Here is a 43,139-nt window from a genome sequence, read left to right on the forward strand (position 1 = left end):
TTCCTGGACCAATCTGGTCGGCGTGGTCCGGGCCGAGTTCCTGCGGGCGCGCAATTTCGACTATGTCCGCGCCGCCCGGGCCTTGGGCATGAACGATGCCCGCATCATGGTCCGCCACGTCCTGCCCAACGCCGCCGTCGCCACGCTGACCTTCATGCCGTTCATCCTGAACGGCTCGATCGTGTCGCTGACGGCGCTGGATTTCCTGGGTCTCGGCCTGCCGCCGGGCTCGCCGTCGCTGGGCGAGCTGTTGAGCCAGGGCAAATCCAACCTGCACGCGCCCTGGCTGGGCATCACCGGCTTCCTGCTGGTGGCGGTGATCCTGTCCTTGCTGGTGTTCATCGGCGAGGCGGTGCGCGATGCCTTCGACCCCAGGAAGACCACATGACCCTGCCCCCGCTGCTGGAAGTCACCGATCTCTGCGTCCGTTTCGGCCAGGGCGACGGCGCGGTCGATGCGGTCAAGGGCATCGGCTTCACCCTGGAACGGGGCGAGACCCTGGCGCTGGTGGGCGAGTCCGGTTCGGGCAAGTCGGTGACCGCGTTGTCGATCCTGCAATTGCTGCCCTATCCGCGGGCAAGCCATCCCGGCGGCTCGATCCGCCTGAACGGGCAGGAACTGGTGGGCGCGCCCGAGCCGGTGATGCGCGCCGTGCGTGGCGACCGCGTCGCCATGGTGTTCCAGGAACCGATGACCAGCCTGAACCCACTGCATTCCATCGCGGCGCAGGTGGGCGAGGTCCTTGAAATCCATAAGGGCCTGCAGGGCGATGCCTTGCGCGCCCGGGTGGTCGAGCTTTTGACCCTGGTCGGCCTGCCCAACCCGGAACGCCGGCTTGCGGCGCTTCCGCACGAACTGTCGGGCGGCCAGCGCCAGCGGGTGATGATCGCCATGGCCCTGGCCTGCGAGCCCGACATCCTGATCGCCGACGAGCCGACCACCGCGCTGGACGTCACCATCCAGGCGCAGATCCTGGCGCTGTTGAAGGATCTGCAGGCGCGCTTAGGCATGGCGCTGTTGTTCATCACCCACGATCTGGGCATCGTCCGGCGCATGGCCGACCGGGTTTGCGTCATGAACCAGGGCGAGATCGTCGAGACCGGTCCGGTCGAGCAGGTGTTCACCGCGCCGGCCCATCCCTATACCGTCCGCCTGCTGGCCGCCGAGCCCAAGGGCCGACCGCCGGCCCGCGACGATGCGGCCGAACCGGTCCTGGAACTTACCGATCTCAGGGTCCATTTCCCGTTGAAGGCCGGCATCTGGGGCCGCACCATCGACCACGTCAAGGCGGTCGACGGGGTGTCGCTGACGCTGCGCCGCGGGCGCACCTTGGGGGTGGTGGGCGAATCCGGGTCGGGCAAGACCACCCTGGGGCTGGCGCTGTTGCGGCTGCAAGACAGCCAGGGCGCGATCCGCTTCGACGGCACCGACCTGCAGGGACTGCCGGCCGGCCGGCTGCGGCCGCTGCGCCGGCACATGCAGATGGTGTTCCAGGACCCCTATGGGTCGTTAAGCCCGCGCCTGTCGGTGGCCCAGATCATCGGCGAGGGTCTTGAGGTCCACCACATCGGCGCCGATGCGGCCGAGCGGCGCGCCCTGATCGACCAGGCCCTGACCGAGGTCGGCCTGGACCCGGCCACCGCCGACCGTTATCCCCATGAATTCTCGGGCGGTCAGCGTCAGCGCATCGCCATCGCCCGCGCCCTGGTGCTGAAGCCGAAATTGATGGTGCTGGACGAGCCGACCAGCGCGCTGGACGTCTCGGTGCAGGCGCAGATCGTCGATCTGTTGCGCGACCTGCAAATCCGGCATGGCATCGCCTATCTGTTCATCAGCCACGATTTGCGCGTAGTGCGTGCCCTGGCCGACGAGGTGATGGTGATGAAGGATGGATTGGTGGTCGAGGCCGGCCCGGCCGAAACGCTGTTTCAGGCGCCCCGGACCGATTACACCCGCGCCCTGATGGCGGCGGCCTTCGACCTGAGTGTGGTGTGATGGCCGACCAGGGGGCGGACGGCGAAATCCCCTGGTGATCAGCCCGCCGACAGCGGCCTGAAGGCGACGAAGGTCATGTCGTCGCGGCGGCGTTCGTCGCCGCGCCATTGGCCCAGGCGCTGGAACAGCAGATCCATCTGCTCGGTCAGCGGCCGGTCGGCATTCTCGGCCAGCATCTGCTGCAGGCGGCGGCGTCCGAACAGACGGCGGTTCTCGCCGCCGACCTGGTCGATCACCCCGTCGGTGAACAGATAGAACGCGGTGCCCGGCTCGCAGGCCAATTGGTGCGAGGTAAAGCGGTAATCCTCGGGGCTGTCCTGATAGCCTAGGCTCATGCGGTCGCCGCGCAGCAGCTCGATCTCGCCGCCCTTGCCCACCAGCAAGGGCAGGTTGGCGCCGGCCCAGGTGACGGTGCCGGAACCGCGATCGATCACGCAGATGCCGGCATCCAGGCCGTCATTGGACACCGCCGTCTCGCGGTCCTGGCGCAACGCCGATTTCACCAGCCGGTTCAACTGGGTCAAAATCTCGGCCGGGTCGTCGTGGCCGTGATGGTGCAGCACGCGCGAGAAGCTGGACGCCACCACCGCCGTCATGAAGGCGCCGGGCACGCCGTGGCCGGTACAGTCCATCACCGCGATGACGCCGCGATTGCCGAAGGTGCCGGCCCAGTAATAATCGCCGCCGACCATGTCCAGCGGTTGCCAGCCGATGGCCAATTCATCCACCAGCCCGGCCAGCGCGCCCTGGTCGGGCAGCAGCGCGGTCTGAATGCGGCTGGCATAACGGATGCCGTCATTGATATCGCGCGAGGCACGTTCCAGCTCGGCGTTGGCGATGTTCAGCTGGGCCAGGGCGCGTTCCACCCCTTCCTTCTCGCGGGCCAGCTCGGCGGTGCGCTCGGCGACGCGGCGCTCCAGCGTGCGGGCCAGGCTGGCCAGCTCGCCCTCGGCCTTGTCGCGGGCGTCCAGGTTGGATTGCGCCCCCGTCAACATGGCGTTGACATTGCCGACCAGCAGCCCCAGCTCGTCGCGGTCGTGGTGGCGCGGCAGGCTGACCAGGGCGGCGCCGGGCTTCGACGGGTCGACCCGGCCGATCGCCGCCGAGATCCTCAAAAGCGGTTTGGTGATCAGGATGTAGAAGACCGCCACCATCAGCACGCACAGCAGGGTGGCCCGCACCGCACCGGACCAGATGGTGGCGGTGACCTGGCTGAGCCAGCTATTCATCAAGGTGTTGGAATCCAGGGTCAGTTCCAACGTGCCGACGGTGGTCAGGCTGCCGTCGGGGGCGCGTGATTCCAGGGTCTGGCGGTGGCGGGTGACGTCGCCGAACAGCCGTTCGGCGGTGTCCGGCATCGGCGACACCGTCTTGGCCCGCACCATATGGCCCAGATTGCCGCCGAAATTGTCGAGAAGCCGCACCTCGGTCACCGCCTCGGCGCGGAACAGCCCGCCCACCACCTCGCCGGCCAGGTCGGCCGACAATTGATAGGCGGCCTCGATGGCCAGGCCGCGCACCAACTGCAGGTCGTCCTGGGTGGATTGCAGCGTGCGGGCGTGCAGGCGCTGATATTCGGCGTAAAGTTCCCAGCCGCTGATGCCCAGCCCGACGCCCAGGGCGATCACCAGGGTCGCGAAGGCCTGCTTGAACGACAATCCGTCAAGCACCCCCACCTGCCCGGGCGGCCGGGCAGTGAGCGGATCAGACGGAGAGGGGGCGGGCTGCAAGCGGGAGATTTCCATCGACGGAGGGGCCTGGTCGAGACCCCTCCATAGATAGCGCGTTTTGGCCCCGGCGCAAACAGCCGCCGGTTATTTGCTCAACACCTTCGGCACGTGATTGGTCCGCAGTCGGAAGGCGTCGGGCATGCCCGAACCCAACAGCGGGCGCAGATACATGCGAAAGGCGTCGGTGACGCCGTTGCCCTCGGCGTTGATGAATTCGTCCTCCATCACCCGGGTCTTGCCGGCCACCGCTTCCAGCGGCTGCAGCTTGTACTCGACCGAATAGAAGCCGGTGCGCTCGATCGCCACCGAGCCGTCCTGCTGGCCCCACATGGCGTATTGCACGGCCTTCTCGCCGACCTCGCGGGCCTCGCGCTGGTCGACGTCGGAAACGCAGCCGACGAAGGACCGTTGCAGATAGCCGAAGGTGTCGGCGCGCACCCGTTTGATGCCCAGCTTGGTCTTGATCTCCTCGGCCAGCAGGTCGCCCAGGGCGCCGGTGCCCGACAGCTGGACGTTGCCGTGGGCGTCGTGTTCGACCTCCTTGGCCAGTTGGGTGATGATCGGCTGGCCCTTGTCGTCGTGGATGCCTTCCGACACAGCGATGACGCAGCGGCCGTACTTATCCTGGGTGGCCTTGACGTCGGCCAGGAACTTGTCGAGCACGAAGGTCCGTTCCGGCACATAGATCAGGTGCGGGCCGTCATCGGGGAACTTCTTGCCCAGCGCCGAGGCGGCGGTCAGGAAGCCGGCATGGCGACCCATCACCACGGCCAGATAGACGCCGGTCAGAGCGGCATTGTCCAGATTGGCGCCCATGAAGCCCTGCGCCACGAAGCGCGCCGCCGACGGGAAGCCCGGGGTGTGGTCGTTGCCGACCAGATCGTTGTCGATGGTCTTGGGGATGTGGATGCAGCGCAACGGATAGCCGGCGCGGCGGGCTTCTTCCGAGACGATCCTGACGGTGTCGGACGAATCGTTGCCGCCGATATAGAAGAAATAGGCGATGCCGTGCGCCTGCAGGACCTTGAAGATTTCCTGGCAATATTTGAGGTCGGGCTTGTCGCGGGTCGAGCCCAGCGCCGAGGACGGCGTACCGGCGACCATTTCCAGGTTGTGGGTGGTTTCCTGGGTGAGATCCAGGAAGTCCTCGTTGATGATGCCGCGCACGCCGTGATAGGCGCCGTAGACCAGATCGACGTTGCGGAATTTTCTGGCCTCGAGCACGACGCCGGCCATGCTTTGGTTGATGACCGCAGTCGGCCCGCCACCTTGGGCCACCAGCACCTTACCGTGCAACATGGGACCTCCCTTTCTGCCTTGTCTTTGTCTTTTCAGTGTGTTCGCCGATGACGATAGGCCCTATCGCGGCGCAGCAACCAGGGGGAAAATGATCTCTGATTCTTCTGAGTGGGGAGGCTTTAGGAAACGAGCCGCCCCTTCGGGCGACGGCCGGGCGGGTGCGCCGTCCCCACCCGCTCGATCACCCTCTTGCCGACGACAGGCCAAGACGACATAATGCCGGTCCCTTCGGGGATGCGGGTGTAGCTCAATGGTAGAGCAGAAGCTTCCCAAGCTTACGACGAGGGTTCGATTCCCTTCACCCGCTCCAAGCGCTTCTCTCAACGTTTTCAACACGTTAGAGAGACAGTCCGCCGGGTGATAAGCTCCCAAACACCCCTGAATCAGCCGCTTTGTCACAGTTTTGGCACAGCGAGGCTCGATTCAACCTTGGCAAGCATCAGAAAACGCTCGGGAAATTGGCAGGTTCAGGTACGCCGCGCCGATCAAAAAACCATTTCGCGCACATTCGCGAAGAAGGTTGATGCGGTCGCGTGGGCGCGTGGCAAGGAGGCTGAACTCGATGTTGCCGAGCAGCCCGAACACGTGGTCGAACTGGCGACCACCACGCTCGCTGACCTGATCGAACGGTATCGCGATACGGTGACCCCGAACAAGAAGAGTGCATATCAAGAGCGGTATCGGCTAAATCGCCTGCTGCGGCACTCCGTCTGCAAACTGACCTTGGATCGGCTGACCACAGGTGCCTTCTCGCCCAGGAGCGGCTAGGTCAGGACGGCGACTGGCAGCAGGCGGTCGAGGACGCCATGGCGGAATTCACCAGCCTGGAAGCCGGTGAGTTCGATAGCGTCCGTTGGTTCGCGACTGGTGTCCTGACCGGGATGTTGGCGCTGCGCCTGTACACGGGGCAGCGGGCATCATGACCAGCTACTTCCACACCACGTCCAAGAGATTGGCGAAGCGGGTGTGGGAGGCATTGGGCGGGACAATTCGGCATATCCGGCAGACCGGGGAGGTACGGTACGACCATGGGGTACTCCCTCCGCTCGTCCAGTTCCCGGATATCCTTTTGAGGTTCGGGAGGGGCTTTCGATTGGCGAATGGCCATCACCAGCTCAATGAGGACAGCCGCATCATTCAGCATGGAAAACAGCTCTTTGATCGCATTGACAAGCGTGGTCGCCGTGATGACGCGCTGGTCACCCTGGGGATCGCGAAAGAGACGATCGATCGCATTTCCGATCGGTGTCCACGCGCCGAGCGCCATGCCGATCAAAACTGCATAGTGAATATCATCGTGGCCACATTCGGCGCTGGTCATCTCAAGGGCCTCAAGCCTCCGAATGGTCAGCTCGAGTTCTTCCCGTAAGGCGCCGGCGTTCTGCCAGCTTTCCTCGGATGACAGAGAATTACGGTGACAGTGCACTAAATACCCAGACTCAGTGCATCATAACACCTTGATTTCAAACAAGAGAAGGTTCGCCGCTAGCCTCCTCCCACCCGCCACTTTCCTTTCGAAACAGTCCCCAACGGGGGCTTTTTCATGGGCCTGCGGGATTTTTCCAACCAGTCCGGGTCGCGCGCGGGTGCGCGCACGAGGCCTTGGCCTGTCCCGCGGCCGGCGAATGCTGCGCTGCCCCGCTTCGGGTCGCGCCACCCGACAAAAAAGCCGCGCCCCGAGGGGTGCGGCTTTTTGCTGTCGGCCTGAAACGCCGACGGTCAGTTGATGGTGGCGGGGGCGGTCTCGTCGGTCGTCGCCTCGATCACCGCAGCCTGGGCCACCGGGGCGGCGGGCGCGGGCAGGGCGGCGCCGTTGCTCTTCTTCGGAGCCTCGGCGGCGGCCTCGGCCGGGGCGCCGGCATTCTTGCGGGCGAAATGGCCTTCGACCTCGGCGCCGGCCTCGATCTCCAGGCTGCAATGGGTGATGTCGCCGATCACCTTGGCGGAATGGGCGATCGAGATGGTGGTGGCGGTGATCTTGCCGCGCAGTTCGCCGTGCACATGCACGGTCTCGGCGGTCACCTCGCCGGAAATGCGGGCCCCTTCGCCGACCACCAGATTCTGACAGGCGATATCGCCTTCGACCTGGCCGTCGATCTGCATCTCGCCCTGGGTGAAGATGTCGCCGACGATACGGACGTCGGGACCGATCACCGACAGCGGGACTGCCGATTTGGCGTGGCCGCCGCCCATGGGGTTGACCTTAGCGAGCTTTCGGAACATCACGACCTGCCGAGATGAATTTGACCGGGTCCTTGGGAGCATTGTTGACGCGCACTTCATAGTGCAGATGCGCGCCGGTGGAACGCCCGGAATTGCCCACCAAGCCAATGACCGTCGAGCGCGTCACCTTCTGGCCGTCCTTGACCTTGATGCGCGACAGATGGGCGTAGCGGCTGGAAATGCCGTTGCCATGGTCGATCTCGACGGTGTTGCCGTAGCGGTCCCATGGTTCGGCCAGGGTGATGATGCCGTCGCCGGCGGCATAGACCGGCGTGCCGATCGGTGCGCCCAGATCGACGCCTTCATGGATGCCGCTGCGATTGTTCAGCGGATCGTTGCGGGTGCCGTAGCCGCTGTTGAATTCATAGCCGCCGCGGATTGGCTCGGCCAGCGGCAGGCGCTGCAAGGTGGCCTTGACGCCCTTCCATTGGGCCATCCGCTCGACCAGCGCGCCCATGCTGACATCTTCCACCGCGCCGGCCGGGGCCGGGATGAACGGGCCGCCCAGACCGGGCGAACGCTTGGCCTGCGACAGCACGCGGGCCGGGTCCAGTCCCAGCTTGGAAATCTGCTTCTCGGTCTCGGCGATGCGCGAGCCGGCGGCATCCGAGGTCTTTTCGATGGCCTTGACCGAGGTGTTGCGCAGCCGCTCGAGCGAGGCTTCCAGCTCGCGCACCTGGTCGCGCACGGCGCCGGCCTCGTTGGCGCCGGGCTGGCCCTTTTCGTCATAGGCCGGTTCCGGCACCACGCGGCCGCGCGCCAAAGCCGGCGCGCCCTTGCCGGGGCGGTCCTTGGCCAGGGCGTCGTTGGATTCCGCCAGGGTCTTCAGGTTGGTGTGGACGGTATCGACCTCGCGGGCGATGTCGCCGACCAGCCGCTCGGCCGAGTTCAGGCGGTGCTGGGCGGCGCGGTACGACGCCATCATCTCTTCCAGCGTGCGTTCCTTGGCGGCCAGTTCGTCGGGCTGGCGGGTCAGCAAAGTGGTGGCGGTGCCGGCCCAGAAGGCCAGGGCGGCGACGCTGGCCACCAGCATCAGCTGGCGCTTGCGAGTCACGGTGAAATGTTCGGCGCTGCCATCCGGGCGGCGCACAAAGACCTGCCACTCGGGCAGAATCTGCGCTGCCAGGCGTTTTGCGATCTTGGAGTTTTTACCCCTCGCGATGAGGCCCAGTTTCCTGTCCACCACCTTGGTATCTTCCCCCTGCCGTGTCGCGGATGTTGGATTCTCTGGTACGGCGATGGCGAGTGTACTCAGGCGATGTGCGTTAATCTATAGGTAATGACTCCAAACGATCGGTTAATTCGAAAAGCTTGATGTCACCTGCCTTCCCGCCACCATGCGGCCAGGATTGCACCAAGTGATAGGAACAAAAGCAAGATGGGTGTGAAAAAGGGAACATCGCGAGCGCCGGTGACGACGAATTCGTCGCGGGCGACCACGCCGATCCAGCCATTTCCGGCGGTCGCGCCGCCGCCCGCGACGCGGCGGATGTCGGGAATGCCGTCCTTGGCGAGCTGGGTGGTCGAGCCCCGGCTGGCCGCCGCGATCGGGGCCAGGATGGCGGCGGTGGCGGTCAGTTCGCCCATTTCCAGCGGGCTGGCCCCGCCATGCGCCGCCACGGTGTGGAAGGCGCCGGCGCTGATCCGCCACAAGCCTGGCTGATCGGCCGGCAGGCTGGCGTGGAACGCGCCGTCGGTCCCTGGGACCAGGGGATGGTCGGCACTGCTGCCGTCGGGGCGGGTGACGGTGATCGGGCCGGCCTGGTCGGCCAGGGTGCGCCGGGTCACCTCCAGCCGGCCGGCGCGGATCTCGGCGGCCAGCGCCTCCTCCTCCAGTTCGGGCTCCTGCATCAGCCAATGGGCCAGCCGGCGCAGCAATTCGTCGTGCGGGCCGCCGCCCTCGTGGCCGCGGGCCCACAGCCAGGCGGTGTCCGACAGCAGCAGGCCGACGCGGCCTTCGCCCACCCGGTTCAGCACCAACAGCGGCCGGCCGTCGGTGCCGGTCAGCACGGTCTGGCCCGCGCTGGGCCCCACCGCGATTTGGCGCACCCACGGCCCCCAGCCGGCTTCCGCCGCCGCCAGCGGGCCGCTGACCGGGTGGCGCCGCCCGATCTCGGCCAGGCGCGGGCGGAAGCTTTTCTCGATGACCTGGCCGGTGGGGGCAGCCGGCAGCACCGCGCCCAGCGAGGATTCCGAAAGCGCGCCGGGCTCGGCGAATTCCGGCCCCACCGACACCAGAAGTGCTCCGCCCTTGCGGACGTAATCGGCCAGCGCCTGGTAATAGCCGCCGGTCAGGATGCCGCGGCCGCGATAGCGATCGAACACCACCAGATCGAAGTCGGGCAGCTTTTCCTCGAACAATTCGCGGACCGGGAAGGTGATCAGCGACAATTCGCGGATCGGCGTCAGATCGTCCTTTTCCGGCGGGCGCAGGATGGTGAAATGGACCAGATCGACCGAGGGGTCGGCCTTCAGCAGGTTGCGCCAGGCCCGCTCGCCGGCATGGGGCTCGCCCGAGACCAGCAGCACCTTCAGCCGGTCGCGCACCCCCGACACCGAGACCAGTTGGCGGTTGTTGGCGTCGGACAGCTCGCCGGCGGCCGCCTCGGCGGCCAGCTCGACCAGATTGGTCCCGCCATGGCGGATGGGGATATCCAAATGCAGGTCGCGATTGACCGGCTGGGCCGAATCGATCAGCGGGGTGCCGTCGATGGCGACAGTCAGCCGCACCGGGGCCGTCTGGCCGGGATCGTCGATGCGCAGCGTGATCGGTGCACTTTTGCCGACCAGGGCGAAGCCGGGCTGGCGGACGATGGTCAGGCGGCGGTCGCGTTCGGTGGCGGTGCCGGTCAGCAGGACGTGCAGGGGCGCGTCCAGGCGGGGCGGGGGGCTGGCATCGTGGATGCGGCCGTCGGTGATGGCGACGATGCCGGCCAGCCGGCGCCGTCCGATCTCGGCCAGGGCGCGGTCGGCGGCTTCGAACAGGCGGGTGCCCTGGTCGGTGCCGGCCACCCGCTCGACCCGGACCTCAAGGTTGGGCAGGCGGGCCAGGCGCTCGCGCACCCCAGCCAGCGCCGCTTCGGCGCGCTCGGCCCGGCCGTCGATGCGGTTGGACGGGCTGTCATCCATCAGCACCAGGGCGATGTCGGGCAGGGATTGGCGCTCGGCCACCGTCAGGCGCGGGCCGGCCAGGGCGGCGGTCAGCACGGCGAACAAGGCCAGCCGCCACCAGGCACCCCGGGCGCGCCGCAGCACCGCGAAGGCGGCGACGGCCAGGAAGGCCAAGGCCAGCACCGCCAGGTGCGACCAGTCCAGCAGCGGCGCGAAATGCAGGCTGGCGTTCATCGGCCCAGCCTTTCCAGGATCGCCGGCAGGTGGACCTGATCGGCCTTGTAATTGCCGGTCAGGGCGTACATCACCAGATTGACGCCGAAGCGCAGCGCCATCTCGCGTTGGCGCTCGCCGCCGGGGACGCAGGCGTAAAGCGGGCGGTCGCGCTCGTCGGTGGCCCAGGCGCCGGCCCAATCGTTGGCCCCGGCCACCACCGGCGACACGCCGTCCTGGCCGCCGGCGCGGGGATCGCCGACCCAGGCAGTCCCGTTCCACCGCCCGGGCAACTCGCGCAGCAGATAGAACGAGCGGGTCAGCACATGTTCCGGCCCGACCGGCACCAGGCCGGGCAAGGCCAGATCGGCGGTGAGCGCACGGGCGCCGTCGGCCTCGCCGCCGGCATTGGTTCCGTCGCCGGCACTGTCCAGCACGATCATGCCGCCGGCCCGCAGATAGGCGGTCAGGCGGGCGATGGCCGCCGGCGAGGGCGGCTTTTGCGCCACCCCCACCGGCCAATAGATCAGCGGGTAGAGATGGACCGGGTCGGATTCGAGATCAAGGCCGACCGGTGCGGCCAGCCGGGCGGTCGAGCGTTGGCCGACCAGCTTCGACAAGGCCTTCAGACCGGCGGCACTTTTGCGGTCGGTCTCGCCGTCATGGGTGCGCACCCAGGCCAGCCGGGTCGACAACGCCGCCTCGGGCGGGGCGGGATCGGCGGCTTGGGCTGGCAGGGCGGCGGCGGTCAAGGCGAAGGCCGCCAGCACCGCGCGGGTCAGCAGGCCGCGCAGACCCAGCGACACGATCAGGTCCAGCAGGACCAGCAGGCCGGCGGCCAGCAGCAGCGGCCCGCGCAGGTCGCGCTCGCCGGGCTTTTGGCTCGACAGCGCGGCGGATTTCACCCCGGGCACCGCCGTCAGCGGGCGCAAGGGTCCGATCAGCGGCGCCAGATTGACCGCCTGGCGCCAGGGGCCGGAGCCGTAGAAGCCGGGCGGGTGGCGCGGTCCGGCCGGCGCGCCCTCGGGCCGGGCCACCGCCAGCGGGCCGGGCGGGGTCAATCGGCCGAAACCGTCCAGCGTCTCGATGGGCATGGCCGGCCCGGCCGGCCGATCGGCGACCAGGCCGGTGGACAAGTGGGTCAGCCGGCGGGTCATCTCGACGAACAGGCCGGACAGCGGCAGGTTGCTCCATTCGGCGTTGGCGGTGGTGTGGATCAGCGCCAGCCAGCCCTTGCCCTGGCGCCGTCCGGTCACCAGCGGCGTGCCGTCGGCCAGGCTGGCCCAGGTCCGTTCGGCCAGGTCCGGCACCGGCTCGGCCAGCACCTGCGAGGCGACGCGGATGTCGGGATCGGCGGCCAGTCCGGCGAAGGGGCCGTGATCGGGGAATGCGGCCAGGCCTTGCGGATTGGTCCAGCTCATGGCGCCGCCCAGGCTGCGGCCGCCATTGCGCAAGGCCACCGGGGCCAGCGGGTCGGCGGTGGCCCGGACAGCGATGGTACTGCCAGCGATAGCGCGCGCGGTCTCGGGGCCGGCGAAGCGGACCAGCACGCCGCCGGCCTCGACCCATTCGGTCAGCCGGCGAGTCATGCTGGCCGAGGGCGGCGGCAGATCGGCCAGCACCAGCATCGCCACGCCGCGATCCATCAGGGTGCCGACCTCGCCGCGATGCAGGTCGGCGAACGGCGCCAGGGCGCGTTCCAGGTAATAAAGCGGCGCCAGCAGCGGCACCGCCGCCTCGTCCAGCGCCACCAGTCCGACCGGGCGACGGCGCCAGCGTTCATCCAGCAAGGCGGTGGTGCCGGCCCCCATCATCCCATCGACATCCAGCCGGGCCACCTGGTTCCTTAGGTCGGCCGGCAGGCGGATCTCGACGGTCGCCTCGGTGCGGCCGGCCGGCAATTCGGTCTCGGCGCGGGCCAGCACCCGCCCGGCCGGATCGGCGGCCCGGACGGCGATGCGCTCGGGCTCGGGCAGGGCCTGGGCGCGGACCAGCCGGGCGGTCAGGCGGTCGGCGGCGCCCGATTCCTCGGGCGGGGACAGCAGCAGGGGCGCGCGGCCGAACACCAGCTCGACGCCGCCGCCCAGGGTTTGCAGCGCCCGCATCAGCTCTTGGCCGGCGCCGTCTTCCAGCCCGTCGGTCAGCCAGACGACTTCGGTGACAGTGTCGCGCGACCATGCCGCCACCGCCTTTCGCACCTCGGCCCGCGCCGTCGGCCACGGCTTCGGTTCCAGCGCGGCCAGGCGCGCCAGCGCCTCGGTGGCGGTCAGCCAATCGTCGGACAGGAACGGCGGCGCGGTGGCGACCAGGCGAACCGGCCGGCCCAGGCGGTCGGCCTGGCGCAGGATCGTCTCGGCGAAGGATTGGCGGTCGCGCCAGTCGGCGGCCGCCGCCCAGCCATCGTCGATCACCAGCACCAGCGGCGAGTTGGCGTGGTGTGCGCGCGGATGGGCCACCGGCCCGGCGGCGGCGGCTACCAGCAAGATCACCGCCAGCAGGCGCAGTGCCAGCATCCACCACGGCGTGCGCGCCGTGCTGTCCTCGGCCGAACCCAGCACGGCCAGCAGGGCCAGCGGCGGGAAGGATTGGAGCCGCGGTGCGGGCGGCAACAGGCGCAGCAGCAGCCACAGGATCGGAGCCAGGGCCAGCGCCCCCAAGGCCCACGGCGCGGTGAAGCCGATGGCGCCCAGCTCTAGCATGGCAGGCCGTTTCGCGGCGACGCCAGCCGGCGGTAAAGGGCCAGCAGGGCGGTCTGTGGCGGCTGGTCGCTATGGTGGCAGGAAAAGCTCCAGCCGGCGGCGCGGGCGATGGCCACCAATCCGTCGCGGTGGGCGGTCATCCGCTGCTGGTAGCCATCGCGCAGGTCCTGCGCCCGCCGGGCCAGGAACTCGGCGCCGCTTTCCGGGTCGGTGAAGCGGATGCGGCCGTCGAACGGCAGGGTTTCCTCGGCCGGGTCCAGCACCTGCAACAGGTGGCCGCCGGCCCGGCCGCCGGCCCAGGCGCGGACCCGGGCGGCGATCATGTCCAACGGCTCGAGGAAATCCGACACCAGCACCATCTCGACGCCCTTGGGCGGCGGGGCGGCGGGCGGCGCGGGCGTTGCCGCCAGCGCGGCGGCCAAGCGCGACAGGGCCTGCGGCCCGTGGCCGGTCGGCAGCCAGCCGGCGGCGGCCACCCGTTCGCCGCCGCGCAGCAGGCAGGCGGCCAAGGCCAGGGTCAGCACCAGGGCGCGTTCGGCCTTGGTCGGCAGGTTCGGATCCGAGCGCCATTCCATCGAGGCGGTGCCGTCGCACCACAGCCACACCGTCTGGGCGGCAGCCCACTCGGTCTGGCGCACGAACAGGTCCTGGCCGCGCGCCGATTGCCGCCAGTCGATGGCCGAGGCCGGGTCGCCGGTCTGGGCATGGCGGAACTGCCAGAAGGATTCGCCCGGTCCGGCCCGGCGTCGCCCATGTGCGCCGCCGGTCACGGCGGCGGCCACCCGTTCGGCCGCCACCAGCAAGGGCGGCAGCCGGGCGGCCAATTGCCGGGCGGCGCCCTCGGTGGTCACCCGATGGTCTCGATCAGGCGGGCGATGATGTGACCGACGCTGATGCCGTCGGCGCGGGCGGCGAAGCCCACCGCCATGCGATGGCGCAGCACCGGCGGGGCCAGGGCGACGACGTCGTCGACCGACGGCGACGGCCGGCCGTCCAACAGGGCGCGGGCGCGGGCGGCCAGCATCAGCGCTTGGGCGGCACGCGGGCCGGGACCCCAGGCGACGTGGCGGCGCACTTCATCCAGGGCCGAGGTCTCGGGCCGGCCGGCGCGGACCAGGGCCAGGATCGCCTCGACCACGCTTTCGCCGACCGGCAGGCGGCGCACCAGATCCTGCGCCTCCACCAGTTCGGCGGCGGTCAGGACCGCCTGCGGCGGCGCCTCGGCCGGGCCGGTGGTGGCGATCAGCATGTGGCGCTCGGCCGCAAGGTCGGGATAGCCGACATCGATCTGCAGCAGGAAACGATCCAGTTGCGCCTCGGGCAGCGGATAGGTGCCTTCCTGCTCCAGCGGGTTCTGGGTGGCGACGACGTGGAACGGCTTGGGCAAATCGTGGTAATGGCCGGCCACCGAGACGCGGCCTTCCTGCATCGCCTGCAGCAGCGCCGATTGGGCGCGCGGGCTGGCGCGGTTGATCTCGTCGGCCATCAGAAGCTGGCAGAACACCGGCCCCTTCAGGAAGCGGAAGGCCCGCGCCCCGCCGGCCGCCTGCTCCAGCACTTCCGAGCCCAGGATGTCGGCCGGCATCAGATCGGGGGTGAACTGCACCCGCTTGTCGGTCAATCCCAGGGTGATCCCCAACGTCTGCACCAGCCGGGTCTTGGCCAGGCCGGGCACGCCGATCAACAGGGCGTGACCCCCCGCCAGCAGCGTGATAAGTGTCTCGTCGATGACTCGATCCTGGCCGAAGATGACGCGGCCGATCGCCGCGCGGGCCTCGGCCATGCGGGCGGCGGTGGTTTCGAGCGCTTTGACGGTTTCGTCCGGGGCGGAGATGATGGTCAAGAAGGCAAACCTCGTGGGGCGACCGGTGGACCCGGGTGATTGCGGCGATCTGGGGATTCATATCGACCGAACCGGGCGTTGGTTTTACCACGGCTCTTCGATCGATCGCAAAGAGATGGTCTGCCTGTTCGCCCAGATGATGAGCCGTGACGCCGATGGCCGCTATTGGCTGATCAGCCCGGGCGAGAAGGGCACCATCACCGTCGAGGACGTTCCCTTCCTGGCGGTCGAGCTGTTCACCGGCGGCTCGGGCCGCGAACAGGTGGTCAGCTTTCGCACCAATGTCGATGATCTGGTGACGGTCGATCAGGACCATCCGATCTACTTCGCCGATTGCCCCCAGACCGGGGAAGTGGTTCCCTATGTGACGGTGCGCGATGGTCTGGACGCGCGTCTGACCCGGCCGGTCTATTACGAACTGGTGGCGCTGGGCTTCGAGGAACGGTTCGACGACGAAGAATTGTACGGATTATGGAGCAGCGGGACGTTCTTTCCCCTGGGGCGGCTGACCGACCCCGACTGACCCTGGCAGACATCCGCCAGCGGCTGGGGCGCGGCCGTAATCCGGCTGCGCGGGGCGACGTTCATCTCGAACGCCAGATCGACGGCCCCGATGCTCCGGGCCGGGCCGCGCTGATGGATGGAAGCGAACCCACCCCCGCCGCCGTGCTGGTGCCGCTGGTCGAGCATCCCGAAGGCTTCACCGTCTTGTTGACCCAGCGCACCGAGCATCTGGCCCACCATCCCGGCCAGATCAGCTTTCCCGGCGGCCGGCTGGAACCGGCCGACCAGGGCGATTCCGTCACCTGCGCGCTGCGTGAAACCGAGGAAGAGATCGGCCTGCCGGCGTCACGCGTCACCATCCTGGGTCGGCTGGACGATTACGTCACCGGCACCGGCTTCATCATCACGCCCGTCGTCGGCGTGATCACGCCGCCGGTGGTGACCAATGCCGACCCGTTCGAGGTCGCCGAGGTGTTCGAGGTGCCGCTGCACTTCCTGCTCGATCCCGAAAACCACAAGCTGCACCGCCGCATCGTCGAGGGCCGCCACCGCCCGTTCTGGTCGATGACCTGGGAACAGCGGATGATCTGGGGCGCCACCGCCGGCATGCTGGTCAATTTGTCCGACGTCCTGGGGCAGCCGTGATCGCCACCCGTTCATCCTCGGAGCCGGTGGGGCAATTGTCGCCGCAGGACTGGCTGGACGCCCCCGAGACCCAGGCGGTGCTGGACGCCCTGACCGCCGACGGGTCCGAGGTCCGCTTCGTCGGCGGCTGCGTGCGCGACGCCGTGCTCAAGCGCCCGATCAAGGATATCGACATCGCCACCCACGACCCGCCGCAGGTGGTGATGGCGCTGCTGGACGATGCCGGCATCCATTGCATCCCCACCGGCATCGACCATGGCACGGTGACGGCGGTGATCGGCAAGGCCCATTACGAGATCACCACGCTACGCGAGGATGTCGAGACCTTCGGCCGCCACGCCCGGGTCGCCTTCACCGACGACTGGACCGCCGACGCCGCCCGGCGCGACTTCACCATGAACGCCATGTTCGCCGACCGTCAGGGCCGGGTCTACGACCCGTTCGACGGGCTGTCCGACCTGGGCGCCGGCCGGGTGGTGTTCGTCGGCAACCCGCAAAGGCGGCTGGAAGAGGACGTGCTGCGGCTGCTGCGCTTCTTCCGCTTCCACGCCCATTACGGCCGGCCGCCGATGAACGAGTCGGCGCTGGCCGCCTGCCGCCGCATGGCGCACCGTTTGGTCGAACTGTCGGGCGAGCGGGTGGCCGGCGAGTTCGTGCGGCTGATGCAGGCACCCGATCCGGCGGCGGTGATGCTGGTGATGCACGGCCTGGGCATCCTGGCCCATGTTCTGCCCGAGGCCGCGGCCTTCGGCCGGCTGCGGGTGCTGTGCTGGCTTGAGACCCGGGCGATGGTTCGCCCCGGATTGGGAATCGATTGGTTGCGCCGGTTGGGGGCGGTGCTCGATACCGACGTCGCCGGTGCGCGGACGGTGGGCGAGCGGCTGAAGATGTCGGCGGTGCAGACCGCCCGGCTGGTGTCGATCGCCGCACCCAAGGTCCGGCTTGATCCGGGGATGGATGGGCCGGCGATCCGGCGCGCCCTTCGAATGGTCGGCGCCGACACCTTCCGCGATCTGCTGCTGGTCGCCTGGGCCGAGGCCCGCGCCATCGACGGAAGGGCCAACTCGACCGAAAGCGCCCGGTGGATCACCCTTTTGGATGAATGCGACGCGTGGCAGCCGGTGGAATTGCCGGTCAGGGGCGCCGACTGCCTGGAATTGGGCGTCCCCAAGGGGCCGCGCATCGGCCAGGTGCTGGCCCTGGTCGATCAGTGGTGGGAAGAGCGCGATTACCGGCCCGGCCGCGACGCGTGCCTGGCCCGCCTGCGCGAGCTGGTGGGACAGGGGTGAGCGCGGTGCTGGCCTATGCGCTGGCCTGGGGGGCGTTCGGCCTGATCCATTCCCTGCTGGCGCGTGCGGCCGTGAAGGATTGGTTGCGGCCGCTGTTCGGGCGGGGCTATCGCCTGGCCTACAACCTGTTCGCCGGTCTGTGTTTCGCAGCTGTCGCCTGGGTCGGCGCCGTCACCCTGGGCGACTGGCCGGTGTTCGATCTGCCCGCGCTGGCGCGGGTGGGCCTGGCTGTGCTGCATCTGGCCGGCTGGGCGGTGATGATCTGGGCGGCACGCCATACCGACCTGGGCCGCCTGGGCGGCCTGGCGCAACTGCGGGGTCGGGATGAGGACGAGCCCTTGACCGAGGCCGGGCCCTATCGCTTCAGTCGCCACCCGCTCTATCTGGGCGGTCACCTGATCCTGTGGGGGCTGGCGCTGTCGCCGCTGGGTCTGGCCACCGCCATTTTCGGCAGCACCTATCTGCTGGTTGGGGCCTTGTTCGAAGAACGCGATCTCAGAGCCCGCTTTGGCCAGCCCTATGCCGATTATTGCCGGCGGGTGCCGTTCTTGTTGCCCCGGATCGCCCCTTTCGACCGCTGATCAGCCGCCGTTGAGGCGGCGGCCAAGGGGCCGGAGGCCCCGCCCGGCGAGGGGCTTACGACGGTCAAATTCATTGACCGTCGGTATCAACTGACCTCCACCACATCGACGGCGACGTGGACCTGGTGTTCGCCGCCGCCCAGCACGACGCCGCGCACCGGGCTGACATCATCGTAATCGCGGCCCCAGGCGACGGTGACGTGGTCCTGGCCGGCGACCATGTTGTTGGTGGGGTCGACGTCCAGCCAGCCCCAGCCGGGCTGATAGACCGACAGCCAGGCGTGCGAGGCGTCGGTGCCGATCATCTTTTCCTTGCCGGCAGGCGCGATGGTGCGGATATAGCCGCTGACATAGCGGGCCGCCAGCCCCATGGCCCGCAGGCAGCCGATGCCGACATGGGCGAAATCCTGGCACACGCCGCGCCGTTCGGCGAACACCGCCGCCAGCGGCGTGCCGACGGTGGTGGCGTGGGAATCGAAGGCGAAATCGGCGTGGATGCGGGCCACCAGCTCCATCACCGCCTCGGCCAGGTTGCGACCGGGGCGGAAGCTTGGCGCGGCATACTCCGCCGCCTCCGCCAGGATCGGCACCTGCGGCGAGGCGAAGACGTAATCCATCACCGAACCGTCCAGGTTCGAACATTGCCACGAATCGAAGCGCACGCTGTCCCAGGCCGGCACAGCAAAGCGCGACAGGGGCGGCTGGTCGCTGGTTTCGACCACGAACGAGGATTCGATCACCAAGGTCGAATGCGAGCTCTGGATGGTGAAGAAGGTCACCGGATTGCCGAAATAATCGGCGCCGTCGGCATGCAGCACCGCCGGCTCGGGACGGATCGACACCGCCGCCTCGCTGATCTTCTGGCCGGCGACGACGCGCGGGCGCAGATGGGCGGCATGGTGCGACAATTGCACCGGCTCGGCATATTTGTAGGTGGTGGTGTGGCGGACCTTGTACTTCACGGCAGCACCTCCAGCCGGGTGACCGGCAGCCGCCATTGGGCATGGGTGAAGTAGGTCCGAGTCACCTGTTCCGACAATTCCCACAGGCGCGAGCGCAGGAAATCCAGCAGCCGTTCGGCGTCGTGATAGCCGGCGTCGCGCTCGAAGCGGGACAGGACGGCGACGTCGGTGGTGCGCACCGTGCCCAGAAGGATGGTCATCAGCTTCTGCGCCGGCGTGTAGAAGCCGGTATCGTCGCCGATGGCGGCCAGGCGGTCGGTGTGGGCGGCCATGGTGACCACCTGGAAGGCCAGCGAACGCGGGTTGCTTTCGTCGCACAAAAGCAGGTCCAGCACGCCCGCCAGCCGGGGCGAGGCCAGATAGCGCGAGCGATAGGTCATCACGCTGTCCCACAATTCCAGCAGCAGCTCCAGCGGGACGGCATCCTCGCTTTCGGCGTCGGTCAGGGCGCCGGACAGGGTATCGACCATGGCGATGGCGCGCTCGAGGCGGCGGCCGGCATCCAGGAACAGCCATTGCGGCCCGCGGGTCATGTTCTCCATGGCCAGGCCGTTGATGGCCTGGATCACCATCAGCACCGAATTCAGCCGGCCGATGACGTCTTCGTCCAGGCTTTCGTGGCTTAAGGCCCCGACCTCTTCCCTCAGGCGCTGGACGGCGCGCCAGGTGTCGGCCGACAGGCGGTCGCGCAGGTTGGTGACCACCCGGATCATGCGATCGACGGCGTTGGCCAGGCCGGGCTTGGCCCCGTCGAGATGATAGCCCAGCAGCACGCCGGGCAGGGTCTCGGCGGCGGTGCGCAACGAATTGGTCGGCAGGTGCAGGCCCAGCAGGCCCATCATCACCAAGGTCTCGCGCGCCTGCTTGGCATCGTCCTGGGCCAGCGCCTCTTCCATGTGCGACAGCGTCGCGCGCAACAGCCGGGTGGTGGATTCGCAGCGTTCGAGATAGCGGCCCAGCCAGAACATGTTGTCGGCCACCCGCGACGGCAGGTCGCGGTTGTCGCGGGTCAGCCGCACCTCGGGGGCGCGGACCCGGCCACCCGCCGCCGTGCCGTCGCGCGGGCCGGTGCTGCTGATCCACACGTCCTTGCTGCCGCCTCCGCCGGTCTGCAGCCGGGTGGTCATCAGGTCGCGTTCGGCCGACAAGCGGGCCAGGCCACCGGGCAGCACCTGCCAGCCCTTGTCGGTGTTGGTGGCGAACACCCGGATCACGCAATGCTGCGATTCCAGGAACCCGCCGGTCCAGACCGGCACCGTCGAGGTGCCGCCGATCTCCTGGGCCACCCAGTCCCACGGCCGGCTGGTGATGGCCGCCTTCAGGCGGGCCGCTTCCGGGGCGGTCAGGCCAGCGCCGACCAGCGACTTGTCGCGGGCGACGAAGGCCGGCCGCACGATCAGGCGTTCCAGATTGTCGATGACGTGGCGGCAGGCGTCGGGCTCGCCGCACCACCAGGTCGGCACCGAGCCCAGGATCAGCGGCTGGCCCAGCAAGGTCTGCGACAGGGCCGGCATGAAGCCCATCAGCGAGGCGCCGTCCAACAGGCCGGTGCCGATGGCGTTGGCCACCGCGACGTTGCCGACGCGGGCCGATTGCAGAAGGCCGGCCACGCCCAGTGTCGAATCGCCCCGAAGTTCCAGCGGGTCGCACCACGAGCCGCCGGTCCGGCGCAGGATCACATCGACCCGCTGCAGGCCGGTCAGGGCCTTGAGGTAGACATGGTTGTCGCGCACGGTCAAATCCTCGCCCTGGACCAGGGTGACGCCCAGTTGGCGGGCCAGGAAGGCGTGCTCGAAATAGGTGGAATTGTAGGGGCCGGGCGTCAGCAGCACGATGCGCGGATCGTCGGTGTGGCGCGGCGACAAGGATGGCAGCGAGCGGTAAAGCGCGTCGAAATAGGGCCCCAGCCGTTCGACCTGATGCGAGCGGTGCAGTTCGGGCAGCACGCGGCTGACGATGGCGCGGTTTTCCAGGGCATAGCCGGCGCCCGACGGATTCTCGGTGCGGTCGCCGACCACCCGCCAGCGTCCGTCATGGCCGCGCGCCAGATCGGCGGCATAGGTGTGCAGGCGTTTGCCCCCGGCCGGAATCCAGCCGTGGCAGGGGCGCAGGAAATCGGGATTGGCGTGCAACAATGCCGACGGCACCAGCCCACGCGCCACCAGGCTGCGCGGGCCGTACAGGTCGTCCAGGATGGTTTCCAGCAGGCCGGCCCGCTGAACCACCCCCTGGGTGATGGTGTCCCATTCCTCGCGCGACAGGATGACCGGCAACGGGTCCAACTGCCACGGCCGGTCCAGCCCGGCCGGGTCGCCATAGACGTTGTAGGTGACGCCGTTGTCGCGCAGGAGACGCTGACCCAGATCCCACCGCCTGCGCATCTCGGCCGGGTCGAACCGCATCAGGGAATCGATGAAGGGCTGCCAATGCGGGCGCACTGACCCGTTCGCCGCGATCACCTCGTCATAGGTGCCGGCTTGCGGACGATACAGGCTTTGGAAATCAACGACCGGGGCGCCCCAGCTGTTCCTGATACGGCGTGGAATGTTCGTTTCCCCCGTGGGTGTTTTTTCTATTGTAGCCGCAAATCCAGCGTATGGGGATAATCGGGATGTACCGCCCGGCTGACCACCCGAACCGGGCCGTGGGTATGGCCGAACGCGAAGAAGCGCGCGCGCCGCCGTGCCTCGGCCTCGTAGGAATTGACCGGGAAGGTGTCATAGCTGCGCCCGCCCGGATGGGCGACATGGTGGGTGCAGCCGGCCACCGCCAGGCCGGTCCAGGTATCGATCAGGTCGAACACCAGCGGCGAATGCACGCCGATGGTCGGATGCAGGCAACTGGACGGCTGCCAGGCGCGATAGCGCACGCCGGCGACGAACTCGCCCTGGGTGCCGGTGGCGGCCAGCGGCACCGGATGGCCGTTGCAGGCCAGTTTATAACGATCGCCCGCCAGGTTGGAGAGCTTGACCTGGACCCGCTCGACCGAGCTGTCGACATAGCGCACGGTGCCGCCGCCGCCGGCTTCCTCGCCCATGACGTGCCAGGGTTCCAGCGCGGTCCTGAGTTCCAGGCCGATGCCGGCATGGGTGATGGCGCCGATCAGCGGGAAGCGGAATTCCACATGGGCGGCGAACCAGGCCGGGTCGAACCGGTATCCGCCGGCGGCCAGCCATTCCAGCACCTCGGCGAAATCCTTCTCCAGCCAATGGGGCAGCATGAAGCGGTCGCGCAAGCTTGATCCGAAGCGGACCAGCGGCTGGGTATAGGGCTGGTCCCAGAAGCGGGCGACCAGGGCGCGCAGCAGCAATTGGCTGACCAGGCTCATGCGGGCGTGGGGCGGCATCTCGAAGGCCCGGAACTCGACCAGGCCCAGCCGGCCGGTCGGGCCGTCGGGCGAATACAGCTTGTCGATGCACAATTCGGTGCGGTGGGTGTTGCCCGACGAATCGATCAAAACGTTGCGCAGGATGCGGTCGACCAGCCAGGGCGCGACGGGGGTGCCCGGCGGCGGCAATTGGGCCAGGGCGATTTCCAGCTCGTACAGCGTGTCGTCGCGGGCCTCGTCGACGCGGGGATGCTGGCTGGTCGGGCCGATGAACAGGCCCGAGAACAGATAGGACAGGCTGGGATGGTTCTGCCAGAAGCGGATCAGGCTGCCCAACAAATCGGGCCGGCGCAGGAATGGGCTGTCGGCGGCCTTGGCCCCGCCCAGCACCATGTGGTTGCCGCCGCCGGTGCCGACATGGCGGCCGTCGATCATGAACTTCTCGCTGCCCAGCCGGCACTGATGGGCTTCCTCGTACAGGACTTCCGTGCTGGTCACCAACTCGCGCCAATGGGCGACGGGATGGACGTTGACCTCGATGACGCCGGGGTCGGGGGTGATCTTGATGATCCTCAGGCGCGGGTCGTTGGGCGGCGGATAGCCTTCCACGTGGATCGGCGCCTTGGTCTCGGCGGCGGCACCCTCGACGGCCTCGATCAGGTCCAGATATTGCTCGGCGGTTTCGACCGGCGGCAGGAAGACGTTGATGCGCCCGTCGCGCGGCTGGATGCACAACGCGGTGCGGACATTGCCCGACACCAGGCCCTTTTCGGTCTCGTGCGGGCGCAGATCGACCGGGATCTGCTGGGTGACGGTGCCCTTGGGCGACGGGTCGGCAGCCACCCGCGACATCTGGGCGCGCGGCGCGCGCCTGGGCGGCGGCGGCAGCGGGCCGCGCTCCTCGAACGGGTCTCGCTCGTTGTGATAGGGGTACGAGCCGGGCGGAATCCACGGCAGCGAGGCCAAAGGCAGCCGCAGGCCCAGGGGCGAATCGCCCGGCACCACGAACAGCTTGCCGTCGCGGGTCGGCCATGGTCCGGTGACCCAGCGGAACCCGTCCTTCGCCTGCCACGGCTGCAGCGGCAGCACGAAGCCGGTGGGCGTGCCCAGGCCGCGCCGGAACACGGCGGCCAGGCGGGCGCGCGATTCCGGGTCGTCCAGCTTGTTGTCGATGGGATCGACATTGATCGGCAGGTTCTGTTCGGCCAGCAGGTAATGGGCCGGGTCCTCGAAGGCCGGATGGGCGAAGTCGGGATCGACGCCCAGCCGCTCGGCCAGGGCGTCGGCGAAGGCGCCGGCCAGTTCGACGGTGGGCTGGTGGTCGTCGCTTTCCAGCGCGATCAGGGCGGGGTTGGTCCACAAGGGTTCGCCATCCTCGCGCCAGATCAGCGAGAAGGCCCAGCGCGGCAGGCTTTCACCGGGGTACCACTTGCCCTGGCCATAAGCGATCAGCGCGCCCGGTGCGAAGCGGTCGCGCAGGCGGCGGATCAGTTGGTCGGCATGGGCGCGCTTGGTCGGGCCGACGGCGGCGGTGTTCCATTCCTCGCCTTCCATGTCGATGGTCGAGACGAAGGTCGGCTCGCCGCCCTGGGTCAGGCGGACATCGCCGGCCAGCAGGGCGCGGTCGACCAGGTCGCCCAGGGCCAGCACCGCCTGCCATTGCTCGTCGGTATAGGGCTTGGTGACGCGCGGCGTTTCCGCGATGCGGGTGACGCTCATCTTGTGGTCGAAGCTGACCTCGCACAGCTCGACCGCGCCGGTGACCGGGGCGGCGCTGGTCGGATCGGGCGACGCGGCCAGCGGAATATGCCCCTCGCCGGTCAACAGGCCCGATGTCGGGTCCAGGCCGATCCAGCCGGCGCCGGGCAGATAGACCTCGGTCCAGGCGTGCAGGTCGGTGAAGTCGGCCTCGGCACCCGCCGGGCCGTCCAGCGGCTTGACGTCGGGGACCAGCTGGACCAGGTAGCCCGACACGAAGCGCGCTGCCAGACCCAGGCGGCGCAGGATCTGCACCAGCAGCCAGGCCGAATCGCGGCACGAGCCGCTTTTCAGGGTCAGCGTCTGCTCGGGCGTCTGCACGCCCGGCTCCATGCGGATGGTGTAGGAAATGTCCGATTGCAGGCGCTGGTTCAGCGCCACCAGGAAATTGGTGGTCTGGGTCGGCGCGCTGGTGTCGATCGAGGCGACATAGGCGGCCAGCAGCGGCCCGGCTTCCTCGCACAACAGGAACGGCTTCAGCTCGTGGTCCAGTTCGGGGGCGTAGCGGAAGGGGAAGTGTTCCGCGTCGGGCTCCAGGAAGAAGTCGAACGGGTTGGTCACGCTCATGTCGGCGACCAGATCGACGTCGACGGTGAAATGGCTGACCGGATCGGGGAACACCAGCCGGGCCAGCCAGTTGCCCTGCGGGTCCTGCTGCCAGTTGATGAAATGGCCCTTCGGCTCGATATCCAGCGAATAGGACAGGACCGGCGTGCGAGCGTGCGGGGCCGGGCGCAGGCGGACCACCTGCGGCGACAAGGTGACCGGGCGGTCGTAGCGGTACGAGGTGGTGTGGCGCAGCTTGACGTTGATGGCCATGGTCGGTCAGGAATCCTTTCGCGAACGGATTCGGAAACCCTAGCACAGCCGACGGCGATGCCACCTGCCAAAAGCTTAATTTTTCGGCATGGCAGGTATCCTGGCTATGATTTGATCAGGGGCTGAGGCGGTGCTAGGCTTGCGGTCAGGGTGACGATGATCGGAGGGTGGTGGATGGAGCAATCCCAGGGTACGCCGCAGGGCGGCGGGCTGATGGCCCGTTACCGGCGGGGCGAGTTCTTCTGCGAGCTGACCTCGCCGCGCGCTGCTGGCCAAGAGGCGCTGCAGGCGCTGTTCTCCCGCCTCGACGGGCTGGACGAAGAGACTCTTCGCCGCCGCATCGCCGCCGCCGAGGAAGAGCTTTACGACCTGGGCATCACCTTCACCGTCTATTCCGACAAGGACGCCATCGACCGCATCTTGCCGTTCGACGTGCTGCCCCGGGTGATCACCGCCCCGGAATGGAGCGTGCTGGAAGCCGGCATCATCCAGCGCGTCACCGCCATCAATCTGTTTCTCGACGATCTGTACCACGACCAGCGCATCGTCGCCGACAAGGTGGTGCCGGCCGATCTGGTGTTGGGCAACGCCAATTATCACGCCTTCATGAAGGGCCTGAAGGTGCCGTGCGGCGCCTATTCCCACGTCTGCGGCATCGACCTGATCCGCGACCAGGAAGGGCTGTTCCGCGTGCTGGAAGACAATGCCCGCACGCCGTCCGGCGTGTCCTATGTGGTCGAGAACCGCAACCTGATGCTGCAATGCTTCCCCGACCTGATGGAAGGGTTCGGGGTGCGCTCGGTCGACAATTACGGACTGATGCTGCGCCAGGCCCTGGAAGAGATCGCGCCCGACACCGGGTCCGAGCCCAAGGTGGTGCTGCTGAGCCCCGGCATCTTCAATTCGGCCTATTTCGAGCATGTGTTCCTGGCCCGCGAGATGGGCGTGCCGCTGGTCGAGGGCCGCGATCTGGTGGTCGAGGACGATCGCGTCTTCATGCTGACCACCGCCGGTCGTTCGCCGGTGGACTGCATCTATCGCCGCATCGACGATGCCTTCCTCGACCCCAAGGTGTTCCGTCCCGATTCGATGCTGGGCGTGCCCGGCCTGATGGAGGCCTATCGCAAGGGCGCCGTCTCGATCGCCAACGCGCCGGGCACCGGCGTCGCCGACGACAAGGCGGTCTATGCCTACATGCCGCGTATCGTGAAGTATTACCTGGGCGAGGACGCCATCCTGCCCAATGTCGAGACCTTCATCTGCCGCGAGGCCGAGGGGCTGAAATACACCCTCGACAATCTGGACCAGCTGGTGGTCAAGCCGGTGGGCGAATCCGGCGGCTACGGCATGATCCTGGGGCCCAAGGCGACCCGGGCCGAGCTGGACGAATTCCGCGCCAAGCTGAAGGCCGACCCGGCCAATTACATCAGCCAGCCGATGATCGGCCTGTCGGTCTGTCCAACGCTGACCGCCAAGGGCGTCGAGCCCCGCCACGTCGATCTGCGCCCCTTCGCGGTGACCGGGGCCAAGACCCGGGTGCTGGCCGGCGGCCTGACGCGGGTGGCGATGAAGGAAGGATCGCTGGTGGTCAACTCGTCGCAGGGCGGCGGGTCCAAGGATACCTGGGTGCTGGAGTAGGACCATGAGCGAGCTTCTGTCGCGCAATGCCGATTGCATCATCTGGTTGGCCCGCTACATGGAGCGGGCCGAGAATTTGGCCCGCATCCTGGGGGTGGCCGAGACCTTCTCGCGCGATCAGGCCGGCCGCAACTGGCTGGCGGTGGTGCAGATCAATGCCGACGAGGAACGGTTCTTCGCCCGTCACCGCGTCGCCGACGCCCACACCGTGCCGCATTTCTATATCCTGGACGCCGACAACCCCAATTCGGTGATCTCGTCGGTCCGGGCCGCGCGCGAGAATGCGCGCTCGCTTCGGCCGCTGCTGTCGACCGAGATGTGGCGGCAGCTGAACCGCATGAGCCGGTGGATGGGCGGCCTGTCGGCCAACGCCGTCAGCCAGGCCAATCTGAGCGCGCTGTGCACCGAGATCAAGGAAGCCTGCCAGCTGCACCTGGGCATCACCGAGGGCACCTTCTACCGCGACCAGGCCCATTATTTCTATTGGCTGGGCAAGAACATCGAGCGCGCCGACCAGACCACCCGGCTGCTGGACATCAAGTACCATACCCTGCTGCCGCGGGTCGAAGATGTCGGCTCGCCCCTGGATACCAGCCATTGGGGCGCGCTGTTGCGCGCGGCCGCCGGCTACCAGGCGGCGCGGCGCGTGCTGGGCGGCACCATCACGCCGAAATCGGTGGCGGCGTTCCTGCTGTTCTCGGATTCCTTCCCGCGTTCGGTGATCTTGTGCGTGCGCCAGATGGATTGGCTGCTGGCCCAATTGCGCAGCCGCTACCATCTGCGCGGCGGTTCACGGGCGATGGAATTGCTGGACGAATTGCGCGCCGCGCTGTCGGACCAGACCATCGACCATGTCGTCGATCACGGCCTGCACGAATTCATCGACTGGGTCCAGAGCCAGCTGATCCTGATCTTCTCGGAAATCCGCGAGACCTTCTGCCAGTCGCGGTAGGGTGCGGTCCGGTGGCGGTCATGGTGCCGCCGTCTCAATCACGAGCAAACATGGTGCCTACATCACGGGCGCCGTGCACGACATGAACGATCCGAATGCAGTCCGGCCGGATTTCATAAAAGATCAAATAGCGGACGAATGGAAACACATACACCGACGGCAACAGGTCTTCACGGACACGGCCGAGGCGCGGAGTATCGGCCAGCATGGAAAACTTGGCGTGCAGAGTGGTATACCACTGCCATGCGGCCTCTTCATTTTCTGGGATGACCGTCGACAGGATTTCGTCAATGTCAGCATTGGCGCTGTCGGCAAGGATTTAGCGCGCCATACCTACTTCATTCGGTGGGGAAAGTGCTTTGCAGCCAATTCGGCGAAGGCTGTTTCACCATCGATGACCCTGCCGGCAGCAATCTCGTCGCGCCCTTTCTGAATTGCCGCCCGCAGCTTCGCAAGCTTCTCTTCATCGCTTTCCTCGATTTCCTCGACGGTCACGCGATAGCTGGCCCCATGGACCGGGCGCAGGGACAACGCGGTGGACAGCGTGGGCGACAAAGCCTCCGCCTGGACCGTCGCGGTATACTGCTGTGCCATGGTAACGGCCTCCTTGGTGGTCATGTCGGCATTCTACACCACCGCGCCCGCCGCAATCCATACCTCCGCCGGTTCGCCAAAGCAAAAGGGCTTAGCCGTTGCCAGCTAAGCCCTTGCTTTGTTTTGGTGGAGCCAGACGGAATCGAACCGACGACCTCTTGAATGCCATTCAAGCGCTCTCCCAACTGAGCTATGGCCCCTGAAACTTTTTACCGGTCGGCTTGGGTTGCCGTCGGTGGAGGCGGAACATATGGATTTGTCCGACCAGGGTCAAGCCAAAAAATTGGCCTAAACCTCGTCTTCGATTTCCTCGTCCATATGCTCCATGACCTCGGCCATGTCGTCATCGTCCTCGCCCAGGTCCGAGGCGTCCTCGATCAGGCCGGTCTCGTCCTCGTCGGCGGCGTCCTCGTCGGTGGCGATGGCGTCGTCGTCCTCGACCACGGCCAGGTCGTCAACGACCAGCGCGGCCTTGGCGGCAGCGGCGGCGGCGGCGGCCTTGGCTTCGGCCGGGGCACCACCACGGCGCACCTTGAACGGCAGCTCCGGCTCGACCGTCGCACCGCACTTCGGGCAGATGATCGGAGAGCGGGTCAAGTCATAGAAACGGCAACCGCAGCTGCTGCAGGTCCGCTTCTGGCCCCATTCAGGCTTGGCCACGTCAGATCTCCTTGAAAACGCATCGGGGGCGGATCGCAACCTTGGCGGCGACGACCCAGAGGGGGCATTTGCCATGTTCGCCCCCCTGTGTCAAAACGAAAAAATCGTTTGCCCTCACGCTGGCTTTGCAGGCGGCCGTCCGACCTGCTAGACCTGCCCCGCTTTCACCCTTCGAAGGTTCGATGCCCGCCATGTCCAGACCGTTGATTTCCCGCCGTGCCGAGCCCTTGACCGGCCGGGCGAAGGTTCCCGGCGACAAGTCGATTTCGCACCGCGCCCTGATGTTCGGCGCCCTGGCGGTGGGCGAGAGCCGGATCGAGGGTTTGCTGGAAGGCGACGACGTTTTGCGTACCGCCCAGGCGATGCGGGCGCTGGGTGCCGAGGTGGAAAAGCTGGAAGACGGCTCGTGGCGGCTGTGGGGTCGCGGCGTCGGCGGGCTGATGGAGCCGGCCGACCTGCTGGACCTGGGCAATTCCGGCACCGGGGCGCGGCTGATGATGGGGCTGGTGGCGACCCATCCGTTCACCACCTTCTTCACCGGCGATGCCAGCTTGCGCTCGCGGCCGATGAAGCGGGTGTCCGAGCCGCTGTCGCGCATGGGGGCCAAGTTCGTCACCCGCGAGGGCGGGCGGCTGCCGGCGGCGGTGGTCGGCACCACCAACCCGGTTCCCATCACCTACGAGCTTCCGGTCGCCTCGGCCCAGGTCAAGTCGGCGATCCTGCTGGCCGGCCTCAATACCCCCGGCGAGACCACGGTGATCGAGCGCGAGGCCACCCGCGACCACACCGAGCTGATGCTGCGCCATTTCGGCGCCAACGTGACCACCACCATCCGCGAGGACGGCGCCCGGGTGGTCACCGTCACCGGCTTTCCCGAACTGACCGGGCGCACGGTGATCGTGCCGGCCGATCCCAGCTCGGCGGCCTTTCCGCTGGTGGCGGCCCTGGTGGTGCCCGGCTCGACGGTGACCCTGGTCGGCATCGGCATGAACCCGCTGCGCACCGGCCTGTTCCAGACCCTGCGGGAGATGGGCGCCGACATCCGCACCGACAATCCCCGCATCGAGGGCGGCGAAGAGGTCGCCGACCTGGTGGTCACATCCTCGGCCCTTAGGGGCGTGGACGTTCCGGCCGAGCGGGCGCCGTCGATGATCGACGAATATCCGATCCTGGCGGTGGCGGCCTCGTTCGCGGCCGGCACCACCCGGATGTTCGGCCTGTCCGAACTGCGGGTGAAGGAAAGCGACCGCTTCACCGCCACCATGAACGGCCTGAGGGCCTGCGGCGTCGAGGTCGAGGCCGAGGGCGACACCCTGATCGTCCATGGCAAGGGCGCCCCGCCGCCGGGTGGTGCCACCATCGCCGTCAATTTGGACCACCGCATCGCCATGAGCTTCCTGGTGATGGGCATGGCCGCCGCCCAGCCGGTGGCGGTCGACGACGCCGAGGCGGTCGACACCAGCTTCCCCGGTTTCGTCGAGCTGATGAACGGCTTGGGCAGCGCGATCGAGGGGAACTGATCCCCTGGTTTCGTCATGCCCGGACTTGATCCGGGCATCCATACCCCGGAGGCGGCTTCGCCGTGATGGATTGCCGGGTCAAGCCCGGCAATGACGGCAGGACAGGCCATACAAAGAGGCAGAACCATGAGCACCACCACCATCATCGCCATCGACGGGCCGGCCGCCGCCGGCAAGGGCACCCTGGCCAAGCGCCTGGCCGCCGAACTGGGGTTCGATTACCTGGATACCGGCCTGATCTATCGGGCGGTGGGGATGAAGGTCCTCGATGCCGGCTTCGACCCGGCCGATCCGGCCCGCGCCGGCGAGGCCGCCCGCGATCTCGAACCCGCCGACCTGCAAGGCCCCGATCTGCGCACCGACGAGGCGGCCCAGGCGGCGTCGAAGGTCGCCTCCATTCCGGCGGTGCGCGATGCCCTGCTGGACTTCCAGCGCCGCTTCGCCGCCACTCCGCCGGGTGGCAAGGGCGCGGTGCTGGACGGGCGCGACATCGGTACGGTGGTCTGCCCCGACGCCCCCATCAAGCTGTACGTCACCGCCAGCGCCGAAACCCGCGCCGAGCGGCGGCTGAAGGAGCTGCAGGCCAAGGGTATCGCCACCACCTTCGATCTGGTGCTGGCCGAGATGAAGGAACGCGACGAACGCGATTCCAGCCGGGCCGTCGCGCCCCTGAAGCCGGCCGATGACGCCCATCTGCTTGACAGTTCGGCCCTTGATGCCGACCAGGCCTTCGACGTGGCGATTGCGTTTGTTCGCGCAAAGCTTTAAAAGGCGTGCCCAGCATTTTGTCTTCAAGGCCCCGGCCGGTTACGGTCCGGGGCTGGTTTGCTTTTTTGGCGGGGCCAAGCCCCCGAAGACCGCCGGAACCAACCGGCAGGCCGGATAATGATGATTGAAAGGACAGTAAACCAATGACTATGGAAGATTTTGCGGCTCTGCTCGACGAGAGCATGGGCGTCTCGAACCCGTTCGAGGGTTCGGTGATCAAGGGTATCGTGGTGCGTGTGGAAAGCGATTTCGCCGTCGTTGACGTCGGCTTGAAGTCGGAAGGCCGCGTGCTGCTGAAGGAATTCGCCACCGCCGGCCGCGCGCCGGAGGTGAAAGCCGGCGACGCCATCGACGTGTTCGTCGAGCGCTACGAGGACAAGAACGGCGAAGTCGTCCTGTCCCGCGAGAAGGCCAAGCGCGAAGAAGCCTGGACCCTGCTGGAAAAGTCGTTCGAAGCCAACCAGCGCGTCAACGGCGTGATCTTCGGCCGCGTCAAGGGCGGCTTCACCGTCGATCTGTCGGGCGCCGTGGCGTTCCTGCCGGGCAGCCAGGTCGATATCCGCCCCGTGCGCGACATCACCCCGCTGCTGGGTTCCCCGCAGCCCTTCCAGATCCTGAAGATGGACCGCTCGCGCGGCAACATCGTGGTGTCGCGTCGCGCCGTGCTGGAAGAGACCCGCGCCGAACAGCGTTCCGAGCTGATCGAGAACCTGAAGGAAGGTCAGATCCTGGAAGGCGTGGTCAAGAACATCACCGATTACGGTGCGTTCGTGGATTTGGGCGGCGTCGACGGCCTGCTGCACGTCACCGACATCGCCTGGAAGCGCATCAACCATCCGTCGGAAGCGCTGCATATCGGCCAGACCGTCCGCGTGCAGGTCATCCGCTTCAACTCGGAAACCCAGCGCATCTCGCTCGGCATCAAGCAGCTTGACGCCGATCCGTGGGAGGGCGTGGAAGCCAAGTACCCGGTGCAGGCCAAGTTCGTCGGCCGCGTCACCAACATCACCGACTACGGCGCGTTCGTCGAGCTGGAGCCGGGTGTCGAGGGTCTGGTCCACGTCTCGGAAATGAGCTGGACCAAGAAGAACGTCCACCCCGGCAAGATCGTCTCGACCTCGCAGGAAGTCGAAGTGATGGTGCTGGACGTCGATCCGCAGAAGCGCCGCATCTCGCTGGGCCTCAAGCAGTGCCTGTCGAACCCGTGGGAGAGCTTCGTCGAGAAGTTCCCGGCCGGCACCCTGGTCGAGGGCGAGGTCAAGAACATCACCGAATTCGGTCTGTTCATCGGCCTGCCGGGCGACATCGACGGCATGGTCCACATGTCCGACCTGAGCTGGGAAAAGAGCGGCGACGCCGCCATCGCCGAGTTCAAGAAGGGCGACATGGTCAAGGCCAAGGTCCTGGACGTCGACATCGAGAAGGAGCGCATCAGCCTCGGCATCAAGCAGCTGTCGTCTGATCCGTTCCAGGATGCCGTCGCCAACGTCAAGAAGGGTGACATCGTCACCTGCACCGTGACCCAGGTGACCGACAACGGCATCGAGGTCCAGGTGGACGGCATGACCGGCTTCATCCGCAAGGCCGAACTGAGCCGCGAGCGGTCCGAGCAGCGTCCCGAGCGTTTCGCCGTCGGCGAGAAGATCGACGCCAAGGTCACCATGATCGAGAAGGGGGCCCGCAAGGTCACTCTGTCGGTCAAGGCCCGCGAGATCGACGAAGAAAAGCAGGCGATGGCCGAGTACGGTTCGTCCGACTCCGGTGCGTCGCTGGGCGACATCCTGGGCGCTGCCATGCGCAAGGCTCAGGAAGACAAGTAAGCCGTTTTTCGGCCCAACGTTAGGAAAAGCCCGTCCCCGCAGGGGGGCGGGCTTTTTCGTTGAATTCGGTTGACGGCAATCAACCTTGTACGAAATGATATCGCCGATTAATCGACAAATGCGCGCCTGAAACTGCGTGATGGTTGCGGCGTTAAACTTCGATGTTTTTGTTGACAGTCGATTCCCAAGGGGCTACTTAGGCGGCCAACAACGCCTCCCACGCCTCTCGACGAAGCGCACCATGGGAGGCTATTTTTTTGCATGAGAGCCGTGAGCCCTATTTAAAGCAGCCATTGGCTCCCACGGAGCTGATCGCCCTGCTCAGGTCGAGGGGGCTTGAGATCGGAGACGAATCCCGGCTCACGCATTACCTGACCTATATCGGCTATTTTCGGTTGTCCGGGTATTTTCCGCCCTTTCAGGTGCGCCAAGAGGATGGGGGCGGTGCTTTCCGCCCCGGCACGACATTCTCGCAGATTCTTGATCTCTACGTGTTCGATCGAAAGGTGCGGCTGCTGCTGATCGACGCGTTGGAGCGCATCGAAGTGGCGATCCGCACGGTCATTTCGGACAAGATGTCGCTTACCCATGGAGCCTTCTGGCTCAACAACGATACGCTGTTCGATAAGCCGCACCATCCTGAGATTGTCGAGCAGATCAATGCCTCGATCGATCTCCGGGATGGCAAGACGCACCATGCATTTCTCAAGCACTATTCCAAGAAGTACGCCAACATCTATCCGCCAAGCTGGATGGTGTTCGAAACGTTGTCGTTTGGTCAGGTCTCGCATATCTACAAACGGCTGCGGGGGTGTAATCAGAAATTGATCTCGGACGAGTTCGGCTTGGATAACGCCTTCTTCGAGAGCTGGCTTCACGTGCTCTGGTTCTCGCGCAACGTCGTGGCTCATCACAGCCGCGTCTGGAACAGGGTTTTCACCATTCAGCCGAAGATTCCGCGGAAACTTTCCGAAGCTTGGCCTCGGGAAGCGGCAAACCGCTTTTATGGTCTTTGCGTCATGATCAATTACCTGATGGATGTCGTTGCTGACGGGTCTCGCTGGCCGGACCGCTTGCGTTCATTGCTGATGGAATATCCGGAAGTTCCACTGGCGCAGATGGGGTTCCCTGAGGGATGGACGGGACTTGAGTACTGGAAACGACGGTTTTCCGTCGCTGAGGACGCCGCCGTGCTATGTCCCTTGACGAACGGACTTTGCTATACACCCAACAGCGATTGACCGGCCGGCGGAATTCTCCCGTTCCGACAACGCCTTAGCTTGACTCCCACTCCGGCCTTCGGCACCCTGGCCGATAGTTGCAGGACAGACCGAAAGAACGGACCCAGCATGACCAAGTCGGAGCTGATCGCCCGCCTGGCCGAGAAGAATCCCCATCTCTACCAGCGCGACGTCGAACGGATCGTTACCACCATCTTCGAAGAGATCGCCAACGCCCTGTCGCGTGGCGACCGGGTCGAGCTGCGTGGTTTCGGCGCCTTTTCCGTCAAAAGCCGCGACCCCCGTCAGGGCCGCAACCCGCGCACCGGCGAGCAGGTGTCGGTGGACGCCAAGGCGGTGCCCTTCTTCAAGACCGGCAAGCAGCTGCGCGAGTTGCTGAACGCCGACGAATAGGATTTCGCCATGGCGCGTTTCCTCGGTTGGATCGTGGGCTTGCCGCTGGCGGCGCTGATGGCGCTGTTCGCGGTCGCCAACCGGCACGAGGTTCGCCTGGAATTGTGGCCGCTGCCGTGGTCGGTGGATTTGCCGGTCTATCTGGCGGCGCTGGGCGCCCTGGGCCTGGGTCTGGTGATCGGCCTGGCCGCCGCCTGGCTGTCGGGCCATGGGGCGCGCCGTGCCGCCCGCCAGCAGCGCCATCGCGCCGAATCGCTGACGCGCCAGATCGAGCAGGCCCAGACCGACCAGGTCAAGCCGGCCGCCTGACAATTTTTCCCCAAGGGAAACACGATGCCCAATCCCGTTTATGTTGCCGTCGATACCACCAACATCAACCAGGCCGTCGCCCTGGCCACCAGCCTCAAGGGGCTGGTCGGCGGCGTCAAGCTGGGGCTGGAATTCTTCTCGGTCAACGGCCCGGCCGGCATCGAGGCGGTGGCCGGCCTGGGCATGCCGGTGTTCCTGGACCTCAAGCTGCACGACATCCCCAACACCGTCGCCGGCGCCATGAAGGGCGTCGCCCGGTTGGCGCCCCGGCTGACCACCATCCACGCCTCGGGCGGGCTGGCGATGATGAAGGCCGCCGTCGATATGGCGCGCGAGGAAGCCGCCCGCGTCGGCCGCCCGGCCACCAAGGTGCTGGCGGTGACCATCCTGACCAGCATCGACCAGGCGGCGATGGCGGCCATCGGTTATGGCGGGACCGTGCTGGATCAGGTCAAGCGCCTGGCCGACCTGGCCGAACAGGCCGGCATCGACGGGCTGGTCTGCTCGCCGCACGAAGTGGCCGCCTTGCGCGCCCAGGTGCGCAAGGAAACCGTGCTGGTGGTGCCGGGCATTCGTCCGACCTGGGCCGAAGCCGGCGACCAGAAACGCATCATGACGCCGTCGGAAGCCCGCGCCCAAGGGGCCGACATCCTGGTGATCGGCCGTCCCATCACCGGCGCCGCCGACCCGGCCGCCGCCGCCAGGCGCATCGCCGAGGAACTGGGGGTATGAGCGCCGAGGTCAAGATCTGCGGACTGACCGACGCCGACACCGTCGATGCCGCCCTGGAAGCCGGCGCCGATTATCTGGGCCTGGTGTTCTTCGCCCAAAGCCCGCGGGCGATCGAGCCCGATGCGGCGGCGGAAATCCTGCAATTCGCCGATGACGTCATCAAGGTCGGGCTGTTCGTCGATGCCGACGATGCCGCGCTGGACCGGGTGCTGTCGACGGTGCGTCTGGACCTGTTGCAGTTCCACGGCAACGAAAGCCCCGAACGCATCGAGCAGGTGCGGCTTGATTTCGGTCTGCCGGTGATGAAGGTGATCCCGGTGTCCGGAGCCGCCGACCTGGAACGGGCTGAATTGTTCGTGCCGGTGGCCGATCGTCTGCTGTTCGACGCCAAGCCGCCGAAGGGGTCGGACCTGCCTGGCGGCAACGCCGTCAGCTTCGACTGGACCATCCTTCAGGGTTTCAAATGCCGGCTGCCGTGGATGCTGGCCGGTGGACTTACCCCGGCCAATGTCGCCCAGGCGATCCGCATCAGCGGGGCCACGGCGGTGGACGTGTCGTCGGGGGTGGAAAGTGCCCCTGGCACCAAGGATTCCGACCTGATCCGCGCCTTCATCCGGGCGGCGAAAGCGTCTTAACGGTTTCCTCGGTCACCGCCACCAGGCGGTCGCGGCCGGAATTCTTGGCGGCATACAGCGCCTGATCGGCCTGATGCAGCAGGCTCGACAGATCGTGCGCGGTCGCGGTCGAAGCGATGCCGATCGATACGGTGAAATTGACGGTCTGGTCGCCGGTCAGTTCGATCTGAGCGGTGCGGACGGCGTGCAGCATGCGGTCGGCCAGGTTGGTGCCGCCCTCCACCCCGGTATTGTGCAGAAGCACGGCGAATTCCTCGCCGCCCAGCCGGCCGACGGCGTCGTCGGCCCGGGCCGAGGTGGCGACGATGCTGGCCAGGCGCTTCAGCACCTCGTCACCGACGGCGTGGCCGTGGGTATCGTTGACATTCTTGAAGCGGTCGGCATCCAGCATCAGCACGGTCAGCGGCTTGTGGCCGCGATCGGCCATCATCCGTTCGCCGGCTTCCAGGAAGGCGCGGCGGTTCAACAGGCCGGTCAGGCTGTCGGTGGTGGCCAGCCGGGTCAGGCGCTGTTCCTTCTCGCGCCGGCGGGTGATGTCGCGCAGCAGGCCGACATGATAGGTGGTGCCTTCGCTTCGATGGGTGCCGACGGTGACCTCGATGGGGAACTCGCTGCCGTCGGCGTGCCGTCCGATGATCTCGCGGCCGCGTCCCATCAATTGGAATCCGGTGGGGTGCTTTTGCTGCAGATATTGATCATGCTTGGCGGCGACCATATCGGGCATCAGCCGGTTGACGGTGCCGCCGATCAGATCGGTCGCGGGATAGCCGAACATGCGCTCGGCGGCCGGGTTGAATTCCTGGATGATGCCCTGGCCGTCGATGACGATGACGGCGTCATGCGCGACCTGGATGAAGGCGCGCAGCCGGGCCTCGGAATCGCGGAACTCGGCGGTGCGGGCGGCGACGCGTTCTTCCAGCATGGCGTTGATGGCGGCGCCGCGCCGGGTCCACAGGAACATTGCGGCGCCGCCACCGATGATCAGCAGGTTGACCAGCGCGGCCAGCAGAAGGATCGTCCCTTCGCTCAAGCCCTCGACGAACAAGATGGTGTCGAGTGCCGCCAGCACCGCCAAGGTCGTCGCTATCCACCATGCGGCGTTACCCATGATTCCACCCGCTCCTTCCCCGCCCCGCCACCATAGCCCCAAAAGGGATTGGTGTCAGGGGGTCGGGCGCCCGGCCACCACGATGGTCAGGGCGTCGGCATCCAGCAGACGTTTGGCGGCGCGGCGCGTGTCGGCCAGGGTCACCGCCTCGATGAAGGCGCTGCGCCGTTCCAGATAGTCCAGTCCCAGCTTGTCGGTCTGCATGGTCACCATCAGGCCGGCGATGGCGGCGGTGGAATCCAGCGACAGCGGGAACGAGCCGGTCAGATAGGTCTTGGCGTTGGCCAGTTCGGTCTCGGTCGGGCCTTGCTCGGCCATGCGGTGCCATTCGGCCTTGATCAGGTCCAGCGAGGTGTTGATGCGGGCGTTCTCGGTGGCGACGCCCCCGATGATGATGCCGCCCCGATCGAACGGCATCAGGTAGGAATAGACCGAATAGGCCAGGCCGCGCTTTTCGCGCACTTCCTCGGTCAGGCGCGACGAGAATCCGCCGCCGCCCAGGATGTAATTGACCACATAGGCCGGCCACCAATCGGGATCGTCGCGCTTGATGCCGGCGGACCCGAACATGGCGACACTTTGCGGGTTGTCCAAGGTCACCAGTTCGGTGCGGCCGCCGGCGGCGGCGGCCTCGGGGACATTGATCGGCGGATGGCGGGCCGGCAGCGCGGCGAAGGTGCGATCGAGCAGCGGCCCCAGCTCGGCCGGGGTAATATCGCCGGCCACGCCGATCACCATGCCCTCGCGGGTCATCCAGGTCTTGGCGAACGCCTTCAACTCGGCGGTGGTGATGGCCTTGATGCTGGCAACGTCGCCCTTCAGCGGGCGGCCATAGGGGTGGTCGGGGAAGGCGGCGCGGTACCACGCCTTCGAGGCCTGCGCCTCGGGGCTTTGCTGCTCGCGGGCCAGGCCGGCCAGGATCTGGCCGCGGATGCGTTCCACCGGCTCCTTGTTGAAGCGGGCTTGCGTCATGGCCAGGCGCAACAAATCGAAGGCGGTGTCGCGGTGCTCGGTCAGGGTTTTCAGATGGCCCCGCAGGCGGTCCTTGCCGGCGTCGAAGCCCAGGCTGATGGCCAGATCGTCCAGCTTGCCCTGGAAGGCCTGGGAATCATAGGGGCCGGCCCCTTCGTCCAGCAGGGCGCTCATCATGTGGGCGGTGCCGGACTTGGCCTCGATGGCGGCGCCGCCGGCGAAGGCGATCTCGACCGCCAGGATCGGGTTGGAATGGTCCTGGACCAGCCAGGCCTCGATGCCGCCGGGGCTGACCACCCGTTCGACGGTGACGGCGTAAGCCGGCCAGGCAGTCAGCAGGGCCAGGACGACAAGCAGGCGGCGGATCATCGGCGGGTCTCCTGCTGGGCCGGCAGCAACAGGCCGGTGACCGAGGCGCGCTCGTCCAGTACGGCGCGCGCGGCCGCCGACACCTGCTCGGGCGTCACGGCGGCGATGCGTTCGGGCCAGGCCTCGACATCGGCGACCGACTGACCGGTGGTCAGCGCCTCGCCCAGCACGCGGGCCGCGGTGTGCAGGCTGTCGCGGGCGAAGGTAACGCCGGCCTTCAGGCGGGCTTGCGCTCGGGTGACCTCGGGGGCGGTGACGCCGTCCTTGGCGACACGGGCGATCTCGGCCAGCAGTGCCGCTTCCAGCTTGTCCATGCTTATCCCCGGGCGCGGGCTGGCGCTAATGCCGAAGCTGGCCCAATCCAGGGCCTCGGCCTCGTACCAGGCGCCGGCCGAGGCGGCCAGGCCCTGCTCGACCACCAACGACTTGTAAAGCCGGCTGGTGGCGCCGCCGCCCAGAATCTCGGCCAGAATCTGCAGGGCATAGGGCTGGGTCTTGTCGGTGGCGCCGGCATAGCTGGGGGCAACATGCTGGCGCATCCAGCTGGGCTGGCGGACGCGGGCGTCCTTCAGTTCGATGCGGCGCGCCCCGGCCTGCGGCGGCTCGGCGGCGCGGATGCGCGGCTCCAGCGTCTCGGGCTTCAAGGGCGCGTAATACTTGTCGGCCAGCGCCTTGACCTGTTCCGGCACCACGTCGCCGGCGACGATCAGGATGGCGTTGTTGGGGGCGTACCAGCGGCGATAGAAGGCCAGCGCGTCCTCGCGGGTCAACCCGGCCAGCTCGGCCGGCCAGCCGATCACCGGGCGGCGATAGGGATGGGTCAGGTAAAGCGCCGCTTCCATCCGCTCGTGCAGCAGGGCGGACGGGTTGTTGTCGGTGCGCGAGCTGCGCTCTTCCTGCACCACCTTCAGCTCGGACCGGACATGGGCATCGTCCAGGGTCAGGTTGTGCATGCGGTCGGCTTCCATGCGCATCACCATCTCCAGCCGGTCGGCGGCGATGTTCTGGAAATAGGCGGTGTAGTCCGACGAGGTGAAGGCGTTGTCGCGCCCGCCGTTCCTGGCGACGATCTTCGAGAACTCGCCGGGCGCGATGTTCGGCGTGCCCTTGAACATCAGATGTTCCAGGAAGTGGGCGATGCCGGACTTGCCGGTCGGTTCGTCGGCGGCGCCGACCTTGTACCACACCATATGGCTGACGATGGGGGCGCGATGGTTTTCCACCACCACCACCTGCATGCCGTTGGCCAATTGGTAGGTCGTGGGATCGAAGATGGCGGCGGTGGCCGCCACCGGCACCAGCGCGGTCAGCAGGGCCGCCGCGCGGGCAATGGCCAGAAACCTCATCAATCCTCCGCATCACATCCTGGGCCGCTTGCCCCGGATATGGGGCAAGCGTCAAGGACGGGCAAGGGTACGCGTTTTTTTGCCGAGCTCAAGCGGCGAACTGGCCTTTGGCGGCGCGCGCCTTGGCGGCGTCCTCGGCCGAATAGGCGGCTCCCTGCCACAGCAGGTTATAGCCGGTTTCCTCGTTGCCGTTCTCGCACAAGGCCAGCACCTCCTTGAACAGCGGCTGGAAGGTCTCGGACCGATGCGAGGCCTCGTGCTCGGCGAAGCTTCGCCAGAAGGTGACGATCAGCGCCTCGCGGTCCTTCAGCGGGCTTTCCACCGCCTGGCCGACGGTCGAGCCCTCGTTCGAGATGAAGCCGGCATTCAGGCACACGAAACCGCCGATGAAGCCGGTGTCGGAATGGAAGGTCTTGACGTTCTCGCACAGCAGCGCGACCCGCTCTTGCAGGTCGTCGACGTCGAAGCCGTCCTTCAAGATGACACGGTTGACGGTGATGACGCCGTCGGACGGGAAGCCGGAAATCAACATGGAGTGCCTCGTTTTAAAAGTGAACTCTAATATACATAACGCACTAAGACGCGTTATCAAGGGGCGACGATGATCTGCCCCTTGCGTCGCAGACGCTTGCGGTCGAAAATGCGGCGAACTCTCCGGGGGGAAGCGTTTGACCAAGCCGACACGGGCCTCGATACAATTGGAAGCAGGGCGCGCCCTGGCCGATGGCGCCAGGGCCTGGTCGGACGGCGACGTCGATGCGGCGGTCAGCGGGTTTTCGCGCGCGGCGCTGCTGAATCCGGGCATGCCGTTGGCCCACATGAATCTGGGGGTGGCGCTGCGCCGGCAGGGCAAGGTGGCGGCGGCGCTGGCGTCGTATCGCAGGGCCTTGGCCCTGGGCGGTGCCGATCCCGCGCTTCATTCCAACATGGGCAACGCGCTGCGCGAGGCCGGCGAGCTGATCGAGGCGGAAGGTTTCCTGCGTCAGGCGGCGGCGGCCCAGCCCGAGAACGCGTCCTTCGCCTATAATCTGGCCCTGCTGTTGCGCGACCGCCGCCAGCACGCCGAGGCCCGGGCGATCCTGGCCAAGCTGGCGGCCGACCATCCCGACAGTGGCGATTATGCGTGGGACTTGGCGCTGTCGGACCTTTACCTGCAAGATTACGAAGCCGGTTTCGCCGGCTACGAGGCGCGTTGGCGCCTGGCCCGCTCGCCCGAACGCAAGTTCGAAGGCACACGCTGGCTGCCGGGCGCCGACATCACCGGCAAGACGGTGCTGGTCACCGCCGAACAAGGCTTCGGCGACGCCTTGCAATTCGCCCGTTTCCTGCCGGTGCTGGCCGGCAAGGGGGCGCGGCTGGTGGTCGAGTGCCAGCCCGAGCTTCTGGATTTGTTCGGGGCCATCGCCGGAGTGAATGCGGTGGTGCCCAAGGGGGCGCCGCCGCCGCCCTATGATCTGTGGACGCCGATCATGAGCCTGGCCTGGCTGTTGGGCACCACCATGCAGACCATCCCGGTCCAGTTGCCCTATCTGCGGCCGCCGCGCGCCTTGACCAGCCATCTGGGCCGGCCGCCGGGCACGGTGCTGAATGTCGGCCTGATCTGGGCCGGCAAGACCACGCCCCGCGACCGTTCGTGGCCGTTCGACAAGCTGATGCCCCTGCTGTCCGATCCGCGTGTGGCGGTGTGGAGCCTGCAGATGGGCGAGCGCGCCGCCGATCTGGCGACCCATGGCGCCAGCGCCCTGGTGCGCGATCTGGCCCCCCTGATCGGCTCGTTCGGCGACACCGCCGCGCTGATGGCCGAACTGGACCTGATCATCACCATCGACACCTCGGCCGCCCATCTGGCCGGTGCGCTGGGCAAGCCGGTGTGGATGCTGTTGCGCTATGTGTCGGATTGGCGCTGGCTGGACGAGGGCGAGGGCAGCGCCTGGTACCCGACCATGCGGATGTTCCGCCAGGCCGATCCCTTCGATTTCGAAGGCCCGGTCGCCCGCATGGCCGAGATGCTGAAGGCGGTCGCCGACAAGCGGGCCGGGCCGCCCAAGGCCCCGGCCTGATCAGGTCCGGGGCTGGACAGCCTTGTCCTGGCTTCGCTTGACCACCGCCACCCCCAGCACGCCCAAGGCGATGCCCCAGATCGGGCTGGTGTTGACCAGGGCGGTGATGATGGCCGGCGCCTGGGTCGGCTCGGCGACGATGGCCCAGGCGATGGCGGCCATGGTGGCGGTCCAGGTGATGGCCACCGCATAGCCGAAGGTCGGCCGCCAGCGCCGCACATACCAATCCTCGGAGCGGATCTCGGCGCGCAGCGAGGCGTTGACCTGGGCCAGGGCGGCCCGCGCCTCGGTACTGTCCAGTTCGGTCATGCGTTCCAGGTGGCGGTTGGCCTCGGCCACCTGCTCGGGCGTGATGGCGCGGTCGGACAGGGCCTGGCCGACCTGGGTCAGGGCGGCCGATGCGGTCTTGGCGGCGGGATGGTCAAGGCCGTCGAGGGCCGACCCCACGGCTTTCGCCAGCAGGGGCAGCCCGACCGAGGCGATCAGGGCGGGAATCATCGTCGTCACTCCATAAAAAAACCCCGCTAGAAGCGGGGTTTGTTGGCCGTAATGAAGCGGCTTTAGGCGGCTATCTTGTCATGTGTCTGCACACGGGAGGCGCTGTTCCGATAGAACCACGACAGGCGGCGAAGATTCCCGCCAAGCGACTGGGCTGCTTCGATACATGCTTCCCTGATGGCGATTTCAACTTCTTTACCAGCGGCCATTTTGTACTCCCTCGCGGAGATTTAGAAGGTGTAGCCAGTTGCCCTTTACTACCGCGTCCGTACGACTGTCACGCCGCCGAAGACCCGCCGCCAATCCAAGGGCAAACTGCCGGTCAACCATTCCGCCAAGATGCATCCTCATTTCATTCGAGGGCATGATAGTTTGGCAGAGTTCATAGCCCCCGTAAAGAAAGTCGGCGGCTATGCTGCCAAGTTCTTCCGGGGCGACATCAGTAAAACCCGGATTTCCCAGATGGTGCTGCGATTTCGTGACAGCGACTGCCAAATCTGATATAGAAATCAAGGCGGTACGGAC

The 43,139-nt window shown here is 67.2% G+C and carries 39 protein-coding genes and 2 tRNA genes (1 of these 41 cut by a window edge); 20 read left to right on the plus strand and 21 right to left on the minus strand.

Annotated elements, in window-relative coordinates:
• Together A6A05_RS05440 and A6A05_RS05445 are read left to right on the plus strand one after the other, a co-directional pair.
• Nucleotides 1–388, plus strand: the 3' end of a protein-coding gene (locus A6A05_RS05440; protein WP_068498240.1) for an ABC transporter permease. Its footprint begins 629 nt before the window's first position; 388 of the gene's 1,017 nt are visible here — the last part of the coding sequence; its start codon lies beyond the left edge, outside the window; it ends in the stop codon at nt 386–388.
• Entirely contained in the window at nt 385–1,995 is a 1,611-nt protein-coding gene (locus A6A05_RS05445; protein WP_068498242.1) for an ABC transporter ATP-binding protein, read from the plus strand. Before A6A05_RS05440 ends, A6A05_RS05445 begins: the two co-directional genes overlap by 4 nt.
• Nucleotides 1,996–2,033: 38 nt before the next feature.
• Here A6A05_RS05445 and A6A05_RS05450 read toward each other — a convergent pair whose 3' ends face one another.
• Together A6A05_RS05450 and A6A05_RS05455 are read right to left on the minus strand one after the other, a co-directional pair.
• Nucleotides 2,034–3,725 carry a SpoIIE family protein phosphatase gene (locus A6A05_RS05450; protein WP_245644196.1) on the minus strand — a complete coding sequence of 564 codons (1,692 nt, stop codon included), beginning with the start codon at nt 3,723–3,725 and terminating at the stop codon, nt 2,034–2,036.
• Nucleotides 3,726–3,809: 84 nt separating this feature from the next.
• Nucleotides 3,810–5,024 carry a 6-phosphofructokinase gene (locus A6A05_RS05455; protein WP_068498245.1) on the minus strand — a complete coding sequence of 405 codons (1,215 nt, stop codon included), beginning with the start codon at nt 5,022–5,024 and terminating at the stop codon, nt 3,810–3,812.
• A 236-nt stretch (nt 5,025–5,260) separates the two neighbouring features.
• Here A6A05_RS05455 and A6A05_RS05460 point away from each other — a divergent pair.
• The 3 genes from A6A05_RS05460 to A6A05_RS05470 all read left to right on the plus strand — a co-directional run bounded on the left by A6A05_RS05460 (nt 5,261) and on the right by A6A05_RS05470 (nt 6,393).
• Nucleotides 5,261–5,334 (plus strand) — tRNA-Gly (locus A6A05_RS05460).
• A 119-nt stretch (nt 5,335–5,453) separates the two neighbouring features.
• Nucleotides 5,454–5,792 carry a hypothetical protein gene (locus A6A05_RS05465; RefSeq protein ID WP_068498246.1) on the plus strand — a complete coding sequence of 113 codons (339 nt, stop codon included), beginning with the start codon at nt 5,454–5,456 and terminating at the stop codon, nt 5,790–5,792.
• A 151-nt stretch (nt 5,793–5,943) separates the two neighbouring features.
• Nucleotides 5,944–6,393: a hypothetical protein gene (locus A6A05_RS05470; RefSeq protein WP_068498249.1), complete on the plus strand. Its 450-nt coding sequence runs from the start codon at nt 5,944–5,946 to the stop codon at nt 6,391–6,393.
• A gap of 350 nt (nt 6,394–6,743) precedes the next feature.
• Here A6A05_RS05470 and A6A05_RS05475 read toward each other — a convergent pair whose 3' ends face one another.
• From A6A05_RS05475 to A6A05_RS05500, 6 genes are all read right to left on the minus strand, one after another.
• Complete coding sequence (locus A6A05_RS05475; protein ID WP_245644197.1) at nt 6,744–7,247, minus strand: bactofilin family protein; 504 nt, start codon at nt 7,245–7,247, stop codon at nt 6,744–6,746.
• Nucleotides 7,228–8,337, minus strand: coding sequence for a M23 family metallopeptidase (locus tag A6A05_RS05480; protein ID WP_245644198.1), 1,110 nt, complete (start codon nt 8,335–8,337; stop codon nt 7,228–7,230). Before A6A05_RS05480 ends, A6A05_RS05475 begins: the two co-directional genes overlap by 20 nt.
• Before the next feature lie 227 nt (nt 8,338–8,564).
• Nucleotides 8,565–10,592: a hypothetical protein gene (locus A6A05_RS05485; RefSeq protein ID WP_068498253.1), complete on the minus strand. Its 2,028-nt coding sequence runs from the start codon at nt 10,590–10,592 to the stop codon at nt 8,565–8,567.
• Nucleotides 10,589–13,270, minus strand: coding sequence for a DUF4159 domain-containing protein (locus A6A05_RS05490; RefSeq protein ID WP_068498255.1), 2,682 nt, complete (start codon nt 13,268–13,270; stop codon nt 10,589–10,591). Before A6A05_RS05490 ends, A6A05_RS05485 begins: the two co-directional genes overlap by 4 nt.
• Nucleotides 13,264–14,121 (minus strand): DUF58 domain-containing protein, encoded by an 858-nt coding sequence (locus tag A6A05_RS05495; protein WP_068498256.1) that lies wholly within the window; start codon nt 14,119–14,121, stop codon nt 13,264–13,266. The genes A6A05_RS05490 and A6A05_RS05495 overlap by 7 nt, the downstream gene beginning before the upstream one ends.
• Entirely contained in the window at nt 14,118–15,053 is a 936-nt protein-coding gene (locus A6A05_RS05500; protein WP_082910721.1) for an AAA family ATPase, read from the minus strand. The genes A6A05_RS05495 and A6A05_RS05500 overlap by 4 nt, the downstream gene beginning before the upstream one ends.
• A 52-nt stretch (nt 15,054–15,105) precedes the next feature.
• On the opposite strand from A6A05_RS05500, the gene A6A05_RS05505 reads away from it, so the two are divergent.
• From A6A05_RS05505 to A6A05_RS05520, 4 genes are read left to right on the plus strand one after another with little or no spacing between them, the layout of a single operon-like run.
• The gene (locus A6A05_RS05505) at nt 15,106–15,636 is read left to right on the plus strand and encodes a DUF1285 domain-containing protein (RefSeq protein WP_342670009.1); all 531 of its coding nucleotides are present in this window, start codon (nt 15,106–15,108) and stop codon (nt 15,634–15,636) included.
• The gene (locus tag A6A05_RS05510; protein WP_068498262.1) at nt 15,585–16,262 is read left to right on the plus strand and encodes a CoA pyrophosphatase; all 678 of its coding nucleotides are present in this window, start codon (nt 15,585–15,587) and stop codon (nt 16,260–16,262) included. Before A6A05_RS05505 ends, A6A05_RS05510 begins: the two co-directional genes overlap by 52 nt.
• A complete protein-coding gene (locus A6A05_RS05515; protein ID WP_068498264.1) occupies nt 16,259–17,551 on the plus strand; it encodes a CCA tRNA nucleotidyltransferase in 1,293 nt (430 codons plus the stop codon). The genes A6A05_RS05510 and A6A05_RS05515 overlap by 4 nt, the downstream gene beginning before the upstream one ends.
• The gene (locus tag A6A05_RS05520; protein WP_068498266.1) at nt 17,548–18,132 is read left to right on the plus strand and encodes a methyltransferase family protein; all 585 of its coding nucleotides are present in this window, start codon (nt 17,548–17,550) and stop codon (nt 18,130–18,132) included. The genes A6A05_RS05515 and A6A05_RS05520 overlap by 4 nt, the downstream gene beginning before the upstream one ends.
• An 86-nt stretch (nt 18,133–18,218) precedes the next feature.
• On the opposite strand, the gene A6A05_RS05525 is transcribed toward A6A05_RS05520, so the two are convergent.
• The 3 genes from A6A05_RS05525 to A6A05_RS05535 all read right to left on the minus strand — a co-directional run bounded on the left by A6A05_RS05525 (nt 18,219) and on the right by A6A05_RS05535 (nt 24,999).
• Nucleotides 18,219–19,094 carry a transglutaminase family protein gene (locus tag A6A05_RS05525; protein ID WP_068498268.1) on the minus strand — a complete coding sequence of 292 codons (876 nt, stop codon included), beginning with the start codon at nt 19,092–19,094 and terminating at the stop codon, nt 18,219–18,221.
• Nucleotides 19,091–21,496, minus strand: coding sequence for a circularly permuted type 2 ATP-grasp protein (locus A6A05_RS05530; RefSeq protein ID WP_245644200.1), 2,406 nt, complete (start codon nt 21,494–21,496; stop codon nt 19,091–19,093). Before A6A05_RS05530 ends, A6A05_RS05525 begins: the two co-directional genes overlap by 4 nt.
• Before the next feature lie 170 nt (nt 21,497–21,666).
• Nucleotides 21,667–24,999, minus strand: coding sequence for a transglutaminase family protein (locus A6A05_RS05535; RefSeq protein WP_068498271.1), 3,333 nt, complete (start codon nt 24,997–24,999; stop codon nt 21,667–21,669).
• Nucleotides 25,000–25,173: 174 nt separating this feature from the next.
• Here A6A05_RS05535 and A6A05_RS05540 point away from each other — a divergent pair, with 174 nt between their 5' ends.
• Together A6A05_RS05540 and A6A05_RS05545 are read left to right on the plus strand one after the other, a co-directional pair.
• A complete protein-coding gene (locus A6A05_RS05540) occupies nt 25,174–26,637 on the plus strand; it encodes a circularly permuted type 2 ATP-grasp protein (RefSeq protein ID WP_068498273.1) in 1,464 nt (487 codons plus the stop codon).
• A 4-nt stretch (nt 26,638–26,641) separates the two neighbouring features.
• Nucleotides 26,642–27,589 (plus strand): alpha-E domain-containing protein, encoded by a 948-nt coding sequence (locus A6A05_RS05545; RefSeq protein ID WP_068498275.1) that lies wholly within the window; start codon nt 26,642–26,644, stop codon nt 27,587–27,589.
• A gap of 34 nt (nt 27,590–27,623) precedes the next feature.
• Here the strand turns inward: A6A05_RS05545 and A6A05_RS05550 are convergent, their stop codons facing one another.
• The 4 genes from A6A05_RS05550 to A6A05_RS05565 all read right to left on the minus strand — a co-directional run bounded on the left by A6A05_RS05550 (nt 27,624) and on the right by A6A05_RS05565 (nt 28,843).
• Entirely contained in the window at nt 27,624–27,908 is a 285-nt protein-coding gene (locus A6A05_RS05550) for a type II toxin-antitoxin system RelE/ParE family toxin (RefSeq protein WP_068498276.1), read from the minus strand.
• A gap of 14 nt (nt 27,909–27,922) precedes the next feature.
• Complete coding sequence (locus tag A6A05_RS05555) at nt 27,923–28,207, minus strand: hypothetical protein (protein WP_082910723.1); 285 nt, start codon at nt 28,205–28,207, stop codon at nt 27,923–27,925.
• Nucleotides 28,208–28,307: 100 nt separating this feature from the next.
• Nucleotides 28,308–28,383: transfer RNA gene (locus tag A6A05_RS05560), tRNA-Ala, on the minus strand.
• A gap of 88 nt (nt 28,384–28,471) precedes the next feature.
• Entirely contained in the window at nt 28,472–28,843 is a 372-nt protein-coding gene (locus tag A6A05_RS05565) for a TIGR02300 family protein (protein ID WP_068498278.1), read from the minus strand.
• Nucleotides 28,844–29,025: 182 nt separating this feature from the next.
• Between A6A05_RS05565 and aroA the strand changes: the two genes are divergently transcribed.
• The 8 genes from aroA (at nt 29,026) to A6A05_RS05605 (ending at nt 36,261) form a co-directional block, all read left to right on the plus strand.
• Nucleotides 29,026–30,363 carry a 3-phosphoshikimate 1-carboxyvinyltransferase gene (aroA, locus tag A6A05_RS05570; RefSeq protein WP_068498280.1) on the plus strand — a complete coding sequence of 446 codons (1,338 nt, stop codon included), beginning with the start codon at nt 29,026–29,028 and terminating at the stop codon, nt 30,361–30,363.
• Between the two features lie 126 nt (nt 30,364–30,489).
• The gene (cmk, locus tag A6A05_RS05575; protein WP_156520921.1) at nt 30,490–31,131 is read left to right on the plus strand and encodes a (d)CMP kinase; all 642 of its coding nucleotides are present in this window, start codon (nt 30,490–30,492) and stop codon (nt 31,129–31,131) included.
• Nucleotides 31,132–31,274: 143 nt separating this feature from the next.
• Entirely contained in the window at nt 31,275–32,951 is a 1,677-nt protein-coding gene (gene rpsA / locus A6A05_RS05580; protein WP_068498285.1) for a 30S ribosomal protein S1, read from the plus strand.
• 257 nt (nt 32,952–33,208) lie between these two features.
• Nucleotides 33,209–34,192: an Abi family protein gene (locus A6A05_RS05585; RefSeq protein ID WP_172822199.1), complete on the plus strand. Its 984-nt coding sequence runs from the start codon at nt 33,209–33,211 to the stop codon at nt 34,190–34,192.
• Between the two features lie 108 nt (nt 34,193–34,300).
• On the plus strand, nt 34,301–34,585 hold the full coding sequence (gene ihfB, locus A6A05_RS05590) for an integration host factor subunit beta (protein WP_068498288.1): 285 nt from the start codon (nt 34,301–34,303) through the stop codon (nt 34,583–34,585).
• 9 nt (nt 34,586–34,594) lie between these two features.
• The gene (locus A6A05_RS05595) at nt 34,595–34,894 is read left to right on the plus strand and encodes a lipopolysaccharide assembly protein LapA domain-containing protein (RefSeq protein ID WP_068498290.1); all 300 of its coding nucleotides are present in this window, start codon (nt 34,595–34,597) and stop codon (nt 34,892–34,894) included.
• 24 nt (nt 34,895–34,918) lie between these two features.
• The gene (gene pyrF, locus A6A05_RS05600) at nt 34,919–35,626 is read left to right on the plus strand and encodes an orotidine-5'-phosphate decarboxylase (protein WP_068498291.1); all 708 of its coding nucleotides are present in this window, start codon (nt 34,919–34,921) and stop codon (nt 35,624–35,626) included.
• On the plus strand, nt 35,623–36,261 hold the full coding sequence (locus A6A05_RS05605) for a phosphoribosylanthranilate isomerase (RefSeq protein ID WP_068498293.1): 639 nt from the start codon (nt 35,623–35,625) through the stop codon (nt 36,259–36,261). The genes pyrF and A6A05_RS05605 overlap by 4 nt, the downstream gene beginning before the upstream one ends.
• Here the strand turns inward: A6A05_RS05605 and A6A05_RS05610 are convergent.
• The 4 genes from A6A05_RS05610 to A6A05_RS05625 form a co-directional block, all read right to left on the minus strand.
• Complete coding sequence (locus A6A05_RS05610) at nt 36,236–37,369, minus strand: sensor domain-containing diguanylate cyclase (RefSeq protein ID WP_082910725.1); 1,134 nt, start codon at nt 37,367–37,369, stop codon at nt 36,236–36,238. The two genes, A6A05_RS05605 and A6A05_RS05610, sit on opposite strands and share 26 nt — an antisense overlap.
• A gap of 54 nt (nt 37,370–37,423) precedes the next feature.
• The gene (locus A6A05_RS05615) at nt 37,424–38,710 is read right to left on the minus strand and encodes a M16 family metallopeptidase (RefSeq protein WP_068498297.1); all 1,287 of its coding nucleotides are present in this window, start codon (nt 38,708–38,710) and stop codon (nt 37,424–37,426) included.
• Nucleotides 38,707–40,056, minus strand: coding sequence for a M16 family metallopeptidase (locus A6A05_RS05620; protein WP_068498300.1), 1,350 nt, complete (start codon nt 40,054–40,056; stop codon nt 38,707–38,709). Before A6A05_RS05620 ends, A6A05_RS05615 begins: the two co-directional genes overlap by 4 nt.
• Before the next feature lie 88 nt (nt 40,057–40,144).
• The gene (locus A6A05_RS05625) at nt 40,145–40,588 is read right to left on the minus strand and encodes a ligand-binding protein SH3 (protein WP_068498301.1); all 444 of its coding nucleotides are present in this window, start codon (nt 40,586–40,588) and stop codon (nt 40,145–40,147) included.
• A gap of 136 nt (nt 40,589–40,724) precedes the next feature.
• Between A6A05_RS05625 and A6A05_RS05630 the strand changes: the two genes are divergently transcribed.
• Nucleotides 40,725–42,116 (plus strand): tetratricopeptide repeat protein, encoded by a 1,392-nt coding sequence (locus A6A05_RS05630; protein ID WP_245644201.1) that lies wholly within the window; start codon nt 40,725–40,727, stop codon nt 42,114–42,116.
• Here the strand turns inward: A6A05_RS05630 and A6A05_RS05635 are convergent, their stop codons facing one another.
• On the minus strand, nt 42,117–42,614 hold the full coding sequence (locus A6A05_RS05635; RefSeq protein WP_068498303.1) for a 3TM-type holin: 498 nt from the start codon (nt 42,612–42,614) through the stop codon (nt 42,117–42,119).
• 195 nt (nt 42,615–42,809) lie between these two features.
• A partial coding sequence (locus A6A05_RS21445) for a hypothetical protein (protein ID WP_216635756.1) occupies nt 42,810–43,139 on the minus strand: 330 nt, incomplete at its 5' end.

Source organism: Magnetospirillum moscoviense (genome assembly GCF_001650635.1).
Lineage (GTDB): Bacteria > Pseudomonadota > Alphaproteobacteria > Rhodospirillales > Magnetospirillaceae > Magnetospirillum > Magnetospirillum moscoviense.

Coding starts and splice junctions, on each gene's coding strand:
- A6A05_RS05610 (WP_082910725.1), bottom strand. CDS start 37,369: ATGGGTAACGCCGCATGGTGGATAGCGACGACCTTGGCGGTGCTGGCG.
- A6A05_RS05540 (WP_068498273.1), top strand. CDS start 25,174: ATGGAGCAATCCCAGGGTACGCCGCAGGGCGGCGGGCTGATGGCCCGT.
- A6A05_RS05455 (WP_068498245.1), bottom strand. CDS start 5,024: ATGTTGCACGGTAAGGTGCTGGTGGCCCAAGGTGGCGGGCCGACTGCG.
- A6A05_RS05490 (WP_068498255.1), bottom strand. CDS start 13,270: ATGCTAGAGCTGGGCGCCATCGGCTTCACCGCGCCGTGGGCCTTGGGG.
- cmk (WP_156520921.1), top strand. CDS start 30,490: ATGAGCACCACCACCATCATCGCCATCGACGGGCCGGCCGCCGCCGGC.
- A6A05_RS05505 (WP_342670009.1), top strand. CDS start 15,106: ATGGTCAAGAAGGCAAACCTCGTGGGGCGACCGGTGGACCCGGGTGAT.
- A6A05_RS05635 (WP_068498303.1), bottom strand. CDS start 42,614: ATGATTCCCGCCCTGATCGCCTCGGTCGGGCTGCCCCTGCTGGCGAAA.
- A6A05_RS05620 (WP_068498300.1), bottom strand. CDS start 40,056: ATGAGGTTTCTGGCCATTGCCCGCGCGGCGGCCCTGCTGACCGCGCTG.
- pyrF (WP_068498291.1), top strand. CDS start 34,919: ATGCCCAATCCCGTTTATGTTGCCGTCGATACCACCAACATCAACCAG.
- A6A05_RS05605 (WP_068498293.1), top strand. CDS start 35,623: ATGAGCGCCGAGGTCAAGATCTGCGGACTGACCGACGCCGACACCGTC.
- ihfB (WP_068498288.1), top strand. CDS start 34,301: ATGACCAAGTCGGAGCTGATCGCCCGCCTGGCCGAGAAGAATCCCCAT.
- A6A05_RS05545 (WP_068498275.1), top strand. CDS start 26,642: ATGAGCGAGCTTCTGTCGCGCAATGCCGATTGCATCATCTGGTTGGCC.
- A6A05_RS05510 (WP_068498262.1), top strand. CDS start 15,585: ATGGAGCAGCGGGACGTTCTTTCCCCTGGGGCGGCTGACCGACCCCGA.
- A6A05_RS05555 (WP_082910723.1), bottom strand. CDS start 28,207: ATGACCACCAAGGAGGCCGTTACCATGGCACAGCAGTATACCGCGACG.
- A6A05_RS05530 (WP_245644200.1), bottom strand. CDS start 21,496: ATGCGGTTCGACCCGGCCGAGATGCGCAGGCGGTGGGATCTGGGTCAG.
- A6A05_RS05500 (WP_082910721.1), bottom strand. CDS start 15,053: ATGGCCGAGGCCCGCGCGGCGATCGGCCGCGTCATCTTCGGCCAGGAT.
- rpsA (WP_068498285.1), top strand. CDS start 31,275: ATGACTATGGAAGATTTTGCGGCTCTGCTCGACGAGAGCATGGGCGTC.
- A6A05_RS05595 (WP_068498290.1), top strand. CDS start 34,595: ATGGCGCGTTTCCTCGGTTGGATCGTGGGCTTGCCGCTGGCGGCGCTG.
- A6A05_RS05485 (WP_068498253.1), bottom strand. CDS start 10,592: ATGAACGCCAGCCTGCATTTCGCGCCGCTGCTGGACTGGTCGCACCTG.
- A6A05_RS05445 (WP_068498242.1), top strand. CDS start 385: ATGACCCTGCCCCCGCTGCTGGAAGTCACCGATCTCTGCGTCCGTTTC.
- aroA (WP_068498280.1), top strand. CDS start 29,026: ATGCCCGCCATGTCCAGACCGTTGATTTCCCGCCGTGCCGAGCCCTTG.
- A6A05_RS05615 (WP_068498297.1), bottom strand. CDS start 38,710: ATGATCCGCCGCCTGCTTGTCGTCCTGGCCCTGCTGACTGCCTGGCCG.
- A6A05_RS05625 (WP_068498301.1), bottom strand. CDS start 40,588: ATGTTGATTTCCGGCTTCCCGTCCGACGGCGTCATCACCGTCAACCGT.
- A6A05_RS05535 (WP_068498271.1), bottom strand. CDS start 24,999: ATGGCCATCAACGTCAAGCTGCGCCACACCACCTCGTACCGCTACGAC.
- A6A05_RS05475 (WP_245644197.1), bottom strand. CDS start 7,247: ATGTTCCGAAAGCTCGCTAAGGTCAACCCCATGGGCGGCGGCCACGCC.
- A6A05_RS05470 (WP_068498249.1), top strand. CDS start 5,944: ATGACCAGCTACTTCCACACCACGTCCAAGAGATTGGCGAAGCGGGTG.